The organism is Agromyces sp. 3263 (assembly GCF_031456545.1).
Lineage (GTDB): Bacteria > Actinomycetota > Actinomycetes > Actinomycetales > Microbacteriaceae > Agromyces.
In genome coordinates this window covers 2,673,269-2,730,609 of sequence record NZ_JAVDUV010000001.1, presented here as the reverse complement: position 1 = coordinate 2,730,609, position 57,341 = coordinate 2,673,269, and the positions used below count along the sequence as shown (strand labels likewise).

The 57,341-nt window shown below is 72.6% G+C and carries 48 protein-coding genes (2 of these 48 running past the window's edge); 14 read left to right on the top strand and 34 right to left on the bottom strand.

What is annotated here, in order from left to right:
• On the bottom strand, positions 1–990 hold the 5' portion of the coding sequence (locus J2X63_RS12450) for a hypothetical protein (protein WP_309977499.1). Its footprint begins 96 nt before the window's first position; only the first 990 of its 1,086 coding nucleotides appear in the window; the start codon lies at positions 988–990; its stop codon lies beyond the left edge, outside the window.
• 95 nt (positions 991–1,085) lie between these two features.
• Here J2X63_RS12450 and J2X63_RS12445 point away from each other — a divergent pair, with 95 nt between their 5' ends.
• Positions 1,086–1,676: a TetR/AcrR family transcriptional regulator gene (locus J2X63_RS12445; protein ID WP_309977497.1), complete on the top strand. Its 591-nt coding sequence runs from the start codon at positions 1,086–1,088 to the stop codon at positions 1,674–1,676.
• Between the two features lie 91 nt (positions 1,677–1,767).
• On the opposite strand, the gene J2X63_RS12440 is transcribed toward J2X63_RS12445, so the two are convergent.
• The 8 genes from J2X63_RS12440 to J2X63_RS12405 form a co-directional block, all read right to left on the bottom strand.
• Positions 1,768–2,553, bottom strand: coding sequence for a glucosamine-6-phosphate deaminase (locus J2X63_RS12440; protein ID WP_309977495.1), 786 nt, complete (start codon positions 2,551–2,553; stop codon positions 1,768–1,770).
• Positions 2,538–3,464 carry an ROK family protein gene (locus J2X63_RS12435; protein ID WP_309977494.1) on the bottom strand — a complete coding sequence of 309 codons (927 nt, stop codon included), beginning with the start codon at positions 3,462–3,464 and terminating at the stop codon, positions 2,538–2,540. The genes J2X63_RS12440 and J2X63_RS12435 overlap by 16 nt, the downstream gene beginning before the upstream one ends.
• Positions 3,461–5,011: a glycoside hydrolase family 3 N-terminal domain-containing protein gene (locus J2X63_RS12430; protein WP_309977492.1), complete on the bottom strand. Its 1,551-nt coding sequence runs from the start codon at positions 5,009–5,011 to the stop codon at positions 3,461–3,463. Before J2X63_RS12430 ends, J2X63_RS12435 begins: the two co-directional genes overlap by 4 nt.
• Positions 5,008–5,931 carry a carbohydrate ABC transporter permease gene (locus tag J2X63_RS12425; RefSeq protein ID WP_309977490.1) on the bottom strand — a complete coding sequence of 308 codons (924 nt, stop codon included), beginning with the start codon at positions 5,929–5,931 and terminating at the stop codon, positions 5,008–5,010. Before J2X63_RS12425 ends, J2X63_RS12430 begins: the two co-directional genes overlap by 4 nt.
• Positions 5,928–6,920 (bottom strand): sugar ABC transporter permease, encoded by a 993-nt coding sequence (locus tag J2X63_RS12420; protein ID WP_309977487.1) that lies wholly within the window; start codon positions 6,918–6,920, stop codon positions 5,928–5,930. Before J2X63_RS12420 ends, J2X63_RS12425 begins: the two co-directional genes overlap by 4 nt.
• Before the next feature lie 161 nt (positions 6,921–7,081).
• On the bottom strand, positions 7,082–8,347 hold the full coding sequence (locus tag J2X63_RS12415) for an extracellular solute-binding protein (protein WP_309977485.1): 1,266 nt from the start codon (positions 8,345–8,347) through the stop codon (positions 7,082–7,084).
• Positions 8,348–8,414: 67 nt separating this feature from the next.
• Complete coding sequence (locus J2X63_RS12410; protein WP_396133155.1) at positions 8,415–9,587, bottom strand: ROK family transcriptional regulator; 1,173 nt, start codon at positions 9,585–9,587, stop codon at positions 8,415–8,417.
• A gap of 243 nt (positions 9,588–9,830) precedes the next feature.
• Positions 9,831–11,045 carry an NADP-dependent isocitrate dehydrogenase gene (locus J2X63_RS12405; RefSeq protein WP_309977483.1) on the bottom strand — a complete coding sequence of 405 codons (1,215 nt, stop codon included), beginning with the start codon at positions 11,043–11,045 and terminating at the stop codon, positions 9,831–9,833.
• A gap of 219 nt (positions 11,046–11,264) precedes the next feature.
• Here J2X63_RS12405 and J2X63_RS12400 point away from each other — a divergent pair, with 219 nt between their 5' ends.
• On the top strand, positions 11,265–11,717 hold the full coding sequence (locus J2X63_RS12400; protein WP_159603567.1) for a GNAT family N-acetyltransferase: 453 nt from the start codon (positions 11,265–11,267) through the stop codon (positions 11,715–11,717).
• Between the two features lie 23 nt (positions 11,718–11,740).
• Positions 11,741–12,055 (top strand): MGMT family protein, encoded by a 315-nt coding sequence (locus tag J2X63_RS12395; protein WP_309977480.1) that lies wholly within the window; start codon positions 11,741–11,743, stop codon positions 12,053–12,055.
• Between the two features lie 6 nt (positions 12,056–12,061).
• Here the strand turns inward: J2X63_RS12395 and J2X63_RS12390 are convergent, their stop codons facing one another.
• Complete coding sequence (locus J2X63_RS12390; protein WP_309977478.1) at positions 12,062–13,855, bottom strand: sensor histidine kinase; 1,794 nt, start codon at positions 13,853–13,855, stop codon at positions 12,062–12,064.
• Positions 13,855–14,517, bottom strand: coding sequence for a response regulator transcription factor (locus J2X63_RS12385; RefSeq protein WP_309977475.1), 663 nt, complete (start codon positions 14,515–14,517; stop codon positions 13,855–13,857). The genes J2X63_RS12390 and J2X63_RS12385 overlap by 1 nt, the downstream gene beginning before the upstream one ends.
• A 222-nt stretch (positions 14,518–14,739) precedes the next feature.
• Between J2X63_RS12385 and J2X63_RS12380 the strand changes: the two genes are divergently transcribed.
• Together J2X63_RS12380 and J2X63_RS12375 are read left to right on the top strand one after the other, a co-directional pair.
• Positions 14,740–15,357 carry a hypothetical protein gene (locus J2X63_RS12380; RefSeq protein WP_309977473.1) on the top strand — a complete coding sequence of 206 codons (618 nt, stop codon included), beginning with the start codon at positions 14,740–14,742 and terminating at the stop codon, positions 15,355–15,357.
• Positions 15,354–16,667, top strand: a complete 1,314-nt coding sequence (locus tag J2X63_RS12375; protein ID WP_309977471.1) for a type III PLP-dependent enzyme — start codon at positions 15,354–15,356, stop codon at positions 16,665–16,667. Before J2X63_RS12380 ends, J2X63_RS12375 begins: the two co-directional genes overlap by 4 nt.
• Before the next feature lie 107 nt (positions 16,668–16,774).
• Here J2X63_RS12375 and J2X63_RS12370 read toward each other — a convergent pair whose 3' ends face one another.
• The 3 genes from J2X63_RS12370 to J2X63_RS12360 form a co-directional block, all read right to left on the bottom strand.
• Positions 16,775–18,583, bottom strand: coding sequence for an ABC transporter ATP-binding protein (locus tag J2X63_RS12370; RefSeq protein WP_309977469.1), 1,809 nt, complete (start codon positions 18,581–18,583; stop codon positions 16,775–16,777).
• Positions 18,580–20,454 (bottom strand): ABC transporter ATP-binding protein, encoded by a 1,875-nt coding sequence (locus J2X63_RS12365; protein WP_309977467.1) that lies wholly within the window; start codon positions 20,452–20,454, stop codon positions 18,580–18,582. Before J2X63_RS12365 ends, J2X63_RS12370 begins: the two co-directional genes overlap by 4 nt.
• Before the next feature lie 144 nt (positions 20,455–20,598).
• Complete coding sequence (locus J2X63_RS12360) at positions 20,599–20,733, bottom strand: hypothetical protein (RefSeq protein WP_309977465.1); 135 nt, start codon at positions 20,731–20,733, stop codon at positions 20,599–20,601.
• Between the two features lie 151 nt (positions 20,734–20,884).
• Between J2X63_RS12360 and J2X63_RS12355 the strand changes: the two genes are divergently transcribed.
• Genes J2X63_RS12355 through J2X63_RS12340 form a run of 4 tightly spaced genes read left to right on the top strand, consistent with a single transcriptional unit; the run spans position 20,885 to position 28,441 of the window.
• Positions 20,885–23,989 (top strand): hypothetical protein, encoded by a 3,105-nt coding sequence (locus J2X63_RS12355; RefSeq protein WP_309977463.1) that lies wholly within the window; start codon positions 20,885–20,887, stop codon positions 23,987–23,989.
• Positions 23,986–26,733, top strand: a complete 2,748-nt coding sequence (locus tag J2X63_RS12350) for an FtsX-like permease family protein (RefSeq protein WP_309977461.1) — start codon at positions 23,986–23,988, stop codon at positions 26,731–26,733. Before J2X63_RS12355 ends, J2X63_RS12350 begins: the two co-directional genes overlap by 4 nt.
• A complete protein-coding gene (locus J2X63_RS12345) occupies positions 26,730–27,746 on the top strand; it encodes an ABC transporter ATP-binding protein (RefSeq protein ID WP_309977458.1) in 1,017 nt (338 codons plus the stop codon). The genes J2X63_RS12350 and J2X63_RS12345 overlap by 4 nt, the downstream gene beginning before the upstream one ends.
• Complete coding sequence (locus tag J2X63_RS12340) at positions 27,743–28,441, top strand: ABC transporter ATP-binding protein (RefSeq protein ID WP_309977455.1); 699 nt, start codon at positions 27,743–27,745, stop codon at positions 28,439–28,441. Before J2X63_RS12345 ends, J2X63_RS12340 begins: the two co-directional genes overlap by 4 nt.
• Here the strand turns inward: J2X63_RS12340 and ddaH are convergent.
• The 10 genes from ddaH to sucC form a co-directional block, all read right to left on the bottom strand.
• A complete protein-coding gene (ddaH, locus tag J2X63_RS12335; protein ID WP_309977453.1) occupies positions 28,413–29,669 on the bottom strand; it encodes a dimethylargininase in 1,257 nt (418 codons plus the stop codon). The genes J2X63_RS12340 and ddaH overlap by 29 nt on opposite strands.
• Positions 29,670–29,699: 30 nt before the next feature.
• The gene (locus J2X63_RS12330) at positions 29,700–30,797 is read right to left on the bottom strand and encodes a Glu/Leu/Phe/Val dehydrogenase dimerization domain-containing protein (protein ID WP_309977451.1); all 1,098 of its coding nucleotides are present in this window, start codon (positions 30,795–30,797) and stop codon (positions 29,700–29,702) included.
• 126 nt (positions 30,798–30,923) lie between these two features.
• Positions 30,924–32,534 (bottom strand): bifunctional phosphoribosylaminoimidazolecarboxamide formyltransferase/IMP cyclohydrolase, encoded by a 1,611-nt coding sequence (gene purH / locus J2X63_RS12325; RefSeq protein ID WP_309977449.1) that lies wholly within the window; start codon positions 32,532–32,534, stop codon positions 30,924–30,926.
• Positions 32,531–33,124 carry a phosphoribosylglycinamide formyltransferase gene (gene purN, locus J2X63_RS12320; RefSeq protein WP_309977447.1) on the bottom strand — a complete coding sequence of 198 codons (594 nt, stop codon included), beginning with the start codon at positions 33,122–33,124 and terminating at the stop codon, positions 32,531–32,533. Before purN ends, purH begins: the two co-directional genes overlap by 4 nt.
• Positions 33,125–33,234: 110 nt before the next feature.
• Positions 33,235–34,785 (bottom strand): APC family permease, encoded by a 1,551-nt coding sequence (locus J2X63_RS12315; RefSeq protein WP_309977445.1) that lies wholly within the window; start codon positions 34,783–34,785, stop codon positions 33,235–33,237.
• 68 nt (positions 34,786–34,853) lie between these two features.
• Positions 34,854–36,155, bottom strand: a complete 1,302-nt coding sequence (locus J2X63_RS12310; RefSeq protein WP_309977442.1) for a DUF6350 family protein — start codon at positions 36,153–36,155, stop codon at positions 34,854–34,856.
• Between the two features lie 31 nt (positions 36,156–36,186).
• Positions 36,187–37,725, bottom strand: a complete 1,539-nt coding sequence (locus J2X63_RS12305; RefSeq protein WP_309977440.1) for a hypothetical protein — start codon at positions 37,723–37,725, stop codon at positions 36,187–36,189.
• 98 nt (positions 37,726–37,823) lie between these two features.
• The gene (locus tag J2X63_RS12300; protein WP_309977437.1) at positions 37,824–38,396 is read right to left on the bottom strand and encodes a hypothetical protein; all 573 of its coding nucleotides are present in this window, start codon (positions 38,394–38,396) and stop codon (positions 37,824–37,826) included.
• Positions 38,397–38,505: 109 nt separating this feature from the next.
• Entirely contained in the window at positions 38,506–39,408 is a 903-nt protein-coding gene (sucD, locus tag J2X63_RS12295) for a succinate--CoA ligase subunit alpha (RefSeq protein ID WP_309977435.1), read from the bottom strand.
• Between the two features lie 23 nt (positions 39,409–39,431).
• Positions 39,432–40,598 carry an ADP-forming succinate--CoA ligase subunit beta gene (gene sucC / locus J2X63_RS12290; RefSeq protein ID WP_309977433.1) on the bottom strand — a complete coding sequence of 389 codons (1,167 nt, stop codon included), beginning with the start codon at positions 40,596–40,598 and terminating at the stop codon, positions 39,432–39,434.
• A 197-nt stretch (positions 40,599–40,795) separates the two neighbouring features.
• Here sucC and J2X63_RS12285 point away from each other — a divergent pair, with 197 nt between their 5' ends.
• The 3 genes from J2X63_RS12285 (at position 40,796) to J2X63_RS12275 (ending at position 44,059) form a co-directional block, all read left to right on the top strand.
• Complete coding sequence (locus tag J2X63_RS12285; protein ID WP_309977432.1) at positions 40,796–41,515, top strand: VIT family protein; 720 nt, start codon at positions 40,796–40,798, stop codon at positions 41,513–41,515.
• A 28-nt stretch (positions 41,516–41,543) separates the two neighbouring features.
• Positions 41,544–42,359: a DUF72 domain-containing protein gene (locus J2X63_RS12280; protein WP_309977429.1), complete on the top strand. Its 816-nt coding sequence runs from the start codon at positions 41,544–41,546 to the stop codon at positions 42,357–42,359.
• Positions 42,360–42,421: 62 nt separating this feature from the next.
• A complete protein-coding gene (locus tag J2X63_RS12275; protein WP_309977427.1) occupies positions 42,422–44,059 on the top strand; it encodes an FAD-dependent oxidoreductase in 1,638 nt (545 codons plus the stop codon).
• A gap of 17 nt (positions 44,060–44,076) precedes the next feature.
• Here the strand turns inward: J2X63_RS12275 and J2X63_RS12270 are convergent, their stop codons facing one another.
• From J2X63_RS12270 to J2X63_RS12245, 6 genes are all read right to left on the bottom strand, one after another.
• Positions 44,077–44,865, bottom strand: a complete 789-nt coding sequence (locus tag J2X63_RS12270) for an FAD:protein FMN transferase (protein WP_309977424.1) — start codon at positions 44,863–44,865, stop codon at positions 44,077–44,079.
• On the bottom strand, positions 44,865–45,374 hold the full coding sequence (locus J2X63_RS12265) for an FMN-binding protein (RefSeq protein ID WP_309977422.1): 510 nt from the start codon (positions 45,372–45,374) through the stop codon (positions 44,865–44,867). Before J2X63_RS12265 ends, J2X63_RS12270 begins: the two co-directional genes overlap by 1 nt.
• A complete protein-coding gene (locus J2X63_RS12260) occupies positions 45,371–46,789 on the bottom strand; it encodes a ferredoxin reductase family protein (RefSeq protein WP_309977420.1) in 1,419 nt (472 codons plus the stop codon). Before J2X63_RS12260 ends, J2X63_RS12265 begins: the two co-directional genes overlap by 4 nt.
• A gap of 95 nt (positions 46,790–46,884) precedes the next feature.
• Complete coding sequence (locus J2X63_RS12255; RefSeq protein WP_309977418.1) at positions 46,885–47,949, bottom strand: FUSC family protein; 1,065 nt, start codon at positions 47,947–47,949, stop codon at positions 46,885–46,887.
• Complete coding sequence (locus J2X63_RS12250; protein WP_309977416.1) at positions 47,946–50,414, bottom strand: UvrD-helicase domain-containing protein; 2,469 nt, start codon at positions 50,412–50,414, stop codon at positions 47,946–47,948. Before J2X63_RS12250 ends, J2X63_RS12255 begins: the two co-directional genes overlap by 4 nt.
• A gap of 102 nt (positions 50,415–50,516) precedes the next feature.
• Positions 50,517–51,578, bottom strand: a complete 1,062-nt coding sequence (locus J2X63_RS12245; RefSeq protein ID WP_309977414.1) for a glycerophosphodiester phosphodiesterase family protein — start codon at positions 51,576–51,578, stop codon at positions 50,517–50,519.
• A 156-nt stretch (positions 51,579–51,734) separates the two neighbouring features.
• Between J2X63_RS12245 and J2X63_RS12240 the strand changes: the two genes are divergently transcribed.
• Positions 51,735–52,538, top strand: a complete 804-nt coding sequence (locus J2X63_RS12240) for a Bax inhibitor-1/YccA family protein (RefSeq protein ID WP_309977412.1) — start codon at positions 51,735–51,737, stop codon at positions 52,536–52,538.
• 79 nt (positions 52,539–52,617) lie between these two features.
• Here the strand turns inward: J2X63_RS12240 and J2X63_RS12235 are convergent, their stop codons facing one another.
• The gene (locus tag J2X63_RS12235; protein WP_309977411.1) at positions 52,618–53,694 is read right to left on the bottom strand and encodes an NAD(P)/FAD-dependent oxidoreductase; all 1,077 of its coding nucleotides are present in this window, start codon (positions 53,692–53,694) and stop codon (positions 52,618–52,620) included.
• 66 nt (positions 53,695–53,760) lie between these two features.
• Here J2X63_RS12235 and J2X63_RS12230 point away from each other — a divergent pair, with 66 nt between their 5' ends.
• A complete protein-coding gene (locus J2X63_RS12230) occupies positions 53,761–54,306 on the top strand; it encodes a TetR/AcrR family transcriptional regulator (RefSeq protein WP_309977409.1) in 546 nt (181 codons plus the stop codon).
• A gap of 7 nt (positions 54,307–54,313) precedes the next feature.
• Here J2X63_RS12230 and guaA read toward each other — a convergent pair whose 3' ends face one another.
• From guaA to J2X63_RS12215, 3 genes are all read right to left on the bottom strand, one after another.
• Positions 54,314–55,921: a glutamine-hydrolyzing GMP synthase gene (gene guaA, locus J2X63_RS12225; protein ID WP_309977919.1), complete on the bottom strand. Its 1,608-nt coding sequence runs from the start codon at positions 55,919–55,921 to the stop codon at positions 54,314–54,316.
• A 68-nt stretch (positions 55,922–55,989) separates the two neighbouring features.
• Complete coding sequence (locus J2X63_RS12220) at positions 55,990–56,496, bottom strand: DUF3817 domain-containing protein (protein ID WP_309977407.1); 507 nt, start codon at positions 56,494–56,496, stop codon at positions 55,990–55,992.
• A gap of 9 nt (positions 56,497–56,505) precedes the next feature.
• A protein-coding gene (locus J2X63_RS12215) for a trypsin-like peptidase domain-containing protein (RefSeq protein ID WP_309977405.1) crosses the window boundary here: on the bottom strand, positions 56,506–57,341 show its 3' portion. It continues 94 nt past the right edge of the window; only the last 836 of its 930 coding nucleotides appear in the window; its start codon lies beyond the right edge, outside the window — the gene reads right to left on this strand; its stop codon occupies positions 56,506–56,508.

Here is a 57,341-nt window from a genome sequence, read left to right as displayed (position 1 = left end):
GAGCAGGATGCCGCCGGCCGTCCAAGCCAGGAGCACGAGCCAGGGGAACGTGGTGTCGGCCGCCGGGAAGTACGACAGGTCGCGCAGCAGCGTCGCGGCGGCGCCCGGCGGGAACCACTGGCCGACGTCGCCCCACGGCGCCGGGAAGAACTCCTTCGGGATGGCCGCGCCCGAGATGGGGTTGGCGAACAGCAGCATGACGACCGGGCCCACCGCGATGCCGGCGCGGCCGAGGAGCGCGACGAAGCCCGTGATGGGTGCGGCGATCGCGGCGAGCGACAGGGCGATCGCGGCGGCGTTCAGCCAGTAGTCGCCCTGCAGGGAGCCGAACCAACCCTGCAGGATGGCCGTGAGGAGCAGTCCGCCGACGACCGAGTACACCGTCACGGCGAGCACGCGCCGCAGCGCGCCGATGATGGACAGCGAGATGGCGATGCCGCCGATCATGCCGCCGAGCAGCAGCGGGAACATCGCGGCGGTGAGTCCCGTGCCGCGCGGGTCGCTCTCGGCGAGGGGCACGACATCGGTGACGGGCACGTCGAGGTGCGGCGGAGCGCTCGGCGCGCCCGCGGCCTGCGCAGCGGCGGCGGCCTGTGCGTTGACGCCCTCCTCGAGCGACGTGGCGACGCCCCCGAGCAGCTGCGCGACGGCGAGGCTCGATGCCGACGAGGTGAGCACCTCGGGCTCCTGGCCGAGCACGATGGCGCCGTACGCGTCGCGCGTCTCGATCGCGTCGACGGCGGCCGCCCGGTCGTCGACCTCGAGGAAGTCGATCGCCCCGGGCGCCCGCTGGTCGACGGCCGCCTCGGCTGCCGCCACGGCCTCGGCGGGACCCGCGATGGCGACGGGCAGGTGCTTGGGCTCGGCCGTGACCGACGGCCACGAGAAGGCGAGCACGATGACGGCGACCACGCCGACGAGGGCGAGGGCCAAGCCCACGACCCTGCCGAACGGGGTGCGTGCCGTGGTGGCATCCGGATGGGTGGCCATGGTGTCCTCCAAGAAAGCGAATGTTCGTTCTTTATTAGGATGCGCGCGTCGGCTAGCCTTGTCAAGGAACGACCGTTCGTTTTTCTGGAGGTCCGATGCCCAAGGTCACGGAGGCGCACCGCGCCGCCCGACGCGACGAGATCGTCGCGGCCGCGCTGCGGTGCTTCGCCGCGAAGGGGTACCAGCGCACCTCGATGGCCGACGTGATCGAGGAGTCGGGGCTCTCTGCCGGGGCGATCTACGGGTACTTCACGGGCAAGCAGGAGCTCTTCGCCGCGGTCGCCGGGCGCATCCTCGAGGCCCGCCAGGGCGAGCTGGAGCAGCAGCGCGCGCGCGGCGAGCCGCTCGCGCCAGGCCAGGTCATGGCCACGCTCATCGACGGGATGCGACGCGAGCCGTTCGGCCACGTGATCGTGCAGCTGTGGGCCGAGGCCGCGATCGATCCCGAGATCGGCGAGCTCGTGCAGGCGGTGCTCATGCGCGTCAGGGAGACCGTGCGGCAGCGGCTCGTCGAGTGGGCGACGGCCGAGCCCGGACGGGTCGACGGCGATCCCGGGGAGTGGGCGAGCCGGGTCACCCCGGTCATGATCGGGCTCGCACCCGGCTTCATGATCCAGCGCGCGATCGTGCCGGGCTTCGACGAGGAGGCATTCCTGGCCGCCCTGCCCGAGGTGCTCCCCCACTGACGGCCGCAGACCGACGGATGCCGCGGGGCCGGCGGCATCCGGGGCACGACGCCGGCTCGCGGCATCCGCTCGCCGGGTCAGTCGTCGTGGATCAGATGCCCTGCCAGCCGGGCTTGTGCGCCCAGGCGTGCCGGTAGTAGTCGAGGTTCTCGAGCTCGGAGGCGGCCGCCTCGTCGACGATGACCGTCGCGTGCGGGTGCAACTGGATCGCCGAGCCCGGCTGGCTCGCCGACACCGGCCCCTCGACCGCGGCCGCGACCGCGTGCGCCTTCGCCTCGCCGAACGCCAGGAGCACCAGGTGCCGGGCACGCAGGATCGTCCCGATGCCCTGCGTGATGCAGTGCATCGGCACGTCGTCGGGTGAGTCGAAGAAGCGTGCGTTGTCGGCCCGGGTCGGCTCCGTGAGGGTCTTCACCCGGGTCAGCGACGCGAGCGAGGAGCCCGGCTCGTTGAACCCGATGTGCCCCGTGCGGCCGATCCCGAGGATCTGCAGGTCCACCCCGCCCGACGCGGTGATCGCCGCCTCGTAGTCGGCGCCCGCATGCTCGATCGTCGCCGGGTCGCCGTTGGGCACCCGCACCAGCTCGGGCGTCAGCCCCAACGGCTCGACGACCTCACGGGTGATCACCGCGCGGTAGCTCTCGGGATGCCCCGCTGGCAGCCCGACGTACTCGTCGAGCGCGAACCCGCGCACCCCGCGCACGTCGATCCCCTCCTCGGCGATCCGCCGCGCCAGCGCACGGTAGCTCGCGAGCGGGGTGGACCCCGTCGCCAGGCCCAGCACGGCGTCGGGCTTCGAGCGGATCAGGTCGACGATGGCGCCGGCGACGAGGTCGCCCGCGGCGTCCTCGTCGCGGACGATCACGACTTCAGCCATTGATGTTCTCCTACGAGGGCGGCGCCGACCGCGGCCGCCGGGAATCCGAGCGGGATGACCTGCACGCGCGACGGGAGGTCGAGGGATGCGAGGAACGCGGAGTCCGCGGCCCACCCGCTCAGGATACGGCGCGTTCCGGCGAGGAGCGGGTCGCCGAGTGCGGCGAGCCCTCCCCCGATGACCACATCGTCCACGTCGGTCGTCAGCACGAGCAGGCGCACCGCCGACGCGACGCCGGTGAGGAACCGCTCCAGCACGTCGATCGCGCGGTCGTCGCCGGACTCGGCCGCGTCGAAGAGGTCGCGCGCCGGCAGCGGCCCGCCGGTGGGCCACATGCGCGCGATCGCCGAACCCGACGCGAGCGTCTCGAGGCAACCGCGCTGGCCGCAGCTGCACACCACGCCCGCAGGGTCCACGGGGATGTGCCCGATCTCGCCGGCGACGCCGTGGCCGCCGCGCAGCAGGCGGCCATCGAGCACGACGCCCGCCGCCAGGCCGGTGCCGAGGTTCAGGTACGCCATCGAGTGCGCGCGGATGCCGTCGGCCACGCCGAGGAGGTGATGGGCGCCGACGGCGGCGGCCTTCACGTCGTTCTCGACGCGCACCTCCACGCCGAGCCGGTCGGACAGGCGCGGGCCGAGGTCGAGCCCCTCGAGGCCGAGGTTGACGGCGTGGGCGACGCGTCCGGTCGCGCTGTCGACGGCGCCGGGGATCCCGATGCCGATCGAGGCGAACGACGCCGCCTCGATGCCGGCGAGCTCGGTCATGCGCTCGACGGTGCGCAGCGCGGTGGCGACGACCGCCTCGGCGCCGAACCCGGTGGGCATGCGGAACTGGTCGCTCAGCTCGCCATCGGCGCCGATCGCGACGGCGGCCGTCTTGGTGCCGCCGATGTCGATGCCGAGCCTCATGTCGCCTCCGCCGGGACGGCGTCGACGGGCTCGGCGGCGAGGCGTTCGGCAACGAACGCGATGAGGGCCTCCCCCACGAGCCGCGACGCGCCGAACGTGGCGATGTCGGCCACCGCACGGTCGTCCGACGGCCAGCCCAGGTCGACGATCACCACGTCGTCGCGCACGGCGCGCAGGGCGGTGATGGCGTCGACCGCGAACGGATGCCGGTGCAGGTCCTTGCCCATCACGAGCACGGGACCGGCCAGGGACCGGGGATCGTCGAGCGGCGTTCCGGCAGTGAGAGCGACGACGTGCGCCGTGTCCAGCCACGTCGGGGCTCCGGGCACGAGTTCGACCGCGAAGGGCCCCCACGGCGCCACGCCGACGGCGATGTTCGCCACGGTGTCGACACGCACGACGGTCCCGATCCGGTCGGAGGCGCCCAGGCGCCCGGACGCGGCATCCGACACCTCGAACGCGCCGGCGATGCGGGCGAGTTCGTCACCCGAGTGGACGGGTTCGAGCGCGATCGCGTCGACCGCGGCGGGCAGCGCGGGAGCCGTCGAGGCCAGCTCGCGCACCCGGGCGGCCGCCTCGCGGACCCGATCGACCGGAAGCCGGCCCGAGTCGACGGCGAACTCGATCGCCGCGACGATCTCGTCGAGCTGGTCGTCGGTGTTGTCGCTGCCGATGCACAGCAGGTCACAGCCGGCGACGAGGGCGCGCACGGCCGCCTCCGGGATGCCGTGCACGCCGCTCGCCCCCTGCATGTCGAGGGCGTCGGTGACGATGACGCCCTCGAACCCCAGCTCCCCGCGGAGCAGGCCGTGCACGATGCGCGAGGAGAGGGTGGCGGGCTGCTCCGCGTCGAGGCGGGGCAGGAGCAGGTGGGAGGTCATGATGGTGCGGGTGCCGGCCGCGATGGCTGCGGCGAACGGCACGAGCTCGCGCTCGCGGAGCACCTCGAGCGGGACGTCGACGACCGGGAGCACGAGGTGCGAGTCGCCGTCGGTGTCGCCGTGGCCCGGGAAGTGCTTCGCGCTCGCGGCGACGCCCGTCGACTGGACGCCGCGCACCCAGGCCGCCGCGTGCCGTGCCGCGAGGGACGCGTCGGTGCCGAAGCTCCGCACGCCGATCACCGGGTTGTCGGCGTTCGAGTTCACGTCGACGTCGGGCGCGAAGGTGACGGTGCACCCGGTCGCGGCGAGCGCCTCGCCGACGGCACGGGCGACGCGCTCGGTCAGCGCCGGGTCGTCGATCCGGCCGAGCAGGGCATTGCCGGGATACGGGGCGCCGCGGTCGTAGAACAGCCGGGTGACGTCGCCGCCCTCCTCGTCGATCGCGATGACGGCGAGCGGGTTCGCCGCGCGCAGTTGCGTGTTCAGCGCCAGGAGCTGCTCGGCCGAGGCGACGTTCTGGCCGAAGAGGCAGACGCCGCCGAGTCCGTCCTCGAGCCGGCGGATGACCCAGGCGGGCGCCTCCGCGCCGTCGAATCCCGGGAGCAGGGTCGTGAGGATGTCCCGGCGCAGGTCGGTTCCCGCGCCGGTGAGGTGCGGCGCGGTCATCCCTTGACGGCCCCGCTCACGAGTCCGCTCGTCATCCGGCCCTGCACGAGCAGGAAGAAGACGATGACGGGGATGGCCATGAGCGTCGAGCCGGCCATGATGGCCGCCCAGTTGGTCGTGCCGTTCGCCACGAGGTAGGTGCGCAGCCACACCGGCAGCGTCATCATCTCGGGGCGTGCATTCAGCACGAGGGCCATGATGAACTCGTTCCATGCCTGGATGAACCCGAACACGCCCGTCGCGATGAGGCCTGGGGCGAGCAGCGGGAAGGTCACCCGCCAGAAGGCGCCGGCCCTGGAGCATCCGTCGATCATCGCGGCCTCCTCGAGCTCGGCGGGCACGCCGTTGACGAAGCCGCGGAGGGTCCAGATCGTGAACGGGAGCACCGTGGCGATGTAGACGACGGTCAGGCCGATGATCGTGTTCAGCAGGTGCCAGCCGTCGATCACGCGGAAGACCGAGACGATCATCGCCTCGCCCGGGATCATCTGGATGACGAGGATCGCGATGATGAACGTGCGGCGGCTCTTGAACCGGAACCGCGTCACCGCGATCGCGGCGAGGAACGCGAACACGAGCGAGATGATCACCGTGAGGATCGTGATCACGATCGAGTTGCCCGCGGCCGGGAGGAACGGCGTGCGACCCGGATCGAAGAGCACGGTCGCGTAGTTGCGGAGCGTGAACTCCTCGGGCCAGAAGTTGACGTCGGCGCCGCGGATCTCGTTGTTCGGCTGGAACGACGTGTTCACCATCCAGTAGACGGGGAAGACGAAGAACAGGAAGAGCAGCACCGAGACCGCGCTCAGCACCCACGTGGTGATGCGGCGGCGGCCACCGCCGGTGCGGCGCACGTCACGGCTGCTCGCCGGCGTGGCGACCGGCCGGCCGACCTGCTGGGGGGCGACGGTGGCGCTCACAGCTCCTCCTCCTTGGTGACCTGGCGGACGTAGTAGATCGAGATGGACATGAGCAGGATCGCCGTGATGACGGCGATCGCGCCGCCCTGGCCGAAGTCGCCGCCCGCGATCGAGGTCTGGTAGATGTACACGCCCAGGGTGTTGGTGAGGGCGCGGACGCCGCCGATGTCCTGCAGCGCGAAGATCTGCGTGAAGACGCGGAGGTCCCAGATGATCTGGAGGATCGTGACGATGAGGAAGATCGGCTTCAGGTAGGGGAAGATGATCAGCCGGAACCGCTTGAACCCGCCGGCGCCGTCGAGCTGCGCGGCCTCGAGCACCTCGTCGGGCACCTGCGTGAGGCCCGCGTAGAGCGTGAAGGCGACGAACGGGATCGCGCCCCAGACGATGATGATGCCGGCGACGAGGAAGAAGCTGAGCGGGTCGATGAGCCAGGAGTGCTGGAAGTACTCCTCCATGCCGAACCAGTTGACGAGGATGTAGTTCACGACGCCGTAGGCCGTATCGAACATCCAGCCCCAGACGACCGTGGCGGTGAGGGCGGGCATCGCCCATGCGAGCAGCATGCCGACCGAGAGCAGGAGGCGGAAGCCCTTGGGCAGGCGCATCATCATGAGCGCGATGAGCGTGCCGACGACCATGGTGACGATGACGCAGCCGGCGGAGAACACGATAGTGCGGATGAGGACCGCGTAGAACACCGGGTCGGTGAGCACGTTCGCGTAGTTCTCGAACCAGATCCACTCGGGCGGTGCGCCGAAGACCTGCGCGCGGCCGAACTCCTGGAACGACGTGACGATGAGCTGGATGAGCGGCCAGCCCGTGATGAGGGCCAGCACGATGATCGCCGGGGTGAGCAGCGAGTAGGGGGTGAAGCCGCCCCGGATGCGCCGGGCGCGGCGTGCGGCCGGCTTCGGCTGCGGGGCCGTCATGCGTTCGCCTTCGAACGCGCTCGGCGCCGGGTCGAGGCCGTTGTCGACCGTGGTCATGGTGGTGCTCCTGGGAAGTCGAGGTGTTCGGGGACGACGGCGGTGCCGCTCCCCGATCCGGACGGGCGACGTGTGTGGTCGTCGCCCGCCCGGGGCTTGGGGTGCGGTGCGGCGGCGGACAGGGGGGTATGCCGCCGCACCGCGCAGTCGGACGGGTCCGACTAGCTGTTGAGGATCGCCTCGATCTCCTCGTCGGCGGCCTCGGCGAGCGCCTTGACGTCGCCGCCCTGCGCGATGTTGACGAACAGGTCGGTCAGGATGCCGGATGCCTCGACGTCGGCCCAGTTCGGCGACGCCGGGGTGAGCTTCGCGTTGCCCGCGGCCGCCGTGATCGCCTTCGCGACCTCGTCGGTGCCGAGGGTGTCGGCGAGCGAGAGCTTGGCCGGAACGAGGCCGTTCTCACCGTAGATCGTCTGGAACTCGTCGGAGAGGATGATCTCCAGCGCGCTCAGCGCGAGCTCGGGGTGAGCCGACTTCGCCGAGATGCCGATGTTCGATCCGCCGGCGAAGACCTGCGCCGCGCCGCCGTCCATGCCCGGGAGGGCGTAGACGCCGAGGTTGGCCTCCTGGTCGGGGCAGCCGGGCGCCTCGGCGTCGGCCGGGGCGAGGATCGACCACTTGACCCAGCTCGGGGCCGAGAGCTGCAGCGACGTGCCGTCGCAGAAGCCGACCTCGGGGCTGGTCTCGTTGCCGTCCTTGGGCGCCAGCGAGGCGGTCGTCATGACCTCCTGCACCTGCTCGAGGCCGGCGATGGACTCGGGGCTGGACAGCTGCGCGTCCCACTCCTCACCGTCGGGAACGGCGATCTCGCCGCCGTTCTCCCAGATGTAGGGCAGCGCGTTGTACCAGTCCTGGCCGGGCCACCAGATGCCCGACTTGCCGGGGTTGGCGGCCGCGAGCGCCTGCGCGTTCGAGATGTACTCGTCGAGCGTCGTCGGCACCGTCAGTCCGGCCGCCGCGAGGGCGTCCTTCTTGTAGTAGACGAGGCGCGAGCCCGAGTAGAGCGGGGCGGCGTAGAACTTGCCGTCGTACGTGCCCGCCTCGACGAAGCCGGGAAGCAGGTCGTCGCCGCCGAGCGTCTCGTAGTCGTCGGTCAGGTCGAGGAACGCACCCGCCGAGGTGAACGCCGCGGCCTGCGTGTTGCCGACCTCGACGACGTCGGGGCTGTCCGAGCCGGAGAGACTCGTGGTCAGGCGGTCGACGAGGCCGTCCCAGGCCTGCTCCTCGATGACGAGGGTCGAACCGGGGTTCTCCTTCTCGAAGGTGTCCACCAGGTACTCGCGCGCTTCGTCGGGCGTGTCGGTGCCGACGAGCCACACGCGGATCTCGGCGCCGTCCTCGGAGGCACCGGTGCCTCCGGAGGTGGCACAACCGGCGAGGGTGAGCGCAGCAGCGGCGCCGAGCGCCACGATGCCGAGTTTCCTCATTGTCGTTTCCTTTCATGGGGTGAGGGAAACAGCGGGGGTTCGCTGCACCCTTGGTGCGTGGAGTCCCTCACGAGACTCCGAGTTGTCCGGAGAGGACCATGACGGCCGCGCCGCGGAGGACGATGTCCTCCGCCTGCTCGGTCATCCGGAGCCTCAGATCACGGTTGTGTTCCGCCATCGTCCGCATCCGGAGCGTGTCGACGGTCGCGTCGTGGAGCGCACCGTCAAGCAGTTCGGCGGGGCCGCTGAGCACGACCTCCGACAGGTTGAGCGCCCCGACCACGGGCGCGAGGATGATGCCGAGCCGGCGTCCGGCCTCGGCGAGGATCCGATCGCGAGCGGATGCCGCGTCGGGGGCGTCGCCGGCGAGCACGGCGAGCTGGGCGGTGAGGCGCGGCACGGCGAGCCAGGCCTCCAGGCATCCGTGCTTGCCGCACGCGCAGCGGGGGCCGCCGTCGGTGCCGACGACGACGTGGCCGATCTCGCCGGCCGCGAAGCCGCCGCCGATGACGGGACGGCCGCCGATGATGAGGCCGGCGCCGACGCCGTGGCCGACCTTGACGAGGAGCAGGTCGTCCTGCTGGGACGCGCCGTGCTCGGCGAGCACGGCGACGTTGGCGTCGTTGGCGACGTGCACTGGCAGGGCGAACTCGGCCTGGAGGCGGGCCTGGAGTTCGACGTCGCGCCAGCCGAGGTTCGGAGCGGAGCGAACCACGCCGAGCGTGTCGACGACGCCCGGCGAGCCGACGCCGATGCCGAGCACGGGGGTCGCGGTGCTCGCGAGGAGCGTGCGCACGAGCTCGACGACGAGGGCCACGGCGTTCTCGCCGCTTGCGCCGGCGCAGGCGACCTCGGCGCGGGCGACGATGCCGCCGTCGAGGTCGACGACGGCGCCGAGGAAGCGCTGGTGCTCGGAGAGGTCGACGCCGATGATCTGGAACGCGCCGCGGTCGACGTCGATCAGGGTGGCCGGCTTGCCGGGACGGGCGTCCTCGCGCTGCCCGAGCTCGACGACGAGTCCCTCGGCGATGAGGTCGGCGACGAGGTCTGACACGGTGACCCGCGTGAGCCCGGTGCCGCGCGAGACATCCGCCCGGCTCTGCGCCCCCGCCGTGTAGAGGGTCTGCAGCACGAGCGACCGGTTGTGGCTGCGCGCGTGCTCGGGAAGGACCTTGCCGGTGGGCCGGAGGGCGCGGGCGCGGGTGAAGATCGGGGCGTCGGCGAACGGAACGGTGAGCACGTCGCCACCCGCGGTGGGGGCGCCGGTCTCGCTGACCTGGCCTCGCTGCACATCCGTCGTCACGTTTGTTAGTAAAGCTTACGAACAAACTCCCACGCAAGCATCGAGGGCCCGTTGGCCGCCCGCGTTACCGAGTTGTGACCTGCTCCGGGTCGTCACGCGGGTGCGACGTCGGCGGCGGCCGCGCGCACGACGAAGGGGCCGGATGCCGCAGCATCCGACCCCTCCGTGAACCGAGTGCGGCTACGCCAGGCGCGCCTTGAGGTTGTCCGACAGGGTCTGCAGGAACTCCTCGGTGGTCTGGTACGCCTGCTCGGGGCCGACGAGGGCCGCGAGGTCCTTCGTCATGGCGCCCGACTCCACGGTCTTGATGACGACGTCCTCGAGCGTGAGCGAGAAGTCGATGAGCTCCTGGTTGCCGTCGAGCTTGCCGCGGTGCGCGAGGCCGCGCGTCCAGGCGTAGATCGAGGCGATCGGGTTCGTCGAGGTGGGCTTGCCCTGCTGGTGCTGGCGGTAGTGGCGCGTGACCGTGCCGTGCGCCGCCTCGGCCTCGACGACCTTGCCGTCGGGCGTGGCGAGCACGCTCGTCATGAGCCCGAGCGAGCCGAAGCCCTGGGCGACGGTGTCGGACTGCACGTCGCCGTCGTAGTTCTTGCAGGCCCAGACGTAGCCGCCCTCCCACTTGAGCGAGGCGGCGACCATGTCGTCGATGAGGCGGTGCTCGTAGGTGAGGCCGGCCGCGTCGAACTGCTCCTTGAACTCGGCGTCGAAGACCTCCTGGAAGAGGTCCTTGAAGCGGCCGTCGTAGGCCTTCAGGATGGTGTTCTTCGTTGAGAGGTAGACCGGGTAGTTGCGCGAGAGGCCGTAGTTCAGCGAGGCGCGGGCGAAGTCGCGGATCGACTCGTCGAGGTTGTACATGCCCATGGCGACGCCCGAGCCGGGCGACTGGAACACCTCGAACTGCTGCGGCTCGGAGCCGTCCTTCGGGGTGAAGGTCATGGTGAGGGTGCCCTCCCCCTCGAACCGGAAGTCGGTGGCGCGGTACTGGTCGCCGAACGCGTGACGGCCGACGATGATCGGCTTGTTCCAGCCGGGCACCAGGCGGGGGATGTTCGAGATGATGATCGGCTCGCGGAAGATCACGCCGCCGAGGATGTTGCGGATCGTGCCGTTCGGCGAGCGCCACATCTTCTTCAGGCCGAACTCCTCGACGCGGGCCTCGTCGGGGGTGATCGTGGCGCACTTCACGCCGACGCCGTGCTTCTGGATGGCGTGGGCGGCGTCGACCGTGATCTGGTCGTCGGTCTCGTCGCGCTTCTGGATCGAGAGGTCGTAGTACTCGAGGTCGATGTCGAGGTACGGGTGGATGAGCTGGTCCTTGATGGCCTGCCAGATGATGCGGGTCATCTCGTCGCCGTCGAGCTCGACGACCGTGCCTTCAACCTTGATCTTGGACAACGTGGATCTCTCCTTGGATCTCTCGGGGAATTGAGGAAGTCTCGTGGGGCGGACACGCCGCCAGCCAGCTTACCGCGTCCCGCGAATATCTCGACATCGAGACAAATGTCGGGCTCGCTCCCCCGCGATGCCGCAATGCGGCGCCCCGCGTCCGCGTTCGCCCTGAGCGTTCGCCTCGCGGCTACCTGCCCCGGGGCGCCACACGTTAGCCTTGGCTCCATGGCTGAACTGCGACTCGAAGAACTGAACGCGACGAACATCGTGGCCGCGAACACCCTGTCGCTGAAGCCCGGGCAGGAGCAGTTCATCGCTCCCGTCACCTACGCCGCCGAAGCCTCGGTCGTGAACCCCGCCACGGCGTGGCAGCGCGTCGCCCGCTCGGAAGACCGGGTCGTCGGGTTCATCCACGGCAACTTCGATCCCGAGAACGAGCACGAGGAGTTCCGGGCCTGCATCTGGCGCATCAACGTCGACGCCGAGGCGCAGGGCAAGGGCGTCGGCCGGTTCCTCGCGCACGCTCTCGCTGAAGAGGCCAAGCGTCGCGGATTCGACCGCATCACCGTGCTCTGGGAGCCGGGCGAAGAGGGCCCCGAGGCGTTCTTCCACCGCATCGGCTTCGTCGACGTCGGCGAGACCGCCTACGGCGACGTGATCGGCGCGCTCGAGCTCTGAGCACCTCGGCACAGGGCGATCGGATGCCGCAGCCGCCGGCCGGCTTCGTCGAAGCCGTGCTCGCCGTGGTCGACGACATCCCGCCGGGCTGCGTGGCCACCTACGGCGACGTCGCCGCCATCCTCGGCTCGCGCGGAGCGCGGGCCGTCGGCCAGGTGATGGCGCGCTACGGGTCGGACGTCGCCTGGTGGCGCGTCGTGCGCGCCGGCGGCCGACCGCCGGCCGGCCACGCCGAGCGCGCTCGCGCGCACTACGAGCGGGAGGGCACGCCGCTCCGGCCGGCGGACGACGAGGACGGCTACCGCATCGTCATCGCGGCGTGCCGCTGGCGGCCCTGACGCCCGTCACTCGCTGAGGCCGCCCCCGAGCGGCATCCGGACCGACAGCGTCGTGCCCGCCCCGGGCGGGCTCTCGAGCTCGAGCGTGCCGCCCACCGCGTCGACGCGGTCGGCGATGCCGAGCATGCCCGTGCCGGCGTCGAGCGATGCTCCCCCGGCGCCGTTGTCGCGGACCACCAGCTCCAGCTCGTCGCCGACCACATGCGCGCGCACCCATGCCCGGGTCGCTCGCGAGTGCTTCGCCACGTTCGCGAGCGCCTCGGCCAGGACGAAGTAGGCGGTCGACTCGATGAGCTCGGGCAGCCGCCCCTCGGCCTGCACGTCGACCACGACGGGAACCGGGCACCGGCCCGCGAGCTCGGGCACGGCGAGCGCCAGTCCGCCCGACGAGAGCAGGCTCGGGTGGATGCCGTGCGCCAGCTCTCGCAGTTCCCGCAGCGCCTGGTTCAGCATCGAGATCGTGCTCTCGAGCTCGGTGGCGAGCTCTACCTCGTCGGCGTCCCGTGCCGCATTGGCGGCCAGCCGCAGCCGCATCCCGAGAGACACCAGGTGCTGCTGCGCTCCGTCGTGCAGGTCGCGCTCGATGCGGCGCCTCGCCTCGACGCCTGCCTCCACGATGCGCTGGCGCGACTGCCGCACCTGTTCGAGGGTGCGCTCGATCTCGGAGCGGAGCCGGCCGTTGTCGACCGAGAGGCGCAGTGCGCTCGACACCCCGTCGAGCAGTCGCATGTTGTCGGTCAGCACCCGGTCGTGCCGGATGAGCGCGATCGGCGCCCCGAGCGGAGACGCGACGGGGAGGATGCTGTGGCTGCCCCGCGGATCGGCGGCGTCGGGCTCGATCGGCGTGCCCGCGGCATCCGCGTACCGACCGCGCTCCTCGTCCCACCAGTAGACCCGCACCGACGCGTCGCGGAGGGTGCGGGCGAGCGATTCGGCCCAGAGGCCGCGGTCGGCTCCCTCTCGGGTGATGCGCATGAGGTCGGCGACGCGCGACCGCATGTTGCGCGCGTGCGCGACTCCCGCGTCGAAGCTCACCGGGATGGACGCGATCGCGATGAGCGAGACGGTGGCGAGCACCGTGTCGGTGGTGGTGGCCGTCGCGTACGTCACCGCCTGCGCCGCGAGCGTGCTGGCCCAGGCGAAGAGGGCGAGGGGCATGAGGAACGCGACCGTGCGCGCCGGCACGCTCGCGCGCACCCAGCGCACGAGCAGGCGTCCGGCGATGACCAAGGCGAGCCCGACGCCGACGATGCGGTACCCGACGTCGATCGCGGCGAACAGGGCGGGCGCGTCGACGACCTGGTACGGGTTCGGGGCGACGCAGCCGCACGCCACCGCGTCGGGCGTCGCGAGCAGCACGACGCCGAGCAGGTTCACGGCAGAGGCCGCGATCGCGATGCCCGCGATCCACCGGTCGACGCGGTCGGCGAGGAACCCCTTCGGGTAGACGAGCACGATGACGCCCGCGATGACCGCCCACCACAGGTCCACGCCGCGGACGATCGGCCACAGCCAGTCGATGCCGCCGATGACGAAGTAGATCGACTGCGGGATCCACAGCACGACGAACGCGATCATGAGCCGCGCCGGGGCGCGCGTGGGGCCGATCCGCCATGCCACGCCGGCGCACGCCGCGAACACGAGCGGCACGATCGCGTGGAGCGTCGTGTACGAGACCTCCGGCCGCTCGGCGGTGGGCGTGGCGAAGTAGCCGGCGACCTCCATCCAGAGGCTCAGCGCGACGGCGATGACGATGGCGACGGTGCGCCTGGCGATCCGGCCCTTGCGGCCGGGGGCCATCACCGTTCGCCGAGGAGCGTGAGCACGGCGAGCACGCGCCGGTGGTGCTCGGGCGACTCCTCGAGGTCGAGCTTCTGCAGGATGCTGCGCACATGCGTCTCGACCGTCTTCAAGCCGAGGAACAGCGTCTGCGCGATGCCGCCGTTCGAGTAGCCCTGCGCCATCAGCTCGAGCACCGACCGCTCGCGTTCGGTGAGCCTCGACAGCGGGTCGTCGGCGCGGGTGCGCTTCACGAGCTGCTCGACGACCTCGGGGTCGACGACCGAGCCGCCCGAGGCGACCGTCTCGACCGCGCGCACGAGCGTCTGCGGTTCGGACACGCGTTCCTTCAGCAGGTAGCCGGTGCCGCTGCCTGCGCCCATGACGCGGAGCGCGTACTCGGGCGTGGCGTACATCGACAGCAGCAGCACGCCGATCGTCGAGCCCTCGGCGCGCATGGTCTCGAGGGCGGCGATGCCTTCGTCGCGATAGCTCGGCGGCATGCGGATGTCGAGCACGGCGGCATCGACACCTCCGCCGCGGACGACCTCGAGCAGCTCGTCGCCGGTGCCGACCGAGGCGACGACCTCGATCCCACCGCCTTCGAGGACTTTGGCGATGCCCTCGCGCAACAGCAGCGCGTCATCGGCGATCGCGACGCGCAGGGGGCGGGCGTCGTTCATCGGGGGCCTCCGTTTCGCGGGCAGCGTCCACCGTCCGGGGGTCGCCACCCGTCTGTGCCGAGCGTACCGCCTGGGAACCGCCCCCGGTTGGTCCCAGTTGTGGGGGCACTCGCCGCCGTTCCGCGGTGCCGGATGCCCCGTCGTCGCGTTCAGTGGCAGCACGCATCGCGTGGGGGTGGTCGCCCGGATCCCGCCGCATCGACGTCGGCGGAGGATGCGGGCATGTCGATGGGACGCGCGCGTGCGTGGAGTTGGGTCGGGCGGTACCTGCCGCTCGAGGTGCTCGGCACGATCACGGCGCTCGTCGCGGCATCCGTCGGCTACCGGGTCAGCGGTTCCCTCGTGGTCGCCGCCATCGCGGGGACGCTCGGCGAGAACGTGGGCTACTACGCGCTCGTCGTCGTGCGGGCGGTGCGGGGCCACGCGGGCTCACGGCGCGTGCAGCGCCTCCCGGGCCGAGGACGCCGCGCCTGGGCGACCGCCTGGCTGGCGGCGCGCGCGGTGGCGGCCGAGTTCGGGCCGGCCGAGCTCGTCGACTCGCTGCTCGTGCGCCCGGTGCTGCTCTGGGCGGCCGCCGCGACGTGGGGCGCGCATCCGGCGGCCTGGCTCGCCGGCAAGCTCGCCGCCGACGCGGTCTTCTACGCCATCGCGATCGTGTCGTTCGAGACGGGCCGCCGGGTGATCCTGCCCGACGGCGGACGCGTCGACACGGCGACCGGAGACGCGGCATCCGGGCACATGGCATCCGGGCACATGGCATCCGGGCACGCGGCATCCGGGCACATGGCATCCGGCACGGCCGTCGGCTCCGAATCACAGCCGGAAGGGGCGCTGAGATGAGCACCACCATGGCGGACCGGTCGCGTCGCCTCGCGACGCGCATCGGACGCGCGACCGCGACCGGGACCCGCGACGCGACGGGCCGACCCGTCGCCCACCGCGAACTCGTGCGGCGCGAGCTCGCCGCCTACGCCGACGGCATCGACCTCGCCGGGCTCGTGCGCGAGCACGGCAGCCCGCTCTTCGTGCTCGACCCCGACCGGGTGACGACGCAACTCCTCGCCCTGCGACGCGAGCTGCCCATGGCGGGCGTGCACTTCGCGACGAAGTCGTTGCCGCATCCGGCGGTGATCCGCGCGGTCGATGCGTTCGGCGCGGGCTTCGAGGTGGCGTCCCGCGGCGAGATCGACCTGCTCGAGCGCGCGGGCATCGCGACGGCGCACTGCCTGCACACGCACCCCGTCAAGACGGTCGCCGACCTGACGGGCGCGTACCTCCGCGGCATCCGCACGTTCGTCGTCGACAACCCCGCCGAGGTCGCGAAGTTCCGGGGGCTGCCACCGGACGTCGCTGTGCTGGTGCGCCTGTCGTACCCGAACCCCGGGGCGAAGTCGGACCTCTCGTCGAAGTTCGGCGTGCGGCCCGACCACGCCGCACCGCTCGTCGCCCAGTGCCTGCGCGAAGGACTGCGGGTGGCCGGATTCACCTTCCACGTCGGAAGCCAGACGGCGTCGGCCGCGCCGTGGGCGCACGCCATCCGGCAGACGCTCGCGCTCATGCAGCGTCTCGAGGCCGCGTTCGACGTGCGGTTCGACACGCTCGACCTCGGCGGCGGGTTCCCCGTGGGGTACGACGAGCCGGTGCCGTCCCTCGCCGAGCTCGCCCGCGGCATCCGCTCGGCCCTCGATGGCGTGCCCGACCGGTACCGCATCCTCATCGAGCCCGGACGCTTCGTCTCGGCGCCCGCGATGACCCTCGTCACGCGGGTGGTCGGCGTGGCCGAACGCGCCGACGGCCGCTGGGCCTACCTCGACGAGGGCGTGTACGGCGCCTACTCCAACATCCCCGCCGAGGACGTGCACGCGCTCGTCTTCGCGGCCTCGGAGCTCGGCGGCGCGATGGGTGGCGTGCCCGGCGGCGCCGCCGGCGCGGGCTGCGGCACGGGCCGTGCGGACGATCGCGCGCGCGTTCCCGTCACCCTCGCCGGACCGACGTGCGACAGCGTCGACGTGATCGCCCGCCGCCTGCCGCTGCCGCCGCTCGCCGAGGGCGACCTGCTCGTGAGCCCCATGATGGGCGCCTACACGGCCGCGACGGCCACCACGTTCAACGGCATCGCGCCGACCCCGGTGGTGGTCGTCCCGGCCTGACCTCCGGCCCGCGCCGGGAGGCGATTCGCACCGGGGAAGGTGCGATCCCGTGGAATCGCCCTCCCCCGGTGCGAATCGCCTTTGCTCGGGCTGATCGGCTCGGTCCGCTACACGAGCGAGTCGCGCCAGGCCGCGTGCAGCGCCGCGAACCGCCCCGACCCGCCGATGAGGTCGGCGGGCGCGCCGTCCTCGACGATGCGCCCGTGCTCCATGACGAGCACCCGGTCGGCGATCGCCACGGTCGACAGGCGGTGCGCGATGATCACGGCCGTGCGGTCGGCCAGGAGGGACTGCAGGCCCTCCTGCACCGCGCGCTCGCTCGGGATGTCGAGCGACGACGTCGCCTCGTCGAGGATCAGCACCGCCGGGTTCGCGAGGAACGCGCGCGCGAACGAGATGAGTTGCCGCTGGCCGGCCGAGACGCGCCCCCCGCGCTTGTTCACGTCGGTGTCGTAGCCGTTCGGCAGGCCCTCGATGAACTCGTGGGCGCCGACCGCGCGAGCGGCCGACACGATCTCGTCGAAGGTCGCGTCGGGCTTGCCGAGCGCGATGTTGTCGGCGACCGACCCCGAGAACAGGTACGCCTCCTGCGTGACCATGACGATCGCGCGCCGGAGGTCCTTCGGGTGCAACTGCCGCAGGTCGATCCCGTCGAGCTCCACCACGCCGTCGCTCGGGTCGTAGAACCGGGCGATGAGCTTCGCGAGCGTCGACTTGCCGGCGCCCGTCGACCCGACGAGCGCGATCGTCTGGCCCGCCGGGATGTCGAGGTCGAACCGCGGCAGGATGACGCGGTCGCGCGTGTACGCGAACTCGACGCGCTCGAACCGCACGTGTCCGTCGGCGTTCCAGAGGTCGACCGGACGTTCGGGGTCGGGCACGCTCGGCTCCTCCTCGAGCACGCCCGAGATCTTCTCGAGCGCGGATGCCGCGGACTGGTACCCGTTGTAGAACATCGCCATCTCCTCCATCGGGTCGAAGAAGCGCTTGGTGTAGAGCAGTGCCGCGAGCAGCACGCCCACCTCCATGCCGCCGTCGACCACGCGGAATCCGCCGACGACGAGCACGGCCGCGACGCAGACGTTGCCGATCAGCAGCAGGCCCGGATCGTAGATGCCGAACAGCTGGATGACCTTCGCGTTCACGCCGCGGTAGTCCTCGACGAGGTCGCCGAACTCCTTCTCGTTGCGCTGCTCCTTGCGGAACGCCTGCACGGCGCGGATGCCCGTCATCGACTCGACGAAGTGCACGATGAGGCTCGCGCTGGCGACGCGCGAACGCCGGAAGAGCCGCTGCGACCGCACCTGGAACCACCGCGTGAGCACGGCGAGCGGCACGAGCGCGGCGAGCAGCACGAGCGCCGACGTCCAGTCGAGGAGCGCGAGCGCCGCCGCCGTGAACGACATGTAGAGCGCCCCGCGCACGAGCTGGTTGATGCCCTCGTCGAGGAGCTCCCGGATGGCGTCGAGGTCGCTCGTCTGCCGGGAGATGATGCGGCCCGACGTGTAGGACTCGTGGAACTCGAGCGAGAGCTTCTGCGTGTGCAGGAACACCCGCGTGCGCAGGTCGAGCAGCACCGCCTGGCTGATCCTCGCCGACAGCCGGATGTACCACGCGATGAGGAACGCGCCGGCCGCGCCGGTGAGCAGGTACGCCACTCCGGCGAAGCCGACCGGCATCCAGTCGCCCGCCATGAGCGCGGGCAGGCCCTGGTCGATGCCGTAGGCGATGAGCGCCGGACCCGCGACCTGCGCGCCCGTCGAGATGACGATGATCGCCATGGTGATCCACAGCCGCGCCCGCACCGGGTGCAGCAGCGAGCCCAGCAGCCGCAGCGACCGCTGCCGGATCTGCGTGGACTCGGCCTTCGTGAAGTCGTGGCGTTCCTCGCCCTCGACGCCCGTGACGGTGCTCATCGGGTCGCCTCCTCTCGTGCGATGGGTTCCATGCCGGAGGCCTGTGCGGCCTCCCGCTTCTCCTCGTCCTCCAGGCTGGAGATGACGAAGGCGTAGTGTCCGTTCTCGCGCAGCAGCTCGGAGTGCGTGCCGACGGCGGTGACCCGCCCGTCCTCGAGGAGCGCCACCCGGTCGGCGAGCATGACCGTGGACGGGCGGTGCGCCACGATGAGCGCGGTCGTCGACGCGAGCACCTCGCGCAGCTCCGCCTCGACGCGTGCCTCGGTGGCCACGTCGAGTGCCGAGAGCGGGTCGTCGAGCACGAGCACCGCGGGGGATGCCGCGACGGCGCGTGCGAGCGCGAGCCGCTGGCGCTGCCCGCCCGAGAGGCTCATGCCCTCCTCGCCGACCTTCGTGTCGGGGCCGTCGGGCAGGTCGTGCACGAAGCCGGCCTGCGCGATGCGCAGCGCCTCCTCGAGCACCCGGTCGGCCTCGGCTCGCACCTCGGGGTCGTCGCCGGCGAGCTCGGGGCGGCCGAGCAGCACGTTGTCGCGCACGGAGGCGCTGAACAGCGTGGCGTCCTCGAAGGCCATCGCGATGTGGGTGCGCAGCTCCTCGCGGGAGAGCGCCCGGATGTCGACGCCGTCGAGCGTGATCGAGCCGCCCGTCACGTCGTAGAGCCGCGTGGTGAGCGCGGTCATGGTCGTCTTGCCGCTGCCCGTGAGGCCGACGAGCGCCATGGTCTCGCCCGGCTCGAGCACGAGGTCGACGCCGTCGAGCAGGTCGCCGAAGCGGTCGGGCGAGTCCTGGTAGCGGAACCGCACGTCGTTGAACGCGAGCTCGCCGCGGGGACGCTCGATCGTGACCGGCGCCTCGGGGTCGGTGATCTGGTTCTCGCTGTCGAGGATGTCGAAGAAGCGGTCGGTCGCGGTGCGCGCGTCGACCGAGAACGCGAGCAGGAATCCGATCGACTCGATCGGCCACGCCAGCACGGTCGCGGTGGCGAAGAACGCGACGAGCTCGCCGACCGAGAGCACACCCTGCGACGCCAGCCACACGCCGAGCACGAGGCACACGGCGAGCGCGACGGTGGGCACGACGAGGATCCACGCCCAGATGCCGGCGTCGAGCCGGGCCTTCTCGATCTCGGTGCTGCGCAGCGACTCGGCCTGCGCGCGGAAGGTCGTGAGCGCGTGCTTGCCGCGCCCGAACGCCTTGAGCACGCGGATGCCGTGCACCGACTCCTCGACCGCGGTGGCGAGGTCGCCGGCCTGGTCCTGGCTGCGACGCGACACCTCGGAGTAGCGGCCCTCGAAGCGGTAGCCGACGATCCACAGCGGGATCGAGCAGACGAGGAACACCACGCCGAGGATCCAGTTCATCGACACGAGGATCGCGAGGCCCACCACGATCACGATGAGGTTGACGACGAGCAGTACGAGCCCGAAGGACAGCCACCGCCGGATGATGTTGAGGTCGCTGACCGCACGCGAGAGCAGCTGGCCGCTCGGCCAGCGGTCGTGGAAGCTGACGGGCAGGTCCTGCAGCTTGGCGTAGAGCGCGTTGCGCATGCGCGCCTCGACGTGGGTGCCGGGCTTCAGCACGAACCAGCGGCGGAGCGCGATCATGACGGCCTCGAGCACCCCGAGGCCCAGCACGAGCGCGGCGAGCGGGAGGATCGCGCTCGCGTCGCCGTCGGCGAGCGGGCCGTCGACGATCGACTGGAGCACCTGCGGGATCGACAGGGCGATGAGCTGCGCGCTCAGCGAGGCGGCCATGCCCGCGATGATGAACGGGATGGCGGGGCCCGCGTACTCGCGCAGCCGGAGCAGCGCGCGCACGGTGCCGGGGCGCGCGGGTGAGGGGTCCTGGTGGAGCGGGGTGGCGGACAAGCCGGTTCCTTCCGGAGGGAGGCGTCAGGGCGTCCTCGTGGGACGCCGACGACGTGTCGGATCGAGCGGACGCGCACGGCGGCGACGTCGGATGCGGGGATACCGCGGAATGGGCAGGCTGCGCCTGCGGGGCTGGGGCGGAAGCTACCCGGAGAACGCCTCGATGAGGAGGACCGGGCGGGCAGCGCCGTCGACCGCGACCTGGCGGGCGTAGCTGTCTGTCTGCATGGTGTCCTCCTGCGTCGTCGTCTTCGAACCCTCGTGGCCGTCGGATATCACTCGAAGACCAGCCCTTCAGACTAGGGGGTCCCGTCGGCAGGCCGCAAGACCGAATTCGAGCGCTAGGCTGTGCGGATTCGTCACCGCGCGGGGTGGAGCCCTGCAGCATTCCCGTTCGCGCGCACCTGGACCGACGACACGAGGAGATCGCGTGGGAGCGATGCGGATCGCGTTCGCGCGCGCTGCGGCGCGTGCCGGGGTGCTCGGTTCCATCGCGGCCGTCGTGTTCCTGCTCGCCGGCCTCGGCACGGCGGTGGTCGACTCCGTCTCGGGCGCCGCGACGACGGGCCTGCGCGAAGGCCTCGCCGCGGCATCCGGAGCCGACGGCGCGGCGCGCTGGCAGATCCGCGTCGCGGCGGACCCCGACGCGCAGGCGGAGGCCGCGGCATCCGTGCTCGACCGCATGCTCACCCGGCACGGCGCGACCTGGCGCCGCTCGGTGGAGACCGCGCCGGTGGACGCCGTCGCCGATGGGCAGGCGTTCGGCGCCGTGCTCCTCGCCGATGAGGGCGTGCCCGAACGGGCGGAGCTCCTCACCGGGGCGTGGCCGGGCGACGCGCAGGCCGACGCCGCGGCCGCGGAGGCGGACGCGCTGCCCGCGACGCTGCACGCCGACGCGGCGAGCGCGCTGGGACTGCAGCCCGGCGACCTCGTCGAACTGCAGGACGGCGACGGGCCCGAGCGCCTGCTCGTCGTCGGCACCTGGCGACCGCTCGATGCGAACGAACCGGCGTGGTTCGGCGAGCCCGTGATCGCGACCGGCACGGTGCCGGGTGGCGCCGGGCCGTTCGTGGTCGGCGACGACGCGCTCGTCGACCTCCCGGCGGCCACGATCGTGCGGTGGACCGCGCTGCCGGATGCCGCGGGCGCGACGCCCGACCAGGCGGCGGCCCTGCGGGCCGTGCTGCCCGACGTCGAGCCGGCGCTCCGCGCGGAGGACGCGATCGGTGCCGATGGCCTGAGCACGTCGGGCGGGCTCGACGCGACGCTCGACCGGCTGCTCGCCGGTCTCGGCGCCGTGCGCGCCATCGCTCCCCTGCCGATCCTGCTGCTGGCGTTCGCCGGGTTCGCCGCCCTCGACCGACTGGCCGCGCTCCTCGGCGCCGCGCGGCGAGGCGAGACGGTGCTGCTCCGGGCGCGGGGCGCGTCCGCGTCGCGACTGGCTCGCGACACCGCCGTGGAGGTGCTCGTGGTCGGCATCCCCGCGGCGGCGCTCGGCGCGGCGGCGGGCGAGGCGGTGCTGGCGGTGGCGCGCCCCGGCGAGGCGCGCAGCTGGCAGCTGGCGGTGCTCGTGGCATCCATCGCCCTCGTCGGTGCGCTGCTGCTCGCCGCGGGCCGCGCGTGGCGCGATGCGACCAGGCCGGTGGTGCGCGGGGCCGGCGACGAGGTGGGCCGGGCGCCGCGGGCGGCAGCGGCCGGTGCGGTCGTGCTCGTGGCCGTGGCGGCCGCGGTGTCGCTGTGGCAGTTCCGGCTGTACGGGTCGCCGCTCGTCGCGAGCGCGTCGGGCACGCCTGAGGTGGATCCGGTCGCGGTGCTCGCGCCCATGCTCGTGCTGCTCGCCCTGAGCCTCGCCGCCCTCGGGCTCGCGCGACCGGCGGGGAGCCTTCTCGAGCGGATGGGCGCCCGCAGCCCGGGGCTGGTCCCGTCGCTGCCCATGCGCCAGCTCGCCCGGCGCGCCGAGCTCTACGCCTCGGCGTCGCTCGTGGTGATGCTCGGCGTGTCGGGGCTCACGCTCGCGGCCGCGTTCGCGGGGAGCTGGCAGGCGTTCGACCGCGAGGCGGCGGCCATCGCCACCGGCGGCGACGTCCGCGTCTCGTTCGCCGGCCGCGACGTCGTGCAGGGCGCCGACCCGCTCGCCCTCGCGGATCCCTTCGCGGGCGTCGACGGGGTCGGCGCGAGCGGCGCGGTGTACCGCGGCGAGGCCCGCATCGGGTCGGATGCCGCGGCGCTCGTGGCGTTGCCGGCCGACCGGCTGGCGGGCATCGCACCCGGCGCCGCGAGCGCCGCCGACATTGCCGAGCTCGACGACCTCATCGCGTCCGGCCGAGCGGCGGCACCGGCCCTGCCCGCGGGTGCGGACGCCGTCACGGCGGGCGTCGGCATCGAGGCGGCCGCCGGGACGCCCGGCACCGTGACCGTGTCGGCGTGGGTCCTCGGGCCGTCGGGCGAGGCGAGCCGGCTCCCGGGCGTCGCCTTCCCGGTGGCGGCGGGCGGCGGCACGGCCGAACTGCAGCTGCCGGATGCCGCTCCCCTGCGCCTGCTCGGATTCGAGGCCGCGCTCGCCGGGTCCCAGGGCGCCGGGCCGGTCACCGTCGCCATCGACGACGTGCGGGTCGAGGGCGGCGCGGACGCGGACGGCGACGACGGCAACGGCGCCGACGGCGCACCTGCGTCCGCCTCGGGCGACGTGGAGCTGACCGCGACCGCCCCGAGCGGCCGCGTCGTCGCGACCGCGCCCGACGTCGCCTCGGCCTCCGACGATGCGCACCCCGTGCCCGTGCTCTTGGGCGAGGCCCTCGCGGCACGCATCCAGGCCAAGCCCGGCGACCCGCTCGCCTTCCGCATGCTCACCGGCGGGGCCGACGTCGACGCCGTCGTGGCGGGCGTCGTGCCCGCCGTGCCCGGTGCCGGCGACCTGGGCATCCTCGTCGACCTCGGCGCGCTGTCGGCGGCGGCCTTCTCGGGCGACGCCGGCGTCCCCCAGTACACCGAGCGATGGCTGGCGACCGACGGTCCGCAGGCGCTGGCCGAGCGCCTCGGGCGCGAGCGGTCCACGGCGTTCACCGTCGCGACCCGCGCCGACGCCTCCTCGTCGGGCCTCATCCAGCCCGCGGTCACCGCACTCTGGGCCGGGGCGGCGGGCGCGCTCCTCTTCGCACTCGTCTCGCTCGTGGCGCTCGTCGCGGCCCTCGGCCGGGCCCGGCTCGGCGAGGTCGTCGTGCTGCGGGTCCTCGGCAGTCCGGCGCGCGTGCAGGCCCGCGCCCGGTTCGCCGAGCTCGTCGCCGCCGTCGGGGCCGCGACGCTCGTCGGCATCGCGGTCGGGGCGGTCACGGCGTGGGTCACCGCCCGGGAGCTCGCACGTGCGTCGGTGGCCGGCGCCCCGGGAGCCCTGGCCGTGCCCGTCGACCTGGCGTGGCTGCCGTGGGCCGCCGGCCTCCTCGCCTTCCTCGCAGCGTGCGCGGCCGTCGGCGGCGGTGCCGCGGCATCCGTCGGTCGCCTCGCGTCGCGACCCGGACTCCGGGCGGAGGACGCATGAGCGCGCGGTCGCACCTCTCGACGCCCGGTCTCCTGCGCCGGCAGTTCCTCGCCGGGCCGGGGGCGTCGATCGCGCTCGCCCTGCTCGTGCTCGTCGGTGCCCTGCTGGCGACGGCGGTGCCCCGCGCCGTCGCCGCCCTGCACACCGCCCAGCTCGCCGAGCTGCTCGACGGGGTCCCCGCGAACGGGCTCGACCTCACCGCAGAGACGCGGGCGCACCCCGACGTCGGCGCGTCGTCGGGCGGCACCTCGCTCGACGGCGACGTCGACGCCGTGTGGGGCCGCCAGGAGGAGGCGCTCGTCGGCATCCGCCGCGCCCTTCCCCAGCCCTTGCGCGGGATCACCGGCGAGCCGCTCACCGTGCTCACAGCCGGGCCGCTGCGGGCGATGGTTCCGGACGCCTCGCCGAGCTCGCCCGTGTACCGCATCCTGCCGGGCTTCGACCCGCGCCTGCGCGAGCACGTCGAGCTGACCTCGGGCGCCTGGCCGGCACCGATCCCCGGCGACGGGCTCGACGGGGTCACCGCGGTCGACCTCGTGCTCGTCGACGCCGTGGCGGAGCGCATGGACTGGGCGCTCGGCGAGGAACGGTTCATCGGCATCGGCAGCATCAACCAGCCGGTGCGCCTGTCGGGCACCGTGGCCCCGATCGACGCGGCCGATGGCGTGTGGACGCACCTGCCCACCACGCTCGAACCGGGCGTGGTCGACAACGGCCTGGCCCCACCGCAGATCACCGGCACCGCGTTCATGGATGCCGGATCCTGGCCGGCGTTCGCCGACGTCAACGTGCCCTCCACGATGCAGGCGTGGTTCCCGGTGCGCACCGAGCGCATCTCCGCGCCGGAGTCCGCGCAGCTGCAGGCGCAGCTGGGCGAGTTCTCGAGCGACGTGCGCGTCATCGGCTCCGGGGAGTACCGGGGCTGGGTGCCGACGGTGGGCGAGGTGAGCTTCCTCAGCGGGCTCGGCGCCTCCCTCGGCGAGGCGGCCGCCACTGCGGCAGCCGGCGACGCGGTCCTCGCGACGATCGCGTCGGGACCCATCGGCGTCATGGTCGCGGTGCTCGTCCTCGGTGCGCGCGTGGTGTTCGAGCGCAGGCGGGCGGGGCTCGAACTGGCGGCGGCTCGCGGTGCCTCGATCGGCCAGCTCCGCGGCATCCTCGCGATCGAAGGCCTCGCGATCGGGATCCCCGCGGCCGTCGTCGGCGGGCTGCTCGGCACCCTCGCGGTCGCCGCCGACGCCGGATACGGCGGATGGCTGCTCGCGGCGGTCTTCGCCGTGACGCCTGCCCTGCTGCTGGTGGCCTCGGCGCCGGGCCTGAGCCCGCTCCGTCGCGCGCGCGCCGACCTGGGCGGCAGCGCTCCGGGACGGTTCCGCTGGATCGCCGAGCTGCTCGTGCTGCTCGTCGCCGTCGCCGCGGTCGTGCTGCTCATGCGCCGCGGATTGGCGACCTCGGCGGCCCAGGCGGGCGTCGATCCGCTGCTCGCCGCCGTGCCGCTGCTGCTCTCGCTCGTCGCGTGCCTCGTGGCGCTGCGCCTCTACCCGATCCCCCTCGCCGGGCTCGTGCGGTCGATGGCCGCGCGGCCCGGCCTCGTCCCGTTCCTCGGGTCGGCGCGCGCACTGCGCGACCCCAGTGCCGGGCTCGTGCCCGTGCTCGCCGTCGTCGTCGGGGTGTCGGTGGCGGTGTTCTCCTCGGTGCTGCTCGGCACGGTGCGCGCCGGGATCGACGACGCCGCCGCGGCGCGGGTGGGTGCGGATGCCGCGGTGTCGGGCCTCCCGTTCACGCGGGCTCAGCTCGACGAGTTCCGCGCGGTGCCGGGGGTCGAGGCGATCGCCCCCGTGTACTCGACACGCGGCTCCGACCTCATCATCGACGGGCGGCAGCGCACCACCACCCTCATCGTGGTCGACACCGCCGAGATGCGCCGCGTGCAGGCCGGGCGACCGGATGCCACGCCGCTGCCCGAGGCGCTCGCCACCCCGCCCGGCGATGACGGCGTCCCCGTGCTCGTCTCGGGCGTCGTCGACCAGGTCATCGGCGCGGCCGACGACGTCGAACTCGACGGCGAGCCGTTCCACGCCCTCGCCGTGGTCGATGGCGCCACCGCGTACTCACCGCGGTCGAACTGGGTGCTGATCGATCGTGCGAACGCCGAGCCGTTCACCGACACGCTGGTGCCGCGCGCCGTGCTCGTGCGGTTCGCCGCGGGCGGGGATGCCGCCGAGACGACCGCGGCCCTCGCGACGATCGCGGGTGACGGCGCCACGACGGTCACCGCGACCGATCTCGCCGCCCAGCTCGGCGGGCAGTCCACGACCCGGGGACTGGTGACCGCACTCGTCGGCGCCATCGCCCTCTCGAGCCTGCTCACGGTGCTCGCGATCGTGCTCACGCTCGTCGTGGGCCGCCCCTCGCGCGAACGACTGCTGCCGCTGCTGTCCACGCTCGGCCTCGGACGGCGGGGCGAACGGGCGCTCGTCGCCTGGGAGATCGGGCCGGTGGCGGTCGTCGCCGTGGTGGTGGGCGCGGCGCTCGGCGCCGTGCTGCCGTTCGTGGTGCTGCAGGGCGTCGACCTGCGCGCGTTCACGGGCGGCGACGCCCAACCCGCGGTGGTGTACGACCCATGGCTCATCACGGCCGTGCTCGCCGGCTCGGTGCTCGTCACCGCGGTCGCCGCCGCCGCGGCATCCGGTGTCGACGGTCGCGTGAACGCGGCGCGCGCGATGCGCAAGGAGGAGGAATGATGTTCCCCATGGCCGACCAGCTCGCCGAGCCGCACATCCTGTGCACCGACCTCGTGCGCATCTTCACCGCCGACGGCGTCGAGGTGCAGGCCCTGCAGGGACTCAACCTGCGCGTGGGCGCCGGCGAGATGGTCGCCGTCGTCGGCGCCTCGGGTTCGGGCAAGTCGACGCTGCTCACGATCCTCTCCGGCCTCGACACCGCCACGGCCGGTGTCGCCCGCGTCGCCGGGCACGACCTGCTCTCGATGCGGTCGCGCGAGCGGGTGGCCTATCAACGCCGCACCGTCGGCTTCGTCTGGCAGCAGACCTCGCGCAACCTGCTTCCCTACCTCACCGCCGGCGAGAACGTGGCCCTGGCGATGAACGTCGCCCGCACGCACCGGGGCGCCGAGCGGGCGCGTCGCGTCGACGAGCTCTTGGAGCTGACGGGCGTCGGCGAGGCGCGCGACCGCCGGCCGGGCGAGTTGTCGGGCGGCCAGCAGCAGCGCGTCGCGATCGCCGTGGCCCTCGCGAACGCCCCGCTCGTGCTGCTCGCCGACGAGCCGACCGGCGAGCTCGACGAGGCCACGTCCGCCGCCGTGCTCGACGCGATGCGCGGCGTGAACGACGAGCTCGGCGTGACCACCCTCATCGTGACGCACGACCCGACCGTGTCCGACCACGTCCGGCGCACCGTGCAGATCCGCGACGGCCGCACGTCGACCGAGGTGCTGCGTTCCACGCGCCTCGACGAGCACGGTGCCGAGCAGCACGTCGCCGAGGAGTTCGCGGTGCTCGACCGCGTGGGCCGGCTCCAGCTCCCCCACGAGTTCGTGCAGCGCCTCGACCTGCGCGAGCGGGTGCGCCTCGCCCTCGAGCCCGACCACGTCGGGGTCTGGCCGGGCCACGAGGGGGCGGATGCCGCGCCGCGACGGGTCGGCGAGGAACCCACGCCGTCCGGCGACCCCGGCGCCTCGGACCGACCCACGGGAAGCGGCCGGCACGCGGCATCGGGCCAGGAGGAGGACGCATGACGACGCTTCGCGCCGAGGCGGTGAGCCGTGTGTTCGAGACCCGCGGCGAGGCGGTGCACGCCGTGCAGGACGTGTCGCTCGAGGTGCGCCCCGGGGAACTGCTCGTGGTGACCGGGCCGTCGGGAGCCGGCAAGACGACGCTGCTCAACCTGCTCGGCGGCCTCGACCGGCCGACGAGCGGGCGCGTGCTCCTCGGCGACGACGAGCTGTCGGCGCTGGGCGAGGACGAGCTCGCGGCCGTACGCCGGGATCGGCTCGGCTACGTGTTCCAGTCGTTCGGGCTCATTCCGGTGCTGTCCGCCGCCGAGAACGTCGAGGTGCCGCTGCGCCTGCAGCGGATGGCCGCCGCCGAGCGGAACGCGCGGGTGGCGGAGTCGCTCGAGCTCGTGGGACTCGCCGGCCACGCGGCGCAGCGGCCCTACGAGCTCTCGGGCGGTCAGCAGCAGCGCGTCGGGATCGCCCGCGCCCTCGCGGCACGCCCGCAGCTGCTGCTCGCCGACGAGCCCACCGGCCAGCTCGACAGCGGCACGGCGGCCACCGTCATGGACCTCATCGGCGAGCTCGTGCACGCACGCGGCGTGGCCGCCGTGGTGACCACCCACGACCCGGCGCTCGTGCGCCGGGCCGACCGCGTGCTCGAGCTGCACGACGGCCGGGTGCGGGCGACTACCGCACCCGCACCGACAGGCACGTGACGCCGGCCTCGAGCTTCTCGAACTCGTCGATCTCGACGGTCACCACCCGGTAGCCCAGGCCGGCGAGCATCGCGGCGGTCTTCGGGGCCGACGACGACATGAGCAGCGACTCGGGCGACAGCTCGACGACGGCGACGCCCTCGGGCTCGGGCACCGGAAGGAACCGCGGGAAGAGGCTCGGCACGTCCACGAGCGCCGGGTCGCCGATGATGGTGCCGTCGGGCAGCGCGGTCATCGTGCTCTTCAGGTGGAGCGCCTTCGTCACGGGCACCGCGACCACGGAGTAGCCGTGCGGGGTGAGCAGGGCACGGAGCTGGCGGATGCCCTCGGCGTTCGTGCGCGTCGACGCGCCGACGTACACGGTGGACTCAACCTTCAGCACGTCGCCGCCGTCGAGGGTGCCGGGCAGCTCGATGCGTCGCACCGTGACGCCGGGAATCGTGGCGACCGTGCGCTCGACCGCCTCGACCTCGGACCGGCGCGACTCGGCGCCTGGGCTCGTGATGATCGCGAGGTCGCCGAAGAGCACCACCGTGTCCTCGACGAACACCGAGTCGGCCAGCTCGGGGGCGGCGTCGACCTCGAGCGTCTCCCAGCCCTCGGCGACGAGCGCGGCGCAGTAGTTGTCCCACTGGTCGTCGGCGCGGGCCTTGTCGACCGGATGCCGCTCGCGGTGGGTCAGCTCGCCCTCGTCGAGGTTCGACGCGGGGATGCGCACGAGCGCCATCCGGCGGGCGGGGCGCCTCGGGGCGTATCCCATGATGCCCAGGTAGACCTTCGGCGCGAGGAAGACCTCGCCCGCGATCACGGCGAGGACGAAGACCAGGTTGAGGCTCACGAGCGAGCCGACCACGAAGAGGAAGAGCGGCCCGCTGAACGGATTGCCTGCCGCGGTCGCGGTGAACGTCGTCGCGATGAGCGCGGCCAGCGCGCCGGAAGCGAAGCCGGTGATGAGCGCGAGGAACCACGCCCGCGTGGCGCCCACGGCGTTCGCCACGGCGAGCAGCACCCACGCGATGAGCGCCGCCAAGGCGAAGTGGCCGAAGAGCTGGTCGAACACCTGGGGCGACTGCCCGTTGCCGATGAACAGCGCGAACAGCGCCACGAACATCGCCCCGACCGCCACCACGCCCGACGAGGCCAGCACCGCCAGCACCCGCCGGCCCCTCGTCGGGGCCGGCCTGTACCGGGCAGGGGCGGGCGTGGGCGTGGCGGCGGGGGACGTCATGGCACGAGCCTATCGGCCGGTGCCGGCCCCTCAGCGCGCGGCGTCGAGGCGTGCCCGCGCGAGCCGCTCGGCAGCCGCGAGGGTGGTGGTGCCGTGCTCGTCGGCCGAGCGCAGCACGGAGGCCACGGTGTCGCCGATGCCCGCGATCCGCGCGTCGAGGGCGGCCTGGTCGGCGCCGGGCTCGCTCGCGACGTCGAGGTAGATGACGCCGCCGGCGTTCACCACGAAGTCGGGCGCCCACACGATGCCGCGCTCGGTGAGGAGGCCGGCGACGTCGCGCGAGGCGAGCTGGTTGTTGGCCGCGCCCACCACGGCGCGGACTCGCAGCGACTCCACGACCTCGTGCGTGAGCACGCCGCCGAGCCCGCAGGGAACGAACACGTCGGCCTCGACGAGGTGCGCCTCGTGGGGCTCGACCCAGGCGGCGTCGCCGAGCTCGTCGGCGAGCGCGCGCTTGGACTCCGCGACATCCGTCACGGTGAGGCGCGCACCGGCGGCGGCGAGGCTGCGGGCGAGACGACCGCCGACCTGGCCGAGACCGGCGACGACGAAGTGGCGTCCGGCTACCTCGGGCGAGCCGAAGACGTGGTCGAGGGTGGCGAGGATGGATGCGTGCACGCCGGCGGCGGTGGCATCCGCGGGCTCGCCGACACCGCCCTGCTCGGGCGGGAGGCCGCACACGTGCTCGGTGCGCTCGTGCACGACGGCCATGAGCTCGGCACTGGTGCCGACGTCCTCCGCGGTCATGTAGGCGCCGCCGAGCGACTCGACGGCGTCGCCGAGGTCGAGCATCGCGTCGCGGGTGGTGCGCTCGTCGAGCGTGACGCCGGCGGGGATGCACACGACCGACTTGCCGCCGCCGCGCGCGAGGCCGGCCGCGGAGTTCTTCATGGTCATCGCCTGCGAGAGCCGCAGGGCATCGGCGAGGGCGTCGGTCCAGTGGCCGTAGCGCCAGAGGCGGGCGCCGCCGAGCGCCTGGCCGAGTCGCGTCGAGTGCACGGCGACGACGATGGTGAGGCCCGAACGCGGGCCGCGGGTGATGAGGACCCGCTCGTGCTCGGGAGCCTCGGTGGGAAGTGCTGCGCTGACCTCGGCGGCGGGCTTGGCCGGGGCGTGGGTGATCGTCATCGATCGTTCTCCTTGTTCATCCGCTTCGTGGGCGGAACGGTGGTGGGCGCCTTCTGAGCGCCGCTCACCTCAAGGGTACCGCCGTCGCCGGCGGGCGGATGCCGCGGCATCCGCCAGCCGCACGGCTCAGTGGAAGAAGTGCCGCTCGCCGGTGAAGTACATCGTGACGCCGGCCGCGCGGGCCGCCTCGACGACCTCCTCATCGCGAACGGAGCCGCCCGGCTGCACCACCGCGCGCACGCCCGCGTCGAGCAGGATCTGCAGTCCGTCGGCGAAGGGGAAGAAGGCATCGGATGCCGCGACCGACCCCGCGGCGCGCTCCCCCGCCCGCTCGACCGCGAGCCGGCACGAGTCGACGCGGTTGACCTGGCCCATGCCGACGCCGACCGACGCACCTCCCGACGCGAGCAGGATCGCGTTGGACTTCACGGCACGGCAGGCCCGCCACGCGAACTCGAGGTCGGCGAGGGTGGCGTCGCCGGCGGGTTCGCCCGCGGCGAGGGTCCACTCCGACGCAGCGGCGAAGTGCCGGTCGGCCTGCTGCAGGAGCATGCCGCCCGAGACCTGCCGGAGTTCCACCGCGGTGGGCGTGAACCCCTCGGGCAGGGTGAGCAGCCGGATGTTCTTCTTCTGCGTGAGCAGCTCGAGCGCCTCGCCCTCGAACGCGGGGGCGACGAGCACCTCAGTGAAGATGCCCGACACCGTCTCGGCCATCGCACGCGTGACGATGCGATTCGCGGCGATCACGCCACCGAACGCCGACACCGGATCGCACTCGTGGGCGCGCCGGTGGGCGTCGGCGATGGGGTCGGATGCCCCGGCCGACGCCACGGCGATGCCGCACGGGTTCGCGTGCTTGATGATCGCCACGGCGGGCTCGTCGAAGTCGAACGCGGCCCGTACCGCGGCATCCGCGTCGACGTAGTTGTTGTACGACATCTCCTTGCCGTGCAGCTGCGCGGCCTGCGCGATGCCCGGCCGGCCGCCCTGGGATGCGTAGAGCGCTGCCCGCTGGTGCGAGTTCTCGCCGTATCGGAGGTCGGCGTCCTTCGTCCAGCTGCCGGCGACCCAGGCGGGGAAGGGCGATTCCTCGGCGGGCTGGTCGGGAGCGACGACGCTGCCGATCCACGACGCGACCGCGATGTCGTAGGAGGCCGTGTGCCGGAACGCCTCGCGTGCGAGGACCGTGCGCTGCGCGAGCGTCGTGCCGCCGGCCTGCACGGCGGCGACGATCTCGTCGTACCGGTCGGGCGACACCACCACGGCGACGTTCGCGTGATTCTTCGCCGACGCACGTACCATCGCGGGCCCGCCGATGTCGATCTGCTCGACCACGGCGTCGGGCTCGGCGCCCGCCGCGACCGTCTCGGCGAACGGGTAGAGGTTCACGACGACGAGTTCGAACGGCTCGATGGCGAGTTCGGCGAGCTCCGTCTCGTGGTGCTCGAGGCGCAGGTCGGCGAGGAGGCCCGAGTGCACGGCGGGGTGCAGCGTGCGCACCCGTCCGTCGAGGTGCTCGGGGTAGCCGGTCACCTCGGCGACCTGCGTGACCGGCAGTCCCGCATCGGCAATGGCCTTGGAGGTGCCGCCGGTGGACACGATCTCGACGCCTGCCGCCACGAGGGCGCCGGCGAGCTCTACGAGCCCGCGCTTGTCGCTCACCGCGATCAGCGCGCGGCGCACGGGGACGACGTCGCGGTGGCGGTAGAGGCCCGGGTCGATGCTGGCTCCGCTCATGATGCGGTGAGCTCCTTCAGGTCGATGTGCGAGTTGGCGATGTCGAGCACGGCCTGGATGAGCAGGCGACGTTCGACGGGCTTGATGCGGTCGTGCAGGGTCGACTCGGTGTCGCCCGGCAGCACCGGCACGCGCTCCTGCGCGATGATGGGGCCGCCGTCGACGGAGTTGTCGACGACGATGAGGCTGGCCCCGGTCTGGTCGACCCCGGCCGCGAGCGCGTCGCGCACGCCGTGCGCGCCGGGGAACTCGGGGAGGTAGGCCGGGTGCGTGTTGATGAGGTACGGCGAGAAGGCGTCGACCACGCCGGCCGGCACGAGGCGCATGAGCCCCGACAGGATCACGAGGTCGGGCTCCCACTGGCGCACCTGCTCGATGAGCGCGTCACCCCATGCGTCGCGGTCGGGATACGCCGTGTACGGGACGGTGAAGGTGGGGATGCCGAACTCCTCGCCGAGCACGAGCCCGTCGGCCTCGCGGTCGGCCCCGATGGCGACGACCCGCGCCGGGAACTCGGCGTCTTCGGAGGCTTCGAGGAGGGCACGGAGGTTCGAGCCAGTGCCCGAGATGAGCACGACGAGCTTCTGCACCCCTCGAGCCTACCGGCTGCTCGGATGCGCACCGCGCGAGGCATCCGTCGCTCAGCGGTCACCGCCGGGCTCCAGACGGCGACTCCGCGCGCCCCCCTCTGCCGTCGGGCTCAGACGCCGCCGTCGATCGAGCGCGGGACCACCAGCTCGTCGTCGGGCACCAGCACCTCGGTCTCGCGATTGAGCGACTCGCCCCGGAAGAACGGCTTCGCCTCGGCGAAGAACGACCACACCACCATCAGCACGGCGCCGAGCAGCAACGACCCGACCCCGACGACGAAGACGCCGCCGACGCCGAGCAGCACCGTGTAGCCGTAGTCGGGATCGAGCATGTCGACCGCCGAGTACACGAACGCGCCGGCGAGCAGCAGCGCACCCAGCAGGGGGAACACGAGGCGGTACCAGAAGTTCCGCCACGACTCGAACAGGGTGGCGCGGAAGTACCAGACGCAGGCGAACCCCGTGATGGCGTAGTAGAAGGCGATCGCGAGGCCGAGCGAGAGCACCGTGTCCTGCAGGATGTTGTCGCTGATGAGGGTCATGCCGACGTAGAAGACGATCGCCACGAAGCCCATGAGCAGGGTCGAGAACGACGGGGTGCGGTATCGCGGATGCACCGTGGCGAACCGCTTCGGCAGCGCCCGGTACACGGCCATCGCGAGCGTGCCGCGGGCGGTCGGGAGGATCGTCGTCTGCGTCGACGAGACCGCCGAGATCATGACGGCGACCACCAGCAGCCAGGCCCACGGCCCGAACAGCGCGTCCTTGAGGGCGAAGAAGACGTCGTCGGCGTTGCCCTCGTTGCCGAGCCCCAGCCCCGCCTCGCCGAGCCCCGCGTACGACATCGCGGCGACCGTGACGCCGACGTAGGTCACGAGCAGGATGAGCGTCGTGAGCACGGCCGCACGACCGGGGATGCGCTTCGGGTCCTTCGTCTCCTCGTTGAGCGCGAGGCAGGTGTCCCAGCCCCAGTAGATGAAGAGCGCCAGCAGCACCGACTCGACGAACGCGTCGAACGACCCGAACGCGAACGGGTCGAACCAGCTGAGCTGCGGCGTCGTGGAGCCCTCGGGCGCCGTGCCGTCGAGGACGCTCCACACGGCGAACAGCACGAACAGGGCCAGCGCGAGGTACTGCACGCCGAGCAGCACGTTCTGCATCCGCTCGCCGATCTCGAGCCCGCGCCAGCTGATCCAGCTCATCAGCGCGATGAACACGACTCCCGTGAGCGTCACCACGAACACGTTCTCGGCGAGGTCGGGCGCCACGAGCAGCCAGAAGTAGATGCCGCCGATCTGGGCGAGGTTCGCGAGCACCACCGTGCCGGCGACCGCGACGCCCCAGCCGCCCATCCAGCCGACCCAGGGGCCGAACGCCTTGGTGGCCCACGTGAACGTCGTGCCGCAGTCGGGCACGTCGTGGTTGAGCTCGCGGTAGGCGAAGGCGATGAGCAGCATCGGGACGAACGCGATGATGAACGCGATCGGCGCCTGCTCGCCGACGGTGAGCACGACGAATCCGAGCGTCGCCGCGAGGGAGTAGACCGGCGCCGTGGAGGCGAGGCCGATGACCGTCGATCCCCACAGGCCCAGCGTTCCGGCAGCGAGGCCCTTGCCCTGGCCCGGAGCGGGCGGCACGTCCTGCGCCTTGGAAGCCGACATCCGGAACTCCTTCGTCACGCCGTCACGTCGTGAGCACGCTAGCACCGGGCCGCGACCACCCGCGCCGGTCAGCGCTCGAACGCGCCAACCCGTACGGTGTCGTGCTCGGTTCCGGACGGATCGCCGCCGGCCGACGTGGCGCCCACGCCGCTCCGGAGCCTGGCGGCATACCCGCCGAGGAGCGCACCGATGCCCACCGTCGCGGCCGCGATCCCGGCCACGGCCATCGGCATGGGTCCCACGTCGGCGAGCCGGCCGGGCCCCGCAGCGCCACCCGACCACCAGGCCAGCAGGCCGAGCACCGACGCGGCCGTGGCCGCGGCGCTCGCCGCCACCGCGATCGGCGCCCACCACGCGGCGTCGGCCGGGACGTCGCGGTCGTCGTCGTCGCCCGTGGACACCAGCCACGCGCCGACGAAGCCGAGGAGCAGCGGCACGACGAGCCAGATCGCGCCGAGGGCGGGCGCATCCGTCGGGAGTGCGCCCAGCACGGGCACGCCGGGCACCGGGCCGAGGAGGGTGCCGCCCGTGGAGACCAGGCTGCCGGTGCCGATCGCGAATCCGGGCCCGAGCATCCATGATGCCGCCCACACGACGAGGTTCGGCAGCAGCGCGAGCTCGGCGACGGTCAGCGCGATGCCGCCGTCGACGCCGGCGCCGAGCGACTGGTAGAGGCCGGCGATGGTGGCGTAGTCGAGAGCGATGAGCACGGCGACCAGCACGCCCGCGACGGCCAGCACTCCGAACGCGGCGCCGGCCCCGACGCGCACCGACGCGCGCGCCCCCGCGACGAGCCCGAGCGGCAGCCGTTCGAGCAGTCGGCGCACCACGCCCGTCGCGGCATCCGGTGCCCCCGACGGCGACTGCAGCACCTCGCCGACGGCGCCGATCACGACGCCGAGGGCCACGACGAACGCCGGCAGGAGCCCGGCCTGCCACGGGTCGGCCCGCGCGGCGTCGACCCCGGTCGTGAGGGCGAGGATGACGCCGGCAAGGCCGTAGACGACGACCGCCGCGAGGCCGCCGCTGAACGAGTGCCCGCCGGCCGCCGAGCGTCGACCGATGCGCCGGCCCGCTGCGACCGTGAGCAGCGCGAACCCGAGCAGCGCGATGGTGATGGGGAACGGGTCGCCGACCCCCGGCAGCGCGATGCGCCCGGCCGTCACCGGGTCGAGCTGCGCGACGAGGTCGACGCCATGACCGAGCAGCCAGATGTCGCCTGCCGCGCGGAGGAAGACCGCCGCGTCGACGGCCAGGCCGAAGTGCACGGCCCACAGCAGCATGAGCGGAACGACCGCGATGCCGAGGCAGATGAGCGCTGCGACGGATGCCTCGAGGGCAGCCAGCAGGGCGATCGTCGTGCGTCTCATTCCTCCGGGAGCCTATCCCGGGCGGCGCCCCTCAGCCGTCGCGACGTGCGGCGTCGTCGGGAGTCGAAGCGCCCGGTGCGCGCGTCGCCGCCGTTCCCGAGGCGGCGGCCACGAGCGCGGCGTCGGCCTCCTCCTCCGCGATCGCGGCGTCGGCCGCCGCGGTCGCCGCCGCATCGGCCGCCACGACCTGGGCATCCGCAGCCGCCGCCTCGGCCGCCGCGGCCTGCGCCGCCACCTCGGCGGCCGGACGGCGGAGCAGCTCGACGATCAGCACGGCGAGCAGGGCGAGGATCACCGTCCAGACGACGGCGCTGACGGTGACCGGGCGGTTGAAGAGCACCACGGCGGTCGCGATCAACGCGATGGCGACGTAGACGGCGCCGCGCCAACGGTCCAGGCCGATGCCGAACGAGCCCGTCGTGACGCCATGCCTGGCCGCGGCCGCGCGGGCACCGGCGAACCCGGCACCCGCGAAGTCCCTGGCAGCTCGTGCCGGTCGCCATGGACCGGAGAACCAGGCGATCACCGCGACGAGGATGGAGAGCACCAGCATCGCCACGATCGTCGAGAGCATCAGCTCGACGAGCCCGTCGAAGACCACCGACGCGGTATCGGACGGCATGATCGACGGACTCACCGTGCCGATGAAGAACGTGCGGCCGATGCCGAGCCCGGCGGCGAGCAGCAGCATGGTGAGCGCGAGTCCGGCCGCCGTCCACACCAGTGCCACGGTTCGACGCTTCGCGACGAACACGCCGGCCGCCAGGAGCGCGAGGCAGATCCACGGCAGCCACGTGCCCGCCGCCACGGCCAGCGCGTAGACGGTCTGGACGAGGACGAAGGCGTCGTTCTGCGCGATGACGACGCTCTTCTCGATCACGGGGATGTTCGCGGCGAAGCCGACCCCCTGGTCCACGAGGCGCTCCTTCACCGCCTCGATGATGGGGCCGAGCTGCACCGAGATGGTGCCGTTTCCGCCGATCGCGAGCGCCGCGTCGGGATCGCCCTGTACCGCGGCCACGAAGGCGTGATGGCTCGCACGAAGCGCCGTGGCCCACACGTCGGCGAAGGCCGGCGACTCGACAACCCGGTCGACGATGCCGGAGACGAGCGACTGGAGGCCCTGCGTGGCCGGCGCCTCGAGCAAGCCGAGTGCGGTCTGCGCCTTGGGCGGCAGGTCGAGCTGCTTGATGCCGTCGAAGAGGTCGGCGGTGAGGGCCGGGATGTCGACCTGCTCCTCGATCGCCGTCGTGACCTGGTCGCCGATGTAGGACTGCACCGCCGGCTCCTCGGCGAGCGGGGCGAAGGTCGCGACGAACTGCTCGGTGTCCACGAGCTGGAGCCGCGCCCACGCCGTGATCACCGCGATCGGCGTGATCAGGAGCGCGACCACCACGAGGACGACGGCCGCGACGGTGCGCCCGCGGCGGCGGCGCTCGTGCGGCGCCGCACCCGCGACCTCCGTTCCGGCGACCGGCGTGGCCGTGACCGCCTCGGTGCGCAACGCCGCGTTCTCGGCTTCCAGCTGCGCGATCCGGGCTTCGAGTTGCGAGGTCCCTGCATCCGACATGACCGCCCCCTTTGGTCGAAACCTATCGCCACGAGTGCGTTGCGCGCATCACTTCTTCTCAATGAAAGGCGGGGGTGCGCCTCGGGAGAGGACTCGCGTCAGTGGATCAGGGCCTTCATCAGGATCATCGCGAGGCCGAACCCGGCAGTCGCGAGCGCGCCGGCGAGCCTGATCGGCCAGGGGGAGCCGCGCCGAGCGAAGGCCACCCAGCCGAGCACGGCGAGCACCACGACGCCGGCCCACAGGGCCGTCCAGATGGCGTAGACATCGGTGATCGCCTGGGTGGCGCCGAGCAGCAGGATGAACGAGGGGATCAGCGCGGAGGCGAGTAGTCCCATGGAGCGCCGCAGCGATCCTCGGAACGCCTCGCCGAGGCCGATCATGCGGTCGTGGTCGAGGCCGTGGTGGGCCACGGTGCCGGCGTAGACGTGCGCGGCCCAGAAGACGATCACCGTGCCGATGACCGTCCAGAACACCGACCATGCCGTGGCGCCGTGGCCGCCCGAGACGAGGATCATGCCGTCGACCAGGATCACGCCGTAGACCGCCTCCTCGGTCACGAACGTCGTACGCACGATCTTCGAGGCGAGGTTCGGCTGCGCACCCGGCCCCGAGTTCACCGCGGTGCTCGGAACGACCCGGCCCGCGGCATCCGACGTGGAATCACCCATGGATTCAGCCTCTCACGCGAGAGGACATGCCGACAGCGTCGTCTCGCCGCCGACGACACGGGCCCCCGCCGATGATCCGGCAGGGGCCCGTGTTCGCGTCGGAACGCGCCTAGAGGGCGGCGTAGACCTCGCGCAGCAGCTGCGCCGTCTCGGACGGCGTCTTGCCGACCTTGACGCCGGCGGCCTCGAGGGCCTCCTTCTTCGCCTGCGCGGTGCCGGCCGAGCCGGACACGATGGCGCCGGCGTGGCCCATGGTCTTGCCCTCGGGGGCCGTGAACCCGGCGACGTAGCCGACGACCGGCTTCGTCACGTTGGCCTTGATGAAGTCGGCCGCGCGCTCCTCGGCGTCGCCGCCGATCTCGCCGATCATCACGATCGCCTTCGTCTCGGGGTCGGCCTCGAACGCGGCGAGCGCGTCGATGTGCGTGGTGCCGATGATCGGGTCGCCGCCGATGCCGATGGCGGTCGAGAAGCCGAGGTCGCGCAGCTCGTACATCATCTGGTAGGTCAGCGTGCCCGACTTCGAGACGAGGCCGATCGGGCCCTTGCCCGTGATGTTCGCCGGGGTGATGCCGACGAGCGACTCTCCGGGGCTGATGATGCCGGGGCAGTTCGGGCCGATGATGCGGGTCTTCTCGCCCTGCTCCTTGGCGTACGCCCAGAACTCCGCGGAGTCCTGCACGGGCACGCCCTCGGTGATGATGACGAGGAGCGGGATCTGGGCGTCGATGGCCTCGATCACGGCATCCTTCGTGAAGGCCGGCGGGACGAAGGCGATGGAGACATCCGCCCCCGTCTGCTCGATCGCCTCGGCCACCGAGGCGAACACCGGCAGCTGCACGGAGTTGCCGTCCTTGTCGTTGTGCAGCACCGTGGTGCCGGCCTTGCGGGCGTTCACGCCGCCCACGACCTGGGTGCCCGCCGCGAGCATGCGCGCCGTGTGCTTGGAGCCCTCGCCGCCGGTGATGCCCTGGACGATGACCTTGGAGTCCTTGTTCAGGAAGATCGTCATTGCTCTCGAATCCTTCTCTCGCGCTACGCGGCGTTCGCCAGCTCGGCGGCCTTGTCGGCGCCCTGGTCCATGTTCTCGGCGAGGGTGACGAGCGGGTGCGCCGCCTCCTCGAGGATGCGGCGGCCCTCGACGACGTTGTTGCCGTCGAGGCGCACGACGAGCGGCTTGTTCGCGGTGGAGCCCAGCTCGGCGAGCGCGCCGACGATGCCCTTGGCCACCTGGTCGCACGCGGTGATGCCGCCGAAGACGTTCACGAACACGCTCTTCACCTGCGGGTCGCCGAGGATGATGCCGAGGCCGTTGGCCATGACCTCCGCCGAGGCACCGCCGCCGATGTCGAGGAAGTTCGCCGGCTTCACGCCGCCGTGGTTCTCGCCCGCGTAGGCGACGACGTCGAGCGTCGACATGACGAGGCCCGCGCCGTTGCCGATGATGCCGACCTCGCCGTCGAGCTTCACGTAGTTGAGGTCGAGCGCCTTGGCCTGCGCCTCGAGCGGGTCGGCCGCGGCCTTGTCCTCGAGGAGGGCGTGGCCGGCGTGGCGGAACTCGGCGTTCTCGTCGAGCGTGACCTTGCCGTCGAGGGCGATGACGTTGCCGTCCTCGTCGAGGATGAGCGGGTTCACCTCGACCAACGTGGCGTCTTCGCTCGTGTAGACGTCGTAGAGCTTCACGAAGACGTCGGCGACCTTGTCGACGAGCTCGGCCGGGAAGTTCGCGGCCTCGGCGATCTCGCGGGCCTTGGTGGGCGTGATGCCCGTGCCCGGGTCGACCTCGACGCGCGCGAGCGCCTCGGGCTTCTCGACGGCGAGCTGCTCGATCTCCATGCCGCCCTCGACGCTCGTGAGCGAGAGGTAGGAGCGGTTGGCGCGGTCGAGGAGCACCGAGAAGTAGAACTCCTGCGCGATGCGGGCGCCGCCCGCCACCATGACGCGCTTGACGACGTGGCCCTTGATGTCGAGTCCGAGGATGGCCTTCGCCGCCTCCTCCGCCTCGTCGGGGGTCTTCGCGACCTTGACGCCGCCGGCCTTGCCGCGGCCGCCCGTCTTCACCTGGGCCTTGACCACGACGACGCCGCCGAGCTTCTCGGCCGCGGCGCGGACCTCTTCTGGGGTGTCGGCCACGATGCCCGGGAGCACCGGGACCCCGTACTGTTCGAACAGGTCTCTGGCCTGGTACTCGTAAAGATCCACGCTCTACTTCCAATCGGTCCGCACGCGCGACGGCGCACAGGGGCTGGTGGGTGCGGCCCGGCCTGTGCTCAACGAGCACCGATTGTCTCGATATCGAGATACGCGGGCCGTGGACCATGGTACTCCCCCTCATCCGAGGGTCGGAACCGGCCGGATGCCGCTGGCCACCGTCAGCCCCCGGCTGCGAGACTGGCTCGATGAGCGACCGAGCGGAGCCCATCCACCGCACAGACCCGCACGATTCCGCGGTGCACGCGAAGTTGAACTGGCTGCGCGCGGGGGTGCTCGGAGCGAACGACGGCATCGTCTCGGTCGCCGCACTCGTGGTCGGCGTCGCCGCGGCCACCACGGATGTCGCGGCGATCCTCATCGCCGGCGTCGCCGCGGTGGTGGCGGGCGCGATCTCCATGGGACTCGGCGAGTACGTGTCGGTGTCGAGCCAGCGCGACACCGAGCGGGCCCTGATCGCCAAGGAGCGGCACGAGCTGGAGACGATGCCCGAGCAGGAACTGGCCGAGCTCGCCGGGCTCTATCGCGCCAAGGGGCTGTCGGCCGCCACCGCCGAGGCCGTCGCGCACGAGCTCACGGCGCACGACGCGCTCGCGGCGCACCTCGAGGTCGAGCTCCACATCGACGAGGACGACGTGGTGAACCCGTGGCACGCCGCCGGGGCATCCGCGCTGTCGTTCCTCGTCGGGGCAGTGCTGCCGATGCTCGCCATCCTGCTCCCGCCGCCCGAGTGGCGCATCGCGGCGACCTTCGTCGCCGTCGTCGTCGCCCTCGCGATCACCGGCTGGCTCAGCGCCTGGATCGGCGGGAGCCCGAGGCTCCGGGCCGTGCTGCGGGTGACCGTCGGCGGGGCCCTCGCCCTGCTCGTGACCTGGGCGATCGGTGCCCTGCTCGGCGTGGCCGTGTGACATGGCGGTGCGTCGGGGGCGTGCGTACGTGGGGATCTCGGGATGGGTCTACCCGAACTGGCGCGGCGAGTTCTACCCTAGGGGGCTCCGTCAGGCCGACGAGCTCGACTATGCCGCGAGGCACCTCGGCTCGGTCGAGATCAACGGCTCGTTCTACTCGCTGCAGCGGCCGGGGAGCTGGGTGCGCTGGCGCGATGCCGTGCCCGAGGACTTCCTCTTCGCAGTCAAGGGGCCGCGGTTCATCACGCACGTGAAGCGCCTCGGCGACATCGACGGACCCATGGCGAACTTCTTCGCGTCGGGACTGCTCGCGCTCGGCGACAAGCTGGGCCCGCTGCTCTGGCAGCTCCCACCGACGCTCGCCTACGACGAGGCGCTGCTCGACACGTTCCTCGCGCGCCTGCCGCGCACCCATGCGGCCGCGGCCGGGCTCGCGCGACACCGTGAGCAGCGGATGACCGGACGCACGTCGTACGCCCTGCGGGCCGCTCCCGAGCGGCCGCTCGAGCATGCCGTCGAGGTGCGGCATCCGAGCTTCGAGGAGCACGCGGACGCATGGGCGTCGCTGCTCGAGCGTCACGGCGTGGCATCCGTCACCGCCGACACCGCCGGGCGCTACCCGCGGATCGACCGCACGACCGCGACCTTCGCCTATGCACGCCTGCACGGGGATCGGGAGCTCTACGTGTCGGGGTACGACGAGGAGGGGCTCGACCGCTGGGAGGCCTGGATGCGCGGCCACCTCGACGCGGGCCGTGACGCCTACGCGTACTTCGACAACGACGTCAAGGTGCGGGCACCGTTCGACGCCATGGCGCTCATCGAGCGGCTCGCGCGGGCCTGAGGGGTGCCTCGGGTTCCCGACGGGGCCCCCCCCATGCGCGGCACATGGGGCACGATGGGGAGATGGCCAAGAAGCACGGTCCGGTCGTCCCCCATCTCACCGACGCCCAATGGGATCGGCTGGTCGCGCACGGCGTGCCGGTCGACGTCGCCCTCGGCGACATGCTGTTCCGAACGGGAGACCGCTGGTACGACCTCATCCTCGTCGAGAGCGGCGCGGTCGAGGTGGTGCGCGACGCCCTGCCCTGGGTCGGCGAGACCCCGATCGTCACGCTCGGGCCGCGCACGTTCGTCGGCGAGCTGGGCCTGCTGAACGGCCAGCGGGCGTTCCTGTCGGCGCGCGCGACGGAGGCCGGCCGCATGTACCGCGTCGATCACGCGGCGCTGCAGCGGCTGATGGCCGAGGACGACGAGCTCTGCGATCTGCTGCTGCGCACGCTGTGGGCGCGCCGCGACTTCCTGCGGCAGGGTCCGGCCGCCCTGTCGCTGAAGATCGTCGGCACCCAGCGCTCGGCGGGTGCCACGGCCCTGCGCCGGTACGCCGAGCGCCTCGAGCTCGCGCACACCTGGGTCGATGCCGACGACCCCGAGACGGCGGCCCACATCTTCGAGCACGGCTTCTCGCGCAGCGACCTGCCCGTCGCGATCGTGCAGGGCGAGAACGTGCGCAACGCGACGCCCGGCCAGGTCGCCGAGATGCTCGGCCTCGCCTACGTGAACGACGACGACACCGCCGCCGACCTCGCCGTCGTGGGCGGTGGGCCGGCCGGACTCGCCGCGGCGATCTACGGGGCATCCGAGGGGCTGCGCACGGTACTGCTCGACTCCATCGCGCCCGGCGGGCAGTCGGCGGCGACGTCGCGGATCGAGAACTACCTCGGCTTCCCGTTCGGCGTGAGCGGCGACGCGCTCACGGGTCAGGCCTCGTTGCAGGCCTTCAAGTTCGGCGTGCGGGTGTTCGCCCCGTGCGAGGTGGCGGGGCTGCAGGAGTCGGGCGATCCGCTCACCCTCACGCTGGCCGACGGCCGGCTCGTGCACGCGAGGTCGGTGGTCATCACGACGGGCGCCCAGTACCGCACCCTCGACCTCGACCGGTGGAGCGAGTTCGAGGGAGCAGGCATCTTCCACGCGGCCACGTCGCTCGAGCTCCGGCAGGTCATCGACTCGCCCGTCGTCATCGTCGGCGGGGCGAACTCCGCGGGCCAGGCCGCGCTCTACCTCGCCGCGAACGGCTGCCCCGTGCGCCTGGTCGTTCGCGCCGACGGCCTCTCCTCGCAGATGTCGAGCTACCTGGTCGACCGCCTCGCCGACGACCCGCGCGTCCAGGTGCACACGCGCACCCGCATCGCGGCGCTGCACGGCGGCGAGACCCTCGAGCAGGTGACGCTCGCCGGCGACACGGATGCCACGGTCGACTGCCGCGGCCTGTTCTGCTTCATCGGCGCGCAGCCCGCGACCGACTGGGTCACGCAGCTCGAGCGCGACGAGCACGGCTTCGTGCGCACCGGCGACGACGTGCGGAGCCTCGGCCCGGCCTGGGCCGCCCTGCGGCGGTCGCCGCTGCCGTTCGAGACGAGCCTGCCCCGCGTCTTCGCGGCGGGCGACGTGCGTCGCGGTTCGATGAAGCGCGTCGCCGCCGCGGTGGGCGAGGGTTCGAGCGCGGTCGCCTCGGTGCACCGGGCGCTGGCCGACGTCACCTGAGCCGCTGAAGGCACACCTCAGGCGACCCGGGGGTTCGTCGCGGCGCGCGGCCACCCCGGCGTCGCCAGCAGCGTTCCGTCGCGGCGCACGGCGAGCACGTCGATCTGCTCGCGCCCCGTCGCCTCGTCGAGGGCGGCCACGCCCCCGGCGACGATCGCGGTGGCCATGATGTCGGCCGTGACGATGTCCCCCGCGGCGACGCTGACCTGCACGAACGACGCGTCACCCACGTCGGTGGGCGACCAGATGTGGTCGCCCCGCTCGGCCGTGCCCGACGTCGCGACCGCGCGCCGAGCGCCACCGCCACCGAGTGCCATCGACGCCAGGAGCGTCCGAGGGTCCCGCGGGTCGACGATGCCGATGATCCACGCCGAGCCGTCGGCACGCACGCCGCTGACGAGGACGTCCCCGCCAGCGTCCACTCCCCACTCGTCGACCCCCATCGCCGCGATCGCCTCCCCCGCCTCGGCGATGGCAAGGGCCTTCACGACGCCGTTCAGGTCGATCACCCCGTCGGCCCGATGCGGCGTGAACGCGCCGCCCGTGCGCCCCCGCCATTCCACGGCGAGGGCGTAGGCGTCGCGGAGCGCCACGCTCGCGTCGATCAGGGCGAGCTCGCCCCTGGCGACCCGGCTCAGTTCGGAGTCGGGCCGATACAGGCTGCACCGGCGGTCCCACCGCTCGAAGACGGATGCCGCGACCGCCGTCGCGCGTGCCGCCACCACGTCGCTCCCGCCCGCGCGCACGCTCACGACGGTGCCCATCGCGGCGAATGCGTTCGGCGGAAGCGTCCGATCGGTGATCATCAGAACCCCGCGGCGTCGAGCGCGGCCTGGAGGGACTGCACGTAGGCGTCGCTCGTGTAGGTGGCGCCGCTGACGAAGGAGACCGACGCGGATTGCGACCGGAGCACCTCGTCCCGCAGGATCGGCGCCGCCCGGTTGCTGATCGACACCGAGCGTCCGTCATGGTCGGTGAGTTGCAACGGCGTGACGTCGGTGATGGCGCCGCCCGAGATCGTGACCTGCACCTGCACGTCGCCGAACCGGGTGCCGACGGTCGTGCCCGCGTAGGTGCCGTCGGCGACCCCGGATGCGGCCTGCCGGGTCGTGGAGCCGGTGGCGGCGGCATCCGTCGGGTCGGTCGCTCCGCTCGACGATCCCGACGAGCCATCCGTGCCGCCCGTCGTCGTCGAGGTGCCGCCGTTCGACGCGGCGGTCGGGGCCGGATCGGTGCCCGCGGTGCCGAGCTGCCAGCCCGTGAGGAGGACCGCGGCCGAGGCCGCGGACGCGATGACGAGTGCTCGTGTCCTCACCAGTCGAACCGCTCGTGGTGGATCTGCTCGGGACGCAGGCCCGCCGCCCGGGCCTCGGCGACGACCGCCTCGGACCAGCCCAGCGGACCGCACACGTAGACGTCGGAGTCGAGGACGGCCGGCGCGAACTCGACGAGCGAGAGGCCCTGCCGTTCGGCGTCGGCGCTCAGCCATCCCGCACCGCGGGCACCCGGGATGGTGATGAGGGTGGCGCCTCGCGCGCGGCACAACTCGCCCATCTCCTGCAGCAGCCATCCCTCGTCGGCGCTCCTCGTGCGCAGGAGCACCGTCGCCTCTCCCGGCCGGAAGCGCGCCGACTCGAGCAGCGACCTGACCGGCGTGACGCCGATGCCCGCCGCCACGAGCACCAGGCGGCTCCGGCTGCGGGACGCCTCGCTGAAGATGCCGTACGGCCCCTCGAGCGCGACGCGCGTCCCGGGCCGGATGCTCGCCAGCCCCGCCGATCCGCGACCGAGGGCGCGCACCGTGATCCGGAGCGCTCCGCCCCGCGGCACCGCCGACAGCGAGTAGGGATGCGCCTGCCACCACTGCCCTCGGGTCAGGAACCGCCACACGAAGAACTGGCCGCCGGTGGCGCCGAGCCGCTCGAGGTCGTCGCCGCGCAGCCGGATCGAGACGACGCCGTCACCGGCCGGCTCCACGGGCTCGACCGCCTCGACCACCAGCCGGTGTCGCAGGGTTCGGTACGCGGGCATGCCGAACCGGTACACGACGACGGCCGCGAACGCCGTGATCGTGAGCAGCAGCCAGTACCACCGCTGCCACGTCCCCTCGGCGAACAGCCCGCCGAGGCTGAACTGGTGGGGCAGCGCGGCGAGCACCGCCCCGTAGACGAGCAGGTGGATGCCGTGCCACACCTCGTACCGGAACCGCCGGCGCACGGCGACCAGCGAGGTGACGACGATCGCGACGAAGAGCCCGAGGCCCAGTACCGCGAGCGGGATGTCGGGCGTGTTCCACAGTGAGACGACCTCGCCGATGAGCCCGCTGCCGTCGGCGACTGCATACCCGGCCACGAGGAGCACCGTGTGCGCGAGCAGCAGGACCAGCACGGGCTTGCCGAGCCGGCGATGCAGGCCCATCGCGGCATCCTGCCCGACGGCCCGCTCGATGAGCGGCACCCGGGCGGCGAGCACGAGCATGACCAGCACCAGGTCGGTCGCGACGAGCCCGGCCACGATCCCGAGCGCCGTCAGGGCGCCGCCGGGATCGCCGATCGCCATCGCCCCGCCGTCGGCGAGGAACAGCGCGACCGCCACCGCCACGGTGGCCACCGCCGCTGCCTGCAGCAGGTCGACCCGCCACAGGCGACGTGAGGCTCTGCGCTGCTCGGGCGCCGCGACGTCTCGCGACCCGCGCTCGAGGCCCCGTGCGTCGTGCAGGAGGAATGCCATGAGGACATGGTCGGCGCCGACGCTATCGACCCCCACTGGACCGCCCGGGCATTCGCTGGGAACGCGATCCTCCGACGCCCAGGTCGGGCTCCACCTCAGCCCGCGACGCCGGCCCGCCCGCCGAGCCGGCGCGCCACGCCCGACCCGACCAGGACCGCGGCGACGCCCACGGCGCACCCGACGACCGTCTCGATCACGCGATCGGCGACGAGGCCGCCGAGATCGACGGGAGCCGCGATCCACGCCACCACGAGCGCGAGCGGCGTGATGCAGAGCAGCGCGGCGCCGTAGTGCCGGCCCACGAGGATCTCGGCGCCGAACTGGGCGACGCCGACCACGAGCACGAGCAGCCACGCCGGCGGGGCGGGCCAGAGCACCAGTGCCGCGACCACCACGCCGCCGAGGGTGCCGAGCACGCGGTGCACCGCCCGAGACAGCGAGTGCGCCGCGCCGGCCGGCGGCACCACCGCGATGACACTCACCACCGCCCAGTACGGATGCCCCGGTCCGAAGGCCAGCGCGAGCGCCCCGGCGACGAGCGCACCCGCACCGTTCTGCCCGACGCTCAGCCAGACGTGCGGATCGCGCACGGCACCGGGGCGGGGAGCTGGCGCCCTCGGCAGGTCCTTCAGCACGGCGCGCGTCGCCTCGCCGCCGAAGCGCCGCAGCAGCCAGCCCGACAGGGTGAGCGCCACGGCGAAGGCAGCCGACACGACGGCGATGCCGATGCGGAGCACGAGCTCGCCGGCGGGCGTCGGCACCTGCGCGCAGACGAGGAGCCCGAACACGAAGAACAGCGTGGTCGGCGGCGAGAGCGGGGCGACGTTCACGACCACGACGCCCCCCGCGATCACGGCCACGAGCACGATCGCCTCGACCCACAGCGGGGCGGATGCCGCGGCCAGCGCCGTGCCCGCAGCGACGCTCACGACGAGGCCTGTCGCCGCCACGATCACGGTGCGTGCGCGCACCCGGTACCGCTCGCCACGACCGAAGATCGCGGCCATGCCGCCGAACGCCGCATACGGCGCCAGGTCGGGACGCCCGGCGAGCACGAGGATCGCGAGCGGCACGACCGCCGCGACGGCCGCGCGGAACGCGACCTCGACCTCGAGGCTGCGCCACGCACGCGACCTCGCGGCGGACTCGCCGGTGGTCACAGCTTCTCGATCGGCGCGATCTTGATCAGGAGCTTCTTCTGGCCCGCCGTGTCGAAGGCCACGTGGGCGATGCGCTTGGTGCCCTCACCCGTGACCTGGATGACCTTGCCGTCGCCGAAGTCGACGTGCCGGATGCGGTCGCCGGCTGCGAGCGTGAGGTCGCCGTTGTCGCGCACCGTGCCCGTGACCCGGTTCGCCCACTCGGTCTTTGGGCCGGCACTCCTGGTGACGCTGAACCGCTCGAGGTCGCGGTCGCGGGTGCCCCACGCCCCGCCCTGCCCCGGACCGCGCCGGGCGTTGAGCGCCCGCGGCTGGGTGCCGCCGCGGGAGTTGGCCATGCCCGGCGACTGCTTCCAGTCGATCAGCCCCTCGGGGATCTCGCTGAGGTAGCGCGACGGCATCGCCACGGCCACCTCGCCGAACTGCGCTCGGCTCATCGCCAGCGAGAGGAAGAGGCGCTTGCGGGCGCGGGTGATGCCGACGTAGAACAGGCGCCGCTCCTCGGCGGGACCACCGGGCTCGGACGCGGACATCTGGTGCGGCAGCAGGCCCTCTTCGAGCCCGGTGAGGAACACCGCGTGGTACTCGAGGCCCTTCGCCGTGTGCAGCGTCATGAGGGAGACCGTGCCCGAGGCGTCGTCGAGCTCGTCGGCCGCGGCCACGAGCGACACCTGCGTGAGGAAGTCGACGAGCGTCGCGCCCGGGTTCTCGCGATCGAAGTCGCGGGTCTGCGCGACGAGCTCCTCGACGTTCTCGGCCCGCGTCTCGTCCTGCGGGTCGCGACTGTTGCGCAGCGCGTCGATGAGCCCGGAGCTCTCGAGCAGGAACACGAGGACGTCGGACACCTTCGACGCACCCTCGTTCGTGCCCTCGGCGATGCCGCGCGACGACGGTACCAGCATGGCGGCCGCCTCGTCGAGCACGTCGGCGAGCCTGGTGATGGCGCCCGTGACCTTCGGTCCGAGGCCGAGCCCGTCGGCGGCGCGCATCGCCTGGCGGAAGGTCAGCGCGTTCTGCTCGGCGAAGCTCGCGAGCGCCGTCTCGGTGGCGGGGCCGATGCCGCGCTTGGGCGTGTTCAGGATGCGCCGGAGCGCGAGCTCGTCGAGCGGGTTCGCGACGGCGATGAGGTACGCCATCGCGTCCTTGATCTCGGCGCGCTCGTAGAACTTCGTGCCGCCGACGACGCGGTAGGGCAGCGCCGAGCGCACGAAGATCTCCTCGAGCGCACGCGTCTGCGCGTTGGTGCGGTAGAACACGGCGATGTCGCGATAGGCCACGCCGGCGCGGTGCAGCACCTCGATCTCATCGGCGACGAACTGGGCCTCGTCGTGCGCCGTGTACCCGGTGTAGCCGGTGATCTGGTCGCCATCTCCGTCGGCCGTCCAGAGTTTCTTCTCCTTGCGGTCGAAGTTGTTCGAGATCACCGCGTTCGCCGCCGACAGGATGTTCTGCGTCGACCGGTAGTTCTGCTCCAGGAGCACCACCTTCGCACCGGGGAAGTCGCGCTCGAACTCGACGATGTTGCGGATGTCGGCACCGCGGAACGCGTAGATCGACTGGTCGGAGTCGCCGACGACGGTGAGGCTCGCGCCCGGGATGCCGCCCGACGCATCCACCAGCGGAGCCACGTTGACGCCGTGCTGCTCCATCTCGACGACCCGGTCAGCCGGGACCGGCTGGGTGAGCTCGCGGATGAGCGAGTACTGCGCGTGGTTCGTGTCCTGGTACTCGTCGACCAGGATGTGCCGGAACCGCCGCTGGTAGAGCGAGGCCACCTTGGGGAACGCGCGGAAGAGGTAGACCGTCTCGGCGATGAGGTCGTCGAAGTCGAGCGCGCTCGCGTCGCGGAGCCGCCGCGTGTACTGCCGGAAGATCTCGAGGAACATGACCTCTTGCGGGTCGCTCGTGTTCGCGTTGCGCGCATACGTCTCGACATCGGCCAGCTCGTTCTTCAGCTTCGAGATCTTCGCCTGGGCGCTCGCGGGCGTGAAGCCCATCGTGTCGGCGTCGAGCTCCTTGATGATGCGCTTGAGGATCGTGCGCTGGTCGGCGGAGTCGTAGATCGTGAACGTGGAGGAGAGCCCGATCGACTCGGCCTCGCGCCGCAGGATGCGCACGCACGCCGAGTGGAACGTCGAGATCCACATGCCGCTCGCGCTCTCGCCGAGCAGCGCCTGCACCCGCTCGCGCATCTCGGCGGCGGCCTTGTTCGTGAACGTGATCGCGAGGATCTGACTCGGCCAGGCCTCGCGGCTCTCGATGAGGCTCGCAATGCGGTGCGTGAGCACCCTGGTCTTGCCGGATCCCGCGCCCGCGACGATGAGCAGGGCCTGGCCGCGGTACTCCACGGCCTCCCGCTGCTCGGGGTTGAGCCCGTCGGTGAGGCGCGAGCCGGTCGTGGTGGCGGGTGCGGAGGGCGCCTCGCGCCAGCCGGCCGGGTCGTCGGGGTCGAGGATCAGCGTCATGTCCCTGCAATTGTAGGCGCGGCATCCGACACCCACGCCGGCCGATGCGCCGTCGATGACGGATGCCGGTGCCGCCGCCGCGACGCGCGCTCCGATGCCGCGCTAGCCGGCCATCGCGCGCCGCGCCTCGACGCCGAGGTCGGGGTGGTCGACGAAGATCCCGTCGACGCCGGTGGCGATCACCTGCCCGAACTCGCCCATCCAGTCGCCGAACGCCGCCCGCGAGCCGCCGCGTCGATGCGACGCCGAGAGGAACCGGTTCTCGGGACGCAGCGTCCAGGTGAAGACCCGCAGGCCCGCGGAGTGCGCCGCGTCGACGAGGTCGGCGCCGACGAGGGTCGCCGTGCGCGACCGCGACCGTGGTGACCCGTCCGAGCCGCCACGGGGCGCTGCGAGCAGCCGGGCCTTCCCGACGCTCACCCCGTGCACGCGACCGGCGAGGCCGAGCAGCCCCGCCTCGGTTACGTACGCGTCGTACGCGGGGGCCGCCGCCCCGAGCGCCTGCACGACGTCGACGGGCGAGCCGGTCGCCTCCACGAGGAACACCCGCTCGCCCCGGATGCCCCGGGCACCGAGCCGGTCGAGCACGTCGAGCTCGAACGACTCCATGACGAGGCGCTCGCCGCCCCGGTCCCAGCCCGCGTCGTCGAGCTCGGCGGCGAAGAGCTCGTCGAGCGGCAGGCCGATCGCCGCGAAGTGGCTGGCGTGCTTGAACTCGGCGACCATGCGCACGAGCCGGCGCTGCTCGTCGGCGGCCGTGTCGATCAGCTGGAACAGATCGCGCAGCCGCAGGATCGGGTACCGACCGTCGAAGCTGGCGCTCGACTGGCGGAGGCTCCCGAGCCGCTCCTTCGCCCGCAGGGTCGAGAGCTCCGCCCACGTGAAGTCCTCGGTGAACCACCCCGTGAGCACGGCGCCGTCGACCTCGCGCGAGGTGCGGCGGGACGCGAACTCGGGCCTCGACGCGACATCCGTCGTGCCCGAGATCTCGTTCTCGTGCCGCAGCACGAGCACGCCGTCCCGCGAGGCCACGATGTCGGGCTCCACCGCGTCGGCGCCGAGCGCGAACGCGAGCTCGTACGCCGATCTCGTGTGCTCTGGCCGGTACCCCGAGGCGCCACGGTGGCCGATCACCATCGGGGACGCGCCGGAGTCGTGCAGCATGGGCCTCAGCGTAACCACGCACCGTGCGCATCCGCGGGAATCCGCGCGGAACTCTGGGCGTTGTCCCTGCTACGACCGGTAGATTGGTGCGTGGCACGGATGCCGCATCCGGTCGCCTCTCCCCCGCACCGACGACAGCCGAAAGCAGAGGAACCCATGGCTCTCGACAATCCCGCGTTCTCGCGGAATTCCGCCTTCTCACAGCAGGGAGCCGTCGCGGCCACGCAGAACGTGTCCGCGCAGCAGCTCCAGGAGCTGTACGACAAGCCGGCGACGCTCCCCGACCGCGAGGTCATGACCGTCGAGAACACCATCGCGAAGACCGCCGCCGCGTTCGGCGTGCTCCTGGTGTTCGCAGCGGTGGGCTGGCTGCTCACGCCCTCGATGCCGTGGCTCTTCTGGGCGTTCTCGATCGTCGGCTTCGTGCTCGCGCTCGTGAACATCTTCAAGAAGGAGCCGTCGCCCGCCCTGATCCTCGCGTACTCGGCCGCCCAGGGCGTCTTCATCGGCGGCATCTCGGTGATCTACGAGTCGGCTTACTCGGGCATCATCGCCCAGGCCGTCATCGGCACGATCGCCGTCTTCGGCGTCACCCTTGCGCTGTTCGCGAGCGGCAAGGTGCGCGCGTCGAAGAAGGCCACCAAGGTCTTCCTCATCGCGATGGTCGGCTACCTCGTGTTCTCGCTCATCAACCTCGTCCTCATGTGGACCGGCGTGAACCAGGACCCGTGGGGCCTCTACGGCGCGGAGATCGCCGGCATCCCGCTCGGCCTCGTCATCGGCGTGCTGGTCATCATCATGGCGGCCTACTCCCTGGTGCTCGACTTCGACATGATCCAGCAGGGCGTGCGCAACCGCGCCCCCAAGAAGTACGGCTGGACCGGCGCCTTCGGCATCATGGTCACCGTCATCTGGCTCTACCTCGAGATCCTGCGGTTCCTCGCCATCGCGCGCAACTAGCCCTCGAGTCGCTCACGTCGGAACGGCCGCCCTCGGGCGGCCGTTTCGCATTCCATCCACCTCGACCGGCGGCCCATCCTCATCGAGTGCGAACGGATGCCGCGGCCGGCTCGTCTCGGCGCCGAGCCCGCGAGATGCGTCCCGCCAACGCGACCGCGCGGTCGCGCGCGGGCGCCAGACGCTCGGTCAGGGCGACACGCATGAGGGCGGTGGATGCCACGCGCAGGCGCTGCGTGGGTCGCCGCCTGGCCCGGTCGTAGGCCGCCAGGGCGTCGGCCGGGGGCATCCGGTCGAGCAGGTAGCCGAGTGTGACCGCGTCGATGAGGGCCTCGCAGGCACCTCGACCGAGGTTGGGGGTCATGGCGTGGGCGGCGTCGCCGACGAGCACGACGTTGCCGCGGTCGTAGGACGAGAGGCGCGGCGTCGTCCAGATGCGCTGGGCGAGCGTCGTCTCAGGGGTCGCGGCCGCGAGTACGCGGCGGAGCGCCGGCGCGGCGTCCCGATGGCGGTGGCGGGCGAGTTCGATCGCCTCGCCCACGTCGACGTGCCGTGGCCCGAGGTCGGAGCGGAACGAGGTGTACCAGTTCGTGCCGTCGCGATGCGGGCCGAGTCCGAAGAGCTGCCCCCGCCCCCAGTACTCGCCGAGTTCCGCGGGCGACAGCACGTCGGGCACGACGCCCCGAACGGCCAGGGCGGGCGTCGATCGGGCATCGGCCGCCGCGCCCCAGTTGCGCCGGCGCACGGCGCTGTGCACGCCGTCGGCGCCGACGATCACGTCGGCCTCCATGCGCTCGGGCTCTTCGACCCGCTCCGTGACGCGGTTCACCCTGTCGGGCACCGCTGCGTCGAGCGCCGCGAGGAGGTCGTGCCGACCGAGCAGCAGTCCGTCGGCGGGCAGGTTCGCCAAGGCCGTGCCCGATTCGCTCCAGAGCGGGAAGCGGTCGAGCGCGATGCCGACGTCACGGAGCCGGTCGAGCACGCCGATCCGCGCGAGCGCCTCCTGCGCCTCGGGCCACATCGCCAGGCTCGTGCCGGTGGTCGGCAGCTTCGCCCGCTGTTCGCGCAGGGTGACGTCGAAGCGAGTGGGGTCGAGCACCGCGGCCAGCGCCGATCCGGCGATGCCGCCGCCGATGATGTCGACGGTGATCCGATCCATGCGTGCAGATTACTACTTTTGTAGTGTCAATGCACTACTTCTGTAGTGATTGGCTACACTCTCGGCATGGACCGCCGCACGCTCGTCGCCGACGCAGCCCTCGGCATCGTCGCGGGGCAGGGCATGAAGGCCCTCACGCACCGGGCCGTCGATGTCGCATCGGGTTCCCCCGCGGGCACCACGTCGAATTACTTCCGCACCCGCGCCGCACTGGTGGCGGCAGCCGTCGACCGGCTCGAGGAGCGCGATCTGGCGCTGTGGTCGGTCGGCGCAGGCGAAACGACTGCACCGCCACTGCCCGGCGGCCCCGACGCCCTGGCCGAGTCCCTCGCGGCGTACGTGGCGATCCTCGCCGGACCGCAGGCCGACCTCACCCGCGCCCGCCTCGTGCTCTCGCTGGCCGAGCCCGACGCGGTCGCCGCCGGGCACGCTCGCTTCATGCGGGTCGCGCGGGGCATGGTCGAGGCATCCGGCATCGATCGCCCCGACGAACGGGCGCGCTGGCTCGCCGACTACTGCGACGGGGTGCTGCTGCACCAGCTCACGGCGCGACGCGGCGAGCCGTTCGACCGCGCGGAGGCCGAGTCGGCCATCGGGCGCCTGCTCGCCTGAGCGGCGCTCACTCCCACTCGATGGTGCCCGGCGGCTTCGACGTGACGTCGAGCACCACCCGGTTCACCTCGGGAACCTCGTTGGTGATGCGGTTCGAGATCTTCGCGAGCACGTCGTACGGCAGGCGCGTCCAGTCGGCGGTCATCGCGTCCTCCGACGACACCGGGCGCAGCACGATGGGATGCCCGTAGGTGCGGCCGTCGCCCTGCACGCCGACCGAGCGCACGTCGGCGAGGAGCACGACCGGGCACTGCCAGATCTCCTGGTCGAGGCCGGCCGCGGTGAGCTCCTGGCGCGCGATGGCGTCGGCCTCGCGGAGGAGGTCGAGCCGCTCGCGCGTGACCTCGCCGACGATGCGGATGCCGAGACCGGGGCCCGGGAACGGCTGGCGTCCCACGATGGCCTCCGGCAGCCCCAGCTCGCGCCCGATCTGTCGCACCTCGTCCTTGAAGAGCGTGCGGAGCGGCTCGACGAGCTCGAACTGCAGGTCGTCGGGGAGGCCGCCCACGTTGTGGTGGCTCTTGATGTTCGCCGTGCCCGTGCCGCCGCCCGACTCGACCACGTCGGGATACAGCGTGCCCTGCACGAGGAATCGGATCGGCTCACCGTCGGCCGCAGCCTCGGCGACGAGGTCGCGCTCGGCGCGCTCGAACGCGCGGATGAACTCGCGACCGATGATCTTGCGCTTCTCCTCGGGGTCGCTGACCCCGGCGAGCGCGTCGAGGAAGGTGTCGACCGCGTCGACGGTGACGAGGCGGATGCCGGTCGCCGCCACGTAGTCCTCCTCGACCTGCCGGCGCTCGTCCTTGCGGAGCAGGCCGTGGTCGACGAAGACGCACACGAGCTGGTCGCCGACGGCCTCGTGCACGATGGCGGCCGCGACGGCGGAGTCCACGCCGCCCGAGAGCCCGGCGATCACGCGGGCCGAGCCGACCTGCTCACGGATGCGAGCGACCTGCTCGGCGATGACGTTGCCCGAGTTCCAGTCGGCGGGGATGCCGGCTGCGCGATGCAGGAAGTTCTCGATGACCCGCTGGCCGAACTCGGAGTGCTTCACCTCGGGGTGCCACTGCACGCCGTAGAAGCCCTGTTCGTCGTTGGCGAAGGCCGCGACCGGCGTGGTCGCGGTGGAGGCGAGCACCTCGAAGCCGTCGGGCGCCCGCGAGACGGAGTCGCCGTGGCTCATCCACACGGTCTGCGCCTCGGGCTGGCCCGAGAGCAGCGCGTTGTCGTCGTCGGTGCGCGCGGTCACGGCCGTGGACCCGTACTCGCGATGGCCGGTGTGCGCGACCTCGCCGCCGAGCTGCTGCGCCATCACCTGGAAGCCGTAGCAGATGCCGAGCGTGGGCACGCCGAGCTGCAGGATGCCCTCGTCGAGCGCTGGCGCACCGGCCTCGTAGACCGACGACGGCCCGCCCGAGAGCACGATGCCCACGGGGTTCTTCGCCCGCACCTCGTCGGCGGTGATGGTGTGCGGCACGATCTCTGAGTAGACGGATGCCTCGCGCACGCGCCGCGCGATCAGCTGCGCGTACTGCGCGCCGAAGTCCACCACGAGCACCGGGCGCTGGTCGGTCGGCTGCTCGGCGGCCGGCCCCGACGCGGTCGGCTGCAGGAGGGGCTCGGTCGTGCCGGCCGTCGCCGTCTCGTCGGTCGGCTCGGTCGTGCCGGTCGGCTGTTCGGTCACTGCTGGGCCTCCACGGTGTCGGTGGTGCTCGTCGCGGCATCCGGAGCACCGGGGGATGCATCGGACGCGGTCGACGCCGCCGTCGCGGCGGCGGCGGCTTCGCGTCGGTCGAGGTACGCACGCACCTCACGGCCGATGCGCGCCTCGAGGATGAACGAGAGGAACGGGATGATGCCGCCGAGCGCGATGAGGATGAACCGCGTGAACGGCCAGCGCATGAGGCTCCAGAGGCGGAAGTCGCTGAACAGGTACACCACGTAGAACCAGCCGTGCACCATGAGGATGCCGGTGGAGAGGTTCACGGCCGTCACGGTGTCGATCGGCACGAAGGCGAGGAAGCCCTGCGGGCCGCCGAGCTCCAGCTCGAGGCCGAACCCGTACTTCAGGATCATCTCGGTGCAGAGCAGCAGCAGCAGCACACCGGTGATGACCGAGGCCACCTGGTAGAAGCGCAGCGCCCCGCGAATGCGCGGCAGATCGGCGAGTTTCGGCTCGAGGGGCATGCGTCCAGTCTACGGCGCGTCGACGAGCTCCCGGGGCACGACGAAGACGTCGACGAGCGCCCCGCCCCGCCACACCGTCATCTCGACCTGCCGGTCGATCGCGTCCTCCACCATGAGCCGCTGGATCGTGGTGGCCGTGACCACCCCGTTGCCGTCGAGCGAGACCACGATGTCGCCGCGCAGGATGCCGGCGAGCTCGGCCGGGCTGCCGGGCGCGACCCCGGCGACCTGCAGTCCCGTCGGCGAGCCGATGCGCGCCGCCAGCTCGGGAGCGAGCTGCACTCGCGCGCCGGCGATGCCCAACCACGCCCGCCGCACCCGACCGGCCCGGGTCAGCGTGTCGATGATCTCGCGGGTCGCCCGGTTGATCGGCACCGCGAGTCCGAGGCCCACGCCGGCGACGGCGGTGTTGACCCCGACCATTCGACCCTGTCCGTCGGCCAGCACGCCGCCGGAGTTTCCGGGGTTGAGCGCGGCATCCGTCTGGATCACCTCGTCGATGACCCGCCCCGACGCCGTCGGCAGCGACCTGCCGAGGTTCGACACGATGCCCGCGGTGACGCTGCCGGACAGGCCCATCGGGTTGCCGAGCGCGACCACCAGCTGGCCCACCTGCAGCGTCGTGGCCTCGCCGAGCGGCACGGGCGGCGGCACGGGACCCCTGGCGCGGAGCACGGCCAGATCGGACAGCACATCGCGGCCGACGACGTCGACGGTCACGGAGGTGCCATCGCCGAACGTCGCCTCGGCGGCGACGGAGCCGGCGACCACGTGCGCGCTCGTCAGCAGGACGCCGTCATCGGAGATCACGCTCGCACTGCCCCCACCCCCGCCGCGCGGCGAGC

Bases quoted from the DNA above. Each gene is read 5' to 3' on its own strand.
- J2X63_RS12300 (WP_309977437.1), bottom strand. From the start codon at position 38,396: ATGGGTGATTCCACGTCGGATGCCGCGGGCCGGGTCGTTCCGAGCACC.
- J2X63_RS12375 (WP_309977471.1), top strand. From the start codon at position 15,354: ATGAGCACCACCATGGCGGACCGGTCGCGTCGCCTCGCGACGCGCATC.
- J2X63_RS12220 (WP_309977407.1), bottom strand. From the start codon at position 56,496: ATGCCCCTCGAGCCGAAACTCGCCGATCTGCCGCGCATTCGCGGGGCG.
- purH (WP_309977449.1), bottom strand. From the start codon at position 32,534: ATGAGCGGAGCCAGCATCGACCCGGGCCTCTACCGCCACCGCGACGTC.
- J2X63_RS12250 (WP_309977416.1), bottom strand. From the start codon at position 50,414: ATGACGCTGATCCTCGACCCCGACGACCCGGCCGGCTGGCGCGAGGCG.
- J2X63_RS12395 (WP_309977480.1), top strand. From the start codon at position 11,741: ATGCCGCAGCCGCCGGCCGGCTTCGTCGAAGCCGTGCTCGCCGTGGTC.
- J2X63_RS12400 (WP_159603567.1), top strand. From the start codon at position 11,265: ATGGCTGAACTGCGACTCGAAGAACTGAACGCGACGAACATCGTGGCC.
- J2X63_RS12310 (WP_309977442.1), bottom strand. From the start codon at position 36,155: ATGAGACGCACGACGATCGCCCTGCTGGCTGCCCTCGAGGCATCCGTC.
- J2X63_RS12260 (WP_309977420.1), bottom strand. From the start codon at position 46,789: ATGGCATTCCTCCTGCACGACGCACGGGGCCTCGAGCGCGGGTCGCGA.
- J2X63_RS12275 (WP_309977427.1), top strand. From the start codon at position 42,422: ATGGCCAAGAAGCACGGTCCGGTCGTCCCCCATCTCACCGACGCCCAA.
- J2X63_RS12385 (WP_309977475.1), bottom strand. From the start codon at position 14,517: ATGAACGACGCCCGCCCCCTGCGCGTCGCGATCGCCGATGACGCGCTG.
- J2X63_RS12430 (WP_309977492.1), bottom strand. From the start codon at position 5,011: ATGACCGCGCCGCACCTCACCGGCGCGGGAACCGACCTGCGCCGGGAC.
- J2X63_RS12330 (WP_309977451.1), bottom strand. From the start codon at position 30,797: ATGACGATCACCCACGCCCCGGCCAAGCCCGCCGCCGAGGTCAGCGCA.
- J2X63_RS12240 (WP_309977412.1), top strand. From the start codon at position 51,735: ATGGCTCTCGACAATCCCGCGTTCTCGCGGAATTCCGCCTTCTCACAG.
- J2X63_RS12235 (WP_309977411.1), bottom strand. From the start codon at position 53,694: ATGGATCGGATCACCGTCGACATCATCGGCGGCGGCATCGCCGGATCG.
- J2X63_RS12370 (WP_309977469.1), bottom strand. From the start codon at position 18,583: ATGAGCACCGTCACGGGCGTCGAGGGCGAGGAACGCCACGACTTCACG.
- J2X63_RS12445 (WP_309977497.1), top strand. From the start codon at position 1,086: ATGCCCAAGGTCACGGAGGCGCACCGCGCCGCCCGACGCGACGAGATC.
- J2X63_RS12270 (WP_309977424.1), bottom strand. From the start codon at position 44,865: ATGATCACCGATCGGACGCTTCCGCCGAACGCATTCGCCGCGATGGGC.
- J2X63_RS12230 (WP_309977409.1), top strand. From the start codon at position 53,761: ATGGACCGCCGCACGCTCGTCGCCGACGCAGCCCTCGGCATCGTCGCG.
- ddaH (WP_309977453.1), bottom strand. From the start codon at position 29,669: ATGACGTCCCCCGCCGCCACGCCCACGCCCGCCCCTGCCCGGTACAGG.
- J2X63_RS12340 (WP_309977455.1), top strand. From the start codon at position 27,743: ATGACGACGCTTCGCGCCGAGGCGGTGAGCCGTGTGTTCGAGACCCGC.
- J2X63_RS12390 (WP_309977478.1), bottom strand. From the start codon at position 13,855: ATGGCCCCCGGCCGCAAGGGCCGGATCGCCAGGCGCACCGTCGCCATC.
- J2X63_RS12440 (WP_309977495.1), bottom strand. From the start codon at position 2,553: ATGGCTGAAGTCGTGATCGTCCGCGACGAGGACGCCGCGGGCGACCTC.
- J2X63_RS12345 (WP_309977458.1), top strand. From the start codon at position 26,730: ATGATGTTCCCCATGGCCGACCAGCTCGCCGAGCCGCACATCCTGTGC.
- J2X63_RS12420 (WP_309977487.1), bottom strand. From the start codon at position 6,920: ATGACCACGGTCGACAACGGCCTCGACCCGGCGCCGAGCGCGTTCGAA.
- J2X63_RS12350 (WP_309977461.1), top strand. From the start codon at position 23,986: ATGAGCGCGCGGTCGCACCTCTCGACGCCCGGTCTCCTGCGCCGGCAG.
- J2X63_RS12245 (WP_309977414.1), bottom strand. From the start codon at position 51,578: ATGCTGCACGACTCCGGCGCGTCCCCGATGGTGATCGGCCACCGTGGC.
- sucD (WP_309977435.1), bottom strand. From the start codon at position 39,408: ATGACGATCTTCCTGAACAAGGACTCCAAGGTCATCGTCCAGGGCATC.
- J2X63_RS12285 (WP_309977432.1), top strand. From the start codon at position 40,796: ATGAGCGACCGAGCGGAGCCCATCCACCGCACAGACCCGCACGATTCC.
- J2X63_RS12380 (WP_309977473.1), top strand. From the start codon at position 14,740: ATGTCGATGGGACGCGCGCGTGCGTGGAGTTGGGTCGGGCGGTACCTG.
- J2X63_RS12305 (WP_309977440.1), bottom strand. From the start codon at position 37,725: ATGTCGGATGCAGGGACCTCGCAACTCGAAGCCCGGATCGCGCAGCTG.
- J2X63_RS12435 (WP_309977494.1), bottom strand. From the start codon at position 3,464: ATGAGGCTCGGCATCGACATCGGCGGCACCAAGACGGCCGCCGTCGCG.
- J2X63_RS12415 (WP_309977485.1), bottom strand. From the start codon at position 8,347: ATGAGGAAACTCGGCATCGTGGCGCTCGGCGCCGCTGCTGCGCTCACC.
- J2X63_RS12315 (WP_309977445.1), bottom strand. From the start codon at position 34,785: ATGTCGGCTTCCAAGGCGCAGGACGTGCCGCCCGCTCCGGGCCAGGGC.